Raw genomic sequence first — 56953 nt, forward strand, 5'->3', positions numbered from 1 at the left:
GCAGGGTCTCGGCGCGCTGCTCGACGGCCCGGAGCCGCAGTTCGGCCAGGCGGGAGCGTTCGCCACGGGCCCAGCCCGCCCGCTCGAACCCGGCGTACGCCGGACCGCGCCACAGCTCCAGCGCCTCCCCGAGCCGTGGCAGCGCCGCCGCGGGCGGCAGGTCCGCGGCGGTGGCGACGGCCGTCTCGAAGCGCCACGCGTCCACGGCGTCCGGCGCCGCCCGCAGCGCGTACCCGGGGCCCTCGGTGACCAGCAGCCGGGACCGGGCGCGCGGCGGGCGGTCGGGCTCCAGGGCGCGACGGAGGGCGCCGACGAAGGTCTGTACGGCGCCGACCGCTCCGGCCGGGGGCTCGTCCCACAGGTCCCCGACGAGCCGGGACACCGGTACGACCCGGCGGCGGGCCACGATCAGCCGCGCCAGCACGGCCCGGTGCCGCGGCCCCTTCAACGCGAGCGCGCCGCCGTCGCCCTCCGCCACCACCGGCCCGAGCACACCGAACGCGACCCGTTCCCACGTCACCGGGCCACCGTAACCGGGCCCGCCGCCCCACCCGCCACCGAGCGCCGCACCCCACCCGCCACCGTGCGCCCCGCTGGCCCCGCTGCGCTCAGCACCGTACGGCGGCGGCCCGGGCTGCGCCCCGCCCCCGCCCGGCCGGGCCCGAGGACCCGCGCCCGGCGGTACCTCCCGACGCCCGGCCTGCCACCGAGCGCCGCGCTCAGCACCGTACGGCGGGGGCCGGGGCTGCGCCCCGCCTCCGCCCGGCCGGGCCCGGCCCCGCGCCCGGCGGTACCTCCCGACGCCCTGCTCGCCACCTTGCGCCACCGAGCACAGCACCCTTGCGCCGCCTGGCACGGACCTTGCGCCGCCCGGCCCCCACTGAGCGCTGCACCGCGCCCGTCGCCGTGCGCTCCGGGCAGGACACCCCGGCCGCCCTGTTGGCCGCTGCCGCGCTCAGCACCGTACGGCGGGGGCCGGGCTGCGCCCCGACCCCGTCCGGCCGGGCCCGAGGACCTGCACCCGGCGGTACCTCCCGCCGCCCGGCCCGCCACCGAGCGCCGCACCGCGCCCGTCGCCGTGCGCCCCGGGCAGGATGCCCCGGCCGCCCTGCTGGCCGCCGCCGCGCTCAGCACCGTACGGCGGCGGCCCGGGCTGCGCCCCGCCTCCGCCCGGCCGGGCCCGAGGACCCCGCGCCCGGCGGTACCTCCCGACGCCGGCCTGCCACCTCGGGTCACCGAGCACGGTGCCCGGCACGCCATCTCGCGCCACCGCTGGCGGGCGCCATCCGGCCCGGCCCGATCGGCAAGGCGGCCGCCCCGCCCGTGCTGACCCGCTGCTGATTGGGGCGCGGCAGCCTCGTCCCATGCCTCAGCAGAACAGGTCACAGCACACCCCCGCCATCCCCGGCTTCGCCTACCACCGCATCCCCGCCGCCCACGACGGCACCACCCTCAACGTCGCCGTAGGCGGCACCGGCACCGGCAGCCCCGTCGTCCTGCTGCACGGCTTCCCGCAGACGCACCTGATGTGGCGGCACGTCGCGGCCGACCTGGCGGCCCACCACACCGTCATCTGCCCCGATCTGCGCGGCTACGGCGCGAGCGACAAACCGGCCGAGGCCGCCGACGGCGCCACGTACGCCAAGCGCACCATGGCCGCCGACATCGTGGCCGTGGCCCGGGCGCTGGGCCACGACCGGTTCGCCCTGGCCGGTCATGACCGCGGTGCCCTGGTCGCCTTCCGCGCCGGGCTCGACCACCCGGACGCCGTCACCCACCTCGCCGCCCTCGACGTGCTGCCGACGCTGGACATGTGGGAGGCGATGCACGGCACCACCGCGGCCGTCGGCTTCCACCTCTACCTGATGGCGCAGCCCCCCGGCCTGCCCGAGCGGATGATCGCCGCCGCGCCGGACGACTTCTTCGGCCACTTCCTCGACCTCTGGGGCACCGACCCCGCCGCGATCCCGGCCGCCGTCCGCGCCGCGTACCTGGACGCCTGCCGTGCCGCCGTGCCCTCGATCGTCGCCGACTACCGGGCCTCCGCCGGGATCGACGTCGCCCACGACCGGGCCGACCGGGAGGCGGGCCACCGGCTGCGGATGCCGGTCGCCGTCCTCCAGCAGGACTGGGGCGCCGCGCTCGGGTTCGACGCGGAGGCGCTGTGGCGTGCGTGGGCGCCCGATCTGCACCACGAGACCGTGGCGTACGGCCACTTCATGGCCGAGGAGGCGCCCGCCGACGTCGCGAAGGCGCTCCGCGCGCTTCTGGACCGCCCCTCCTGAGGCCGAAAAACCGAGCGTACAGGAAGTCAACTCCCACTAGCTGGCGGCAGATCACGTACGCACGGCCCCCACCCGTCAGGAGCCCGCTCCGTGTCCGATGATGTCGCGCAGCGCATCGACACCACCAAGCCGCACTCCGCCCGTTTCTGGAACTACTTCGTGGGCGGCAAGGACCACTACGAGGCGGACCGCGCGGTCGGCGACCAGATCAAGGAGATCTTCCCGGGTCTGGCCGACGTCGCCGTGTCCAGCCGTCACTTCCTCGCCCGGGCGGTCACCTGCCTGGCCGCGGAGCACGGCGTACGGCAGTTCCTGGACATCGGGACGGGGCTGCCGACCGCCGACAACACCCACCAGGTCGCGCAGCGCGTCGCGCCGGACGCGCGGATCGTGTACGTCGACAACGACCCGCTCGTCCTGGTGCACGCCCGCACCCTGCTGACCAGCACCCCCGAGGGCGCCACCGACTACCTCGACGCGGACCTGTACGCCCCGGACGCCGTCCTCGAGGCGGCGGCCCGGACGCTGGACCTCACCCGGCCGGTCGCGCTCGTGCTGCTGAACGTGCTCGGCCACGTCGCCGACCCCGCCGAGGTCCGTTCCCTGGTGGGCCGTCTGATGGCGGGGCTGCCGTCCGGCAGTTACCTGGTGATCGGCGATTCCACCGCCACCAGCGAGGGGATGATCGCGGCCTCGGCGGCGTACAACGCGAGCGGGGCGGTGCCGTATTACGTCCGTCCGGTCGACGAGATCGCGTCGTTCTTCGACGGGCTGGACGTGCTGGAGCCCGGCATCGTCCCGGTCACCCGGTGGCGGCCGGAAGCCGACACCGACGCGGTGGACGCGTACGGAGGCGTGGCCCGCAAGCCGTAAGCCCACTCAGGCACGCGTCACCGCCACCGCCGCCTTGAGGTCCGCCCAGAACCCCGGCTGGATACTCACGCGGTAGCCCAGCCGGTAGACGGTCGTCCGAACCGGCCCACGGACCCGTAGCCGCACCTCGCTGGGGCCCGGGTGGGCCTGGAGGATCTCCTTCAGCTGCTGGACGGACCGCGGTGTGACGTGCGCCGCGAGCATGTCGAGGCACAGCGGGGCATCGGCGGCGCTGAGGTCGGGCACGGCCAGCTCCATGGCCACCAGCCGGGGCACGTCCTCGCGCTTGTCGAGCCGTCCCTTGACGAAGACGATCGCGTCCTCCACGAGCCGGGTGGAGGCCAGCTGATACGTGGCGGGGAAGAACAGGCAGTCCAGCGAGCCCGCGAGGTCTTCCACGGTGGCGATGGCCCAGGCGTTGCCCTGTTTGGTCATCTTGCGCTGGAGGCCGGAGACGATGCCGCCGATGGTGACGATCGCGCCGTCGGCGTGCTCACCTCCCGTCAGCTGGGCGATGGCGGCGTCCGCCCTGTCGCTCAGCAGGTGCTCGACGCCGAAGAGCGGGTGGTCGGAGACGTACAGCCCGAGCATCTCCCGCTCCTGGGCGAGCAGATACGCCTTCTCCCACTCGTCGTCGGGGAACTCCACGTCGAGCCCGAGAGCGGGGGAGTCACCGTCGCCGGAACCATCGCCGTAACCGCCGCCGAAGAGGTCGAACTGCCCCTCGGCCTCCTTCCGCTTGACCGCCACCACGGTGTCGACCATCGGCTCGTACCGGGCGGTCAGCCCCTTGCGCGTATGCCCCAGCGCGTCGAACCCGCCCGCCTTGATCAAGGACTCGATCGTCCGCTTGTTGCATGCGACCGCCTCGACCTTGTCCAGGAAGTCGGGGAACGAGGCGTACCGCCCGGCGGCCCGGCGGCGGCGGATGATGGAGTCGACCACGTTCTGCCCGACATTGCGCACGGCGGTCAGGCCGAAGACGATCGTGTCGTCCCCGCGCGGCGTGAAGTCGGCCTCGGACTCGTTCACATCCGGGGGCAGCACCTTGATGCCCATCTTGCGGCACTCGTTGAGGTAGACGGCCGACTTGTCCTTGTCGTCACGTACGGAGGTCAGTAGCGCCGCCATGTACTCGGCCGGAAAGTTGGCCTTGAGGTACGCGGTCCAGTACGAGACGAGCGCGTACGCGGCCGCGTGCGCCTTGTTGTACGCGTAACCCGCGAACGGCACCAGCACGTCCCACACCGCCTGGACGGCGTCGTCCGAATAGCCGCGCGCCCGGCAGCCGTCCCGGAACGGGATGAACTCCTTGTCCAGCACCTCCTGCTTCTTCTTGCCCATCGCCCGGCGCAGCAGATCGGCCTGGCCGAGCGAGTACCCGGCGAGCACCTGGGCGGCCTTCTGCACCTGCTCCTGGTAGACGACCAGGCCGTACGTGATGTCGAGGACCTCCTTCAGCGCGTCCTCGACCCCCGGGTGGATGGGGGTGATCTCCTGCTGGCCGTTCTTCCGCAGCGCGTAGTTGATGTGCGAGTTCATGCCCATCGGGCCCGGCCGGTACAGGGCGGTGACGGCCGTGATGTCCTCGAAGTGGCTGGGCTTCATCAGGCGCAGCAGCGAGCGCATCGCGCTGCCGTCGAACTGGAAGACGCCGAGGGTGTCGCCGCGGCCGAGGAGCGCGAAGGTCGTGGGGTCGTCCAGCGGCAGGTCGAGCAGCTTCAGATCGATGCCCTTGTTGGCGCGCACCAACTTCACGGCGTCGTCCATGATGGTGAGGTTGCGCAGGCCGAGGAAGTCCATCTTCAGCAGGCCCAGCGACTCGCACGTCGGGTAGTCCCACTGCGTGATCGTCACCCCGTCGGTGTGCCGTACCCACACCGGGACGTGGTCCACGACCGGCTCGCTGGACATGATCACGCCCGCCGCGTGCACGCCCATCTGCCGCACCAGTCCCTCGACGCCCCGCGCGGTGTCGATGACCTTCTTCACGTCCGGGTCGCCCTCGTACATCGACCGGACCTCGCCCGCCTCGCCGTACCGCGGGTGCTCCGGGTCGGTGATCCCGGACAGCGGGATGCCCTTGCCGAAGACGTCGGCGGGCATGGCCTTGGTGATGCGGTCGCCCATCGCGTACGGGTAGCCCAGCACCCGCGCCGAGTCCTTGATCGCGTTCTTGGCCTTGATGGTGCCGTACGTACCGATCATCGCGACCTTGTCGGCGCCGTACTTCTCCGTGACGTACCGGATGACCTCACCGCGCCGACGCTCGTCGAAGTCGATGTCGACGTCCGGCATGGAGACGCGCTCGGGGTTCAGGAACCGCTCGAAGATCAGCCCGTGCTCGACCGGGTCGAGGTCGGTGATGCCCAGCGCGTACGAGACGATCGAGCCCGCCGCGGAGCCGCGCCCCGGGCCGACCGCGATGCCGTTGTTCTTGGCCCACATGATGAAGTCGGCGACCACCAGGAAGTACCCCGGGAAGCCCATCTGGATGATGACGTCCATCTCGTACGCGGCGAGCTTCTCCCGGTCCTCGGGAACGCCGCCGGGGAAGCGGCGCGCCATCCCCCTGCGGACCTCCTCCCGGAACCACGTCACCTCGGTGTACCCCTCGGGTACGTCGAAGCGCGGCATCAGGTCGCGCTTGGCGAACCAGCCGGTGACATCGACCTGTTCGGCCACCAGGAGGGTGTTGCGGCAGCCCTCCTGCCATGCGTCCGAGGAGTCGATCGCGTACATCTCGTCCGCCGACTTCAGGTAGTAGCCCGTGCCGTCGAAGCGGAAGCGGTCCGCGACAGCCAGGCTCTTCCCCGTCTGGATGCACAGCAGCGCGTCGTGCGCCTGCGACTCGTGCGCGTACGTGTAGTGCGAGTCGTTCGTCACCAGCGGCGGGATGCCCAGCTTCCGCCCGACCTCCAGCAGCCCGTCCCGGACCCGGCGCTCGATCTCGATGCCGTGGTCCATCAGCTCCAGGAAGTACCGGTCCCGGCCGAAGATGTCCTGGTACGCGGAGGCCGCCTTCAGCGCCTCGTCGAACTGCCCCAGCCGCAGCCGCGTCTGCACCTCACCCGACGGACACCCGGTCGACGCGATCAGCCCCGCGGCGTGCTCGGCGATGACCTCCTTGTCCATCCGCGGCCACTTCTGGAGCCAGCCGTGGGCGTACGCGTCCGACGACAGCCGGAACAGGTTGTGCAGCCCAGTCCGGTCCGCCGCCCAGATCGTCTTGTGGGTATAGCCGCCGGAGCCGGACACGTCGTCCCGCTTCTGGTGCGGCTGCCCCCACCGCACCTTGCGCTTGCTGCGCCGCGACTCCGGTGCCACGTAGGCCTCGATGCCGATGATCGGGGTGATCGCGGCGGCGGTGGCCTGCTGGAAGAAGTCGTACGCGCCGTGCAGATTGCCGTGGTCGGTCATGGCGATGTGCGACATGCCCATCTGCTGGCAGGCCTTGAACATGTCCTTCAGCCGCGCCGCACCGTCCAGCAGCGAGTACTGCGTGTGGACGTGCAGATGCGTGAAGGGTCGCGTGGCTGGCTGTGGCACGTCAGCCGTTGGACTCGTCGGGGTCGAGGTCCTCGGCGATCCTCCGCAGCCCCGCGGCCACCTCCCGCGCCGACGGGGCGTGTTCGGGATCGATCAGCCACTGCTGGGTCAGCCCGGCCACCAGCGCCATGTGCACGGACCCGACCGCGCGCGCGAGTTCCTTGTGCTCCGCGCTGTCGGTGGCGTCGATCCCGTGCAGATCCGCCGCCATCTCCGTACGGGACCGCTCGAAGGCTTCCGCGATCTGCTGACGGATCTCCGGGAAGCGCTCGGCCTGCGCGAGCGCCTCGGCGCTGGCCACCAGCAGCGGCCGGTCCGTGGCCTCGGACTCGACGACCCGCTCCCACATCGACTCGACCCGCCGCCCCGCCGCCGACTGGGCGCGGACCTTGTCGCCCCACTCCTGGAGCATCTCCAGAAGCGCGGCGTTGAGCAGCGCTTCCTTCGAGGCGTAGTGGTAGTTGATCGTGCCGAGCGGTGCGTTGGCGGCGGCGGCGATGTCGCGCGAGGTGGTGCGGGCGTATCCCCGCTCCTCCAGGCACTGCTTCGCCCCGGCCATGAGCTGTTCGCGGTGTCGCATGCGGGCAGCGTACCTCACTTCTGAACGGACGTTCAGGACGATCGTTCAGAATGGTTGCCCCCTAGTGCTCCTGGGCAGCAGCGATAGCGAAGCGTGAACGGGGTACGGTGTCCCATGCCTGCCACTTTCAGTTCCGCGAGAACCCGTGCCGCACTCCGCTCATCGGCGCGCATATCCGTCGATGTGCTCCTGGTCCTCGGGATGACCGCGGTGGCCCTGTGGTTTCTGGGTCAGATGTGGTCGATCGTCTGGCCGCTCATCATCGGCTTGCTGCTCACCACGCTGACCTGGCCCCTGACGCGCTTTCTCCGCGGGCACGGATGGCCTCCCGCCGTGGCCGCGTCGGCGGTGACCGTGCTGTTCCTCCTGGTCGCCACGGGCGTCGTGGCGCTGATCGCGGTCCCGGTGGCATCCCAGTCCGGCGAGTTGGTCGACGGCGTGACCCAAGGCATGCACAAGGTGCGCGAATGGGCCGCGGGGCCACCGCTGAACATCGACGACGCTCAGATCGCGCAGGCAACCGACAGCGCGGCCGCCCGCCTGCAAAAGAGTGCCAGCAGCATGGTCACCACTGTCGTCACGGGAGTGAACGCCGTGGTCGGTGGTCTGGTCACCGCCGTCCTGGCCCTCTTCCTGATGTTCTTCTTCCTCAAGGACGGCCCGCGGTTCCTGCCCTGGCTCGCTCGCCAACTGCCCGGTCGGCTCGCCACCGATGTCCCCACCGTGGCCGCGCGCGCCTGGGACACGCTCGGCGCGTTCGTGCGGTCCCAGGCGCTGGTGGGCCTGCTCGACGCCGTCTTCATCGGCCTCGGCCTGCTGATCCTGGGCGTACCGCTGGTGCTGCCGCTGGCGGTGCTGACCTTCGTATCCGCGTTCGTGCCGATCGTGGGCGCCCTGTTCGCGGGCTTTGTCGCGGTGCTCATCGCGATGGTGGCCAACGGCCCGATGGACGCGCTGATCACGCTGGCGATCATCGTGGTGGTGCAGCAGCTCGAGGGCAATGTGTTCCAGCCCATGATCCAAAGCCGCGGGCTCGGCCTGCACGCCGCGGTGATCCTGCTGGCGGTGACACTGGGCGCCAGCCTGGCCGGGGTCGTGGGCAGCCTGCTCGCCGTACCGGTCGCCGCGCTGATCGCGGTGATCTGGAACTACCTGCGCGAGCAGCTCAGCGACCCGCTACAGGAGCCGGAACACGCCGGTTAGCCGGGCGTTAGCGGGCGGCAGCGGAGCGGCAGCTTCACGGTAGCGGTCCCGACCAGAGTGGGTGACGTACCGAGGAAACGACGACACCAACTCTCCCGGGGGGACCCGAAATGAACGCCACCGCCACCGCCCGCACCGCTCGCCGCCGTACCCTGCGCGTCGCCGCCGCGACTCTCACCGCGGCCGCCGCCCTGACCCTGACCGCATGCAACGGCTCGGACACCGGCGGCGCGAAGACCTCCGGCAAGGCGGACTCGGCGGCCGCAGCGGACAGCAAGGGCGCGGGCTCGTCGGAGGTGCAGGGCAAGGCGGGGGGCGGGGCCAACCAGTCCGCCCCGCGCTGCGTCACCGACGGCCTGAAGGCGGCGTTCGCCACGGGCGAGGACGCGGTCCCGGACCCGAACGCGCAGGGCTCGACGACCACCAGCATCGTGCTCACCAACACCACCGGCACCAGCTGCAAGATCGGCGGCTTCCCGGGCGTGGACCTCAACACCGAGCACGGCAGCGCGGACTGGTCGCTCCAGCGCTCCTCGACCAAGTACAGCTCGATCATCCTGGGCCCGGGAGACAGCACCGACTTCACCATCAACCTCGCCCTTGCGGGGGACGACGACAAGGGCTCCTGGACGCCCGCCTACGCGGTCATCACCCCGCCGAACGAGACCAAGTCCATCACCCTGGACTGGCCCTGGGGCGGGCTCGTCGACCAGCGGAGCGCCACCCGCCCGGCCACCTTCGTGAACCCCATCGGCTGAGCCGAGCACGTCCGCTGCCCCGGTGTCTCACGCCGGGGCAGCGGCCTTGTTGCTCTCCTCCCGCTCCTCATGAGCGCGCAGCTCCCCGTGAAGACGGGCGAACACCGCGCACACCAGCGGCATGACCACCGGGGGCAGCAGGAGAAGGGCCACGGCCGTGGGCAGGATCTTCACCAGCACACCGGTCATCCACACGTTGTCGTCGTTGAGCCACAGCATGCCGAGTCCGACGGGGTGGTTGAGGGGCGCGGCCGCGTACCGGGCGAGCCAGAAGACGAGCACGGCGGCCACGGTGACCAGCGCCCCCATGCCGAGGGTGCGCCACCGCGCGCGGCGGGTCAGCACCCACGAGCGGTACAACGCCACGAACGGGGAACGGCGTTCCAGCACCGTTTCGGCGGTGGCCAGCGCCAGGCGGGCGTACAGCAGCGGGCTGAGACACCAGATGGCGATCGGCAGCACCCACCCCACCAGCGTGTACTGCCAGGACGCGGTTTCGCCCAGCGGCGTGGTCTCCACACCGGGCACCTTGTTGCCGTCCACGAGGCTGAACAGCACCAGGCCCGCCATCACCACGGCGCCCACGGCCAGCCCGGTCAGCACGTTGACCGCGAGCGCGGCGGGAAACCGCCGACGGGTACGCCGCCACACCTCGCGGACGGTCAGCGGTCCGCCGTCGCGCGTGGCATGGGAGTCCCCGACGGCGTACGCGGTGTGCAGGACGGTGACGACGAGGAGCCCCAGCACGAGCAACAGCACCAACACCACGAACCCGACCCTGACCAACGGGTCCAGGCCACCGTCGGCGTAGGCCACGTAGGAGTCCTCGTTGGCGATGTTGCGGTCCGCGTAGTCCCTGACTCTCTCGAAGGCGTCCCACGTCGCCGCGAATCCGCCGCCCACGACGGCGCAGCCGAGCACGGTGGTCAGGACGGACACGCCGAGGGTGAAGCCGTACAGCGCGCGACGGTAGCGCCTGACGACGCCGAGTGCCCCGCCGATGCCGCCGCCCGGCTGCTCGGTCGCCTGGTTTCCCTTATGTGCCATGACCTGCCCTGACCTTCGTACGAACTCCGTGGTGACGGCAGCCAAGACGACTGCCGGGCGCGCAGGGTTCCCGGGGACTAGCGGGCGGAGTTACTGGGTGAAGAAGGACGGCGGGTGGGTGGGGTCCTTCGTGCAGAGGAAGAGGCCCGCGTGGCTGCCGCGTCCCACCGTCATGCCGGTCGGCTCGCGTGCCGCGTTGAAGGCCGGGGTGCCCGGTTCGAGGTGGCGTTCCTCCAGCGGCCAGAACCGGTCCGGCTCGCGGCCGCCGTATGTGAACTCGTACGTATCGAACTGCATGAACAGCGCGAGCGGGCCCCCGCAGCCCCCGCACGTCAGCGAAAACGGCATGTCCGTCGTCGCCCAGCCCATACCGCCGCCGAGCTTGCAGCCGGGGATCAGCGACACGTCGTCGTACGCGTCCTCGTCCAGCCGTTCCCTGAGGCCGTCCGGCAGCTCCTCCGGCCAGGGGTACTCGACCACCCGCTCCGGACGCAGCACGCACGGGCGCGGCACCATGTCGCTGTCGTACTCCCAGTGTTCGGCGGGATCGGGCTGTTCGGTCAGCACCTCGCCGACGTCCGCGGCCCGCCGCCAGAACACCCGGCACGCCTGCCCCCACCCCTCCGGGTGCGGCTGGTCGTGCCAGTCGGGGCACCAGAGGACCTGGGCGAGGTCCGTCCCGGCGGGGAAGGCGATCTCGGGGAAGTCGGCGGCGGTGAGTTGAGCCACGGCGACGAGCGGATACGGGCCGAGCGGCCTGCCGTTGATGTCCTTGTGCTCGTCGCAAGATGGCCACGGCTCGGCACCCGGCCACCACAGCGGCCCGCCGATGTGACTGTCCCGCACACCGGGCTCACCCCGCCGGGGATGCAGCCGGACGGTGGTCCGGGCGTACGGGGCGATCTCGGGGAGGCTCTGGGCGAGGTCGACGGAGGGCGCGCCGGTGGTGAGAACCATCGGGGCAGTGTCGCAGCCGCCGTGCGCGGGCCGTCCCACCGGAGGCCGGGAACCCTGGACCCGGTGCGGCGCGCATCGGTGCGGCGGGCCATCAAAGACCAAGAACTGTGGGAAAGAACCAACCCAACCCATCCAAACCTCACACTAGTCACCCGGACGGGTGATTCCGCCCAACTCGGCTGGCGCGGGAGCGGATTGGCACGGCAGGCTCAGCCACAACAACCCCAGACATGCGACGGCCCCCGGCCGGGACTGGCATCCCGAGTCGAGGGCCTGACCACCGAAGGAAGAAGCACCTTCCCGATGGCTGAGCAGCACCCTAGCGCGCCTGCGCGCGCCCTATCTCTCGTTCGCCGATCCGTCGGCGGAGTCACTCATGTGAGGGAACGGCACCCGAACCGCTACACGATCGTCGGTAATCACCTCACCCAGCACCGCGAACTCTCCCTCACCGCGATCGGCCTCGCCGCGCACATCCAGTCGCTGCCGGACGGCGCGTCCGTCGACATCCGTACGCTGGCCGAGCGGTTCCCGGAGGGGCGGGACCGGATCGCCGCCGCGCTGCGGGAGTTGGAGGCGTACGGGTACCTCGAACGCGTCCGGGAGCGCACCCCGGACGGCCGGATGGTCACCCGTACGCTCGCGTACAACCACCCGGAGGGCACCCGCACCCGCCGCGCCCGCGAATCGCAACCCGTGGAGGCGGAGCAGCCCGTGCAGCCCGTACGCGAGCCGCAACCCGAGCCCGCGGCCCCCGAGCGCACCTACCCCTCCGCCGCGGCACTCCTCGCCACCTTCCGCCGCGACGACGACCGGTTACTGCTCTCGCAGCGCGACGTGCACCGCCTCGCCCCGGCCGTGGCCGCATGGCTGGAGCGGGGCGCCGCCCCCGACGCCGTACGTCGCACCCTGACCGCGAGCCTTCCGCCCGACCTCCGCCACCCTGCCGCGTTCCTGGCGCACCGCCTCACCGCGCTGCTCCCGCCGCCCCTCCCGGCGGCTCCCGCGCCCAGCCCCCGACCGGCGGTCGTACCCCTCCGGAACTGCAACGGCTGCGACCGCGCCTTCCGCTCGCCCACCCCCGGCGCCCGCTGCCGCGACTGCCGCCACGCCGCCGCACCTGTGGCCGCGTGATCGGTTCGCCCGGAGCGCGGAGAGGGCACATGGGGCGTATCGTCGTAAAAGGACTTTCGGAGGGGTGGTACCACCCTGCGCCGGAGCCTGAGCCTGAGCCCGGAGACGACCGCACCGCACCTCATCTGGCCAACCCCTGTTGCTATGCAGATGGTCACCACGTCACCAGAGAGGTCAGGGATTGCCATGGCTACGGTGAGCGTCCGGTACGTTTCCCCCTTCTCCTGGGTCAGTCTCAATGCGAACGATGAGCTGGAGGTGTTCGCCCGCGCTTCCGACGGCACCCTTCAGCACAACTGGCAGACGGCCCCGAGCCGCAACGAATGGTCGGGGTGGAACTCGCTCGGCATCAGCCTGGAAGGCGACCCGGTCGTGGCCACGAACCTCGATGCCAGGATGGAGGTTTTCGTCCGCACCTCGGACGGCAAGGTGCGGCACGCCTGGCAAACCACCCCCCACGGCGGCGAATGGTCGCGTTGGGGGCCGCTCCCCGGCAATCCGTCCGCGGCGGGCACCCCGACCGTCGCCAGGGATTTCGACGGCCGACTGGAGGTTTTCGTCCGTGCCACGGACGGCTCCGTCCAGCACATCTGGCAAACCGCCCCGAACAACGGGTGGAGAGACGACTGGAAAGTTCTCTGGGTCGACGACGTGTTGGGCGACGTGGCGGTCATCCAGGACTCCGATGGCCGACTGGAGGCATTCGTCCGCGGCTACGACGACGACCAGCACGGGGTGCTCACCGTTCTGCACGCTTATCAGCGTCCCCACGTCGACGGATGGGCCTTCGGTGACCTCGGCGGCACCCCGCAGGACGACCCGACGGCCGTCTTGAACACCTCCGGCCAGCAGGAGGTCTTCGTCCTCGGCCCGAGCGGTTCCATCGAGCACATCTGGCAGACCGAGCCCAGCAATGGATGGGCCCCGGGATGGCAATCGCTCGGCGGCGACAACCCGGTGGGCACCCCCGCCGTCGGTGTGAACACCGATGGCCGGCTGGACGTCTTCACCCGTCAGGAAGGCGGCGGCATCGAGCACAGATGGCAGACCAACCCCGCCCCCGACGGCAGGTGGTCGCCCCATTGGGCATCGCTCTACAACGGCGACCTGTTCGTGATCGGCGACCCGGTGGTCGCCTCGAACGCCGACGGCCGCCTGGAGGTCTTCGCCCTCTTCGGCGACGGCACCATCAGGTGCACCTGGCAGAACACCCCCGGTGACGACGCCGACTGGTCGGCCTGGCACTCGCTCGGCGTGCCCGGGGAGTAGTCCTCCGCGGTCCCCAGGGCCTGGTCCCACCGCTCACCGGCGGCGGGACCGGGCCCTGGATCCTCGCGGATCTACCTTTTAGTTCTTCTCGCACTTCTTGGTGTCCTTGCTGACACCCATGATCTCGTTGATGTGCCCGAACTTGTACGTCCCCTGGGACATTCCCTCGAAGCTGACGCACTTGTACCAGGGCGTCGCCCCGTCGTTCCAGAACTTGAAGGCGACCTTGGTCTTGAAGCCGCCCAGGCAGTGGTTGTTGTAGTACACCTTGGTGCTCGCGTAGCCGGTCTTCCAGGAGAAGTTGACCCGTGAATTGTTCTCATTGCACTTGACGCTGCCCTTGCCCGCCTTCGGCGGGGGGCCCTGTAGTGCGGCCGCGGTGGCGTCGGACGCCGTCGTAGGTGCCGCGAATGCCGGTGCGGACATCAGGCCGAAGGTGAGACCGGCGGCGGCGAGCATGCCTCCGGCCATGGTGAGCGTGCGCATTGATTCCCCCGTGGGAAGTCGCGTTTCAGATTGGTCGCGATCACTCAATGCTCTCGGGCCGGTGGGCGTCAACCCCTGGGCCACAACGGGGTGTTGGGGTCATCATTGCTCAACGGCCGTAGAGGACGCGGGCGCGCATCATATCGACAGAGCCGTCCCCTGTGAAATCCAAGAAGTACTTTGTCTGCGATGCCTGAGTTCTGCTCGCCTGGCGATTGGCCGTGGTCACCCACGGCGGATAGACGCGGAAGCCGCGCTTCCTGCTGGACGAAAAGGTCAATTCCGTACTCGGTCACGAACTGGCCGACCTTCGTCGGAGTGGTCTTGGCCACGCGAAACCGGACCGACAATCCGTCGATCGTGAACCCGTGAGCCGCGTACTCGGCACTTTCCGGTTCCGGCACCGGCTGTGAGCAACGAAAGCCGCTCGGGTCGTATGCCAGCTTTTTCGCCGCCAGCAAATCCTCGTGAAGTCCCGCCCACGGCTCATTTGTCACCATCCTCACATCCTGTCAGGGCCGTGTTCATCCGTGCCTATGGACATCCGTCCCGCCACTATGGAGGGAAACACCCGATGTGCCTGGAGGTCCTGCATGCACCATGACGGCTTTCCCGCCCCGGATTCCGGGCTCCTCCTCACCCACTTTCTGACGGTGGCCGACGTAGCCCGTTCTCGCGCCTTCTACGCCGACGTTCTCGGCGGTGAGGTGGTGCTCGAGGAAAATCCCTGCACCATCAAGCTCGCCAACGGATGGATCATCATGAACCCGGGCGGCGGCCCCACCCCGGACAAGCCGGACGTCACCCTGCGCCCGCCCACCGACCCGAGCACGGTCAGCAGCTTCCTCAACCTCCGCGTCGCCGACATCGAGGCATGTCACCGGGAGTGGAGTGCGAAGGGCGCCGAATTCCTCACGCCGCCCATCGATCGCAAGGCCGAGGTGCGGTGCTACTTGCGCGACCCGGACGGCTATCTCATCGAGGTCGGGCAGGCCACCGGCATGATGCACGGCGTCTACGCCGACCCGCCCGCCGGTGGTCATATGTAGAAGCGGATGGTCGTGCCCTCGGGGCCGGTGTGGACGCGGACGAGATCGGCGAGGTTGTTGACCGTCAACAGGCCCCGGCCTCCGGGCCTGTCGCGCTGTGGCGGGTGACGGCCTGCCAGCGAGTCCCGCAGCCATCCCCGGTCTCGCACCTCGCACACGATCTGTGTGCCGTCGCCCCAGACGGAGACGGTGCCCGAGCCACCACCGTGCCGCACGCTGTTGGTGGTCAGCTCGGTGACGGCAAGCGAGAAGTCGTTCCATCGCTCATCTGTCAGTCCGAGGCGCTCGGCCCACTCGACGGCGAGGTCCCGCGCGCCGGACAGATGGTAGACGTCGAACGCGAAGACGACGGCCCATGGCGGTGGCACGAGGAGTTCATTGAAGGCGGAGGCAGCGCCGTCGGCGTCGTAGGCCGTACTGCGCTCCGCCCTGCCGTCGACGACGACAACGGGATGTGTGGTGTACGCGTCGGCAAGCCATCCGGGGTTGAGTCGTGCGGCGTCGTAGGGGCACAGGATGGTGACGTTCCGACCGTGGAAGGCCCTGTTGATCAGTGCCTCGTGCTGGACACAGGCCGGATATTCGGCCGGGGTGCGGGCGGGCCAGATCGGCTCGCCGATGATCCGTACCCGCTTGGCGGGATGCGCGTCGGCGAACGCCCGCAGCACCTCGGGAATGATCCGCCCCGGGTTCCGCCCTGCCCGGCTCATATCGGTGAACCGCACCTGTTCGGCGCTCGCGCCCAGCTCCCTGCGCAGTGGCCTGAGGTTACTCGCGGGAACGGCGACCGCCACCGGCTCGCCCGCGGCCAGACCCTCCTCGATGAACGGGACCGTCCCGGCCACATACTCCTGGACGCCTCGGTAGAACAAGGCCGGATGGGCGAAAGGCTCAGACGCGTACATACGTCATCGCCTCGCCGGAGACGCGTAGCGCAGCCGCATGCGAGAGCGGGCGGATCTTCGATGCGCTCACTCTCTTTTCGGGGGCCGGCCGTGTGCCCGACCGGCCTGAGGCGCCCACGCTCTCACCTCCACCGGCCCCGACGCCGGAAGCGCCACTGTTTTCACGGTAGCGCGGTAAGGGGCGCCTACCAAGAGGCTCAGATGGGTGTCGGTGTCCGACCGCGCTGTTAGCGTGCTGACCCAACGGGAGTACGGGGGCAGCGGATGACATCGACGACCTTTCGCATCGGCGGCGAGCTGGAGGTGCGGCGGCTCGGGTTCGGGGCCATGCGCCTGGCGACCGAGCCCGGGCCCGACCGGCAGGCGTCCATCGCGGTCGCCCGGCGGGCCGTGGAGCTGGGGATCACGCTGATCGACACCGCGCATCTGTACGGCGGGGGAGCCAACGAGGAGCTGCTCGCCGAGGCGCTGTATCCGTACGCGGACGGGCTGCTCGTCACCACCAAGGTCGGCGTCGCGCGAACGGGCCCCGGCGGGGAGTGGAAGCTGGACGGGCGGCCGGAGGTGTTGCGGGACCAGGTGGAGCAGGCGTTGCGGCGCCTGCGCGTCGAGCGGATCGAGCTGCTTCAGCTGCACCGCATCGATCCGGACACGCCGCTCGCCGACCAGCTCGGCACGCTGCGGGACCTCCAGGTCGAGGGCAAGGTCGGCAGGATCGGGCTGTCCGAGGTCACCGTCACCGAACTCGACCAGGCGCGGGCGATCATCGACGTCGTGAGCGTGCAGAACCGCTACAACGTGCTCGACCGCGAGCACGAGCCGGTGCTCGCGGCGTGTGCGGCGGCGGGCATCGCGTTCCTGCCGTGGCGGCCCGTCGCGGCGGGGGCGTGGGACGAGACGTCCGAGGTCGCCGCCGTGGCGGCCGAGACCGGCGCCACGCCCACCCAGGTGTCCCTGGCCTGGCTCCTCGGCCATGCGCCGGTCGTCCTCCCGATCCCGGGCACCGCCCGGATCGACCACCTGGAGGAGAACTGGGCCGCGGCGGACCTCCAGCTGAGTCCGGACCAGCGGGATCGCCTCGACCGGGCAGGGGACGCGGCCGCGTAAAGCCCGTAAGGCCGCTCAGTGCGGGTGGCGCAACCCCGCGATGAGCAGTTCGACCAGGTGGCGCGGGTCGTAGCGCTCATCGCTGCCCGCGCCGATGCAGAGGTTTCCGACGCCGCGCATCACCTCGTACGGGTCCAGGCCCGAGCGGATCTCCCCGGCCGCGGTCGCGGCGTCGAACAGCTCGGTGCACACGGGCAGCAGGCGGTCGAGGAAGTACGTGTGCAGCGTGTCGAAGCCGGAGCTGTCGGACTGGAGCACGGCGGCGAGGCCGTGCTTGGTGACCAGGAAGTCGACGAAGAGGTTGATCCATTGCCCCAGCGCGGCGTGCGGGCTCGCGCTGGACGCCAGCAGGGCCGGTCCGGCCTCGGCGCACGCTTCGACCTGGTGCCGGTAGACGGCGATGATGAGGTCCGCCCGGGTGGGGAAGTGGCGGTAGATCGTGCCCATGCCGACGCCCGCCTCGGCCGCGATGTCGCGTACGGGCGCCTCCACGCCTGATCGGACGAAGACCGTGGCGGCCGCGTCGAGCAGCGTCTCCTTGTTGCGCCGGGCGTCCTTCCGCTTGGACGGGGCCGCGCGCCCCGCGCCGTCCTCGCCCTTGCCGCCGTCGTCCACCGTGCCGCTCCCTTCGCCATCGCGCTTGCTAAAACGGAACAGCGTTCCGTATTGTTCAAACGGAACGAGGTTCCGTTTGCTCATGATGTCAGCTCCACCCGTAATGGAGGAACACCGTCATGCTCTACCGCACCCTGGGCCGCACCGGCGTGCAGGTCAGCGCTCTCGCGCTCGGCGCGATGAACTTCGGCGCCATCGGGCGCACCACCCAGGGCGAGGCCACCGCCATCGTCGACGCCGCCCTCGAAGGCGGGATCAACGTCATCGACACCGCCGACATGTACGGCGGCGGCGAGTCGGAGGAGATGGTCGGCAAGGCCATCGCGGGCCGCCGCGACGACCTCGTACTGGCCACGAAGGCGGGCATGCCCATGGAGGACGCGCCCAACCACCGGGGCAGTTCGCGCCGTTGGCTGGTCACCGCGCTGGACAACAGCCTGCGCCGCCTCGGCGTCGACCATGTGGACCTCTACCAGATCCACCGGTGGGACCCGAACACCGGTGACGAGGAGACGCTGTCGGCCCTGACCGATCTTCAGCGCGCGGGCAAGATCCGGTACTTCGGCTCCTCCACCTTCCCCGCCTATCGCCTCGTACAGGCCCAGTGGGCCGCCCGCGAGCACCACCTGAGCCGTTACGTCACCGAGCAGCCCAGCTACTCGATCCTCCAGCGCGGCATCGAGGGGCACGTTCTGCCCGTGACCGAGCAGTACGGCCTCGGCGTGCTGGCGTGGAGCCCGCTGGCCTCGGGCTGGCTGTCGGGCGCGGTCCGCGCGGGCCGGTCCATCGCCACCAGCCGCTCGACGTTCATGCCGGAACGCTTCGACACCACGATCCCCGCCAACCGGGCCCGGCTCGAAGCCGTCGAGCAGCTGGCCGAGGTCGCCGACGACGCCGGTCTGACGATGATCCAGCTCGCGCTCGGCTTCGTCACCGCGCACCCCGCCGTCACCAGCGCCCTCATCGGCCCCCGCACCCTGGACCATCTGCACGCCCAACTCGCCGCCGCCGACACCGTTCTCTCCGCCGACGTACTCGACGCGATCGACGCCATCGTCGCCCCCGGCACCGATCTCGCCCCGCACGAGAAGTACGACACCCCGCCCGCGCTGCTGGACCCGTCCCTGCGCCGCCGCTGACGGCAACTCGGCGACATAGAAATGCTGTTGATGTTCCTGATGGCGACCGCTAGGTTCGGCCGGGTGACTGCCGGGTCGGCCCCTGAGGGCCATGCACGAGTGAGGCGCCCGGCCTCGGCGTGAGGCCGGGGCGGGCCAGGGCCCCGCCCATCCATCTCCGTGTTCTTCGTCCGCACCGCGAACACCGCGACCACCGCGACCACGACAACACCGGAGACCTCTCCCATGCCTCACACGCACGACATCCATCTGAACCACACCGCCGTCTACGCCTCGGACCGGCACTGGTCGGCCGAGTTCCTCGCCACGGTCCTGGACCTGGAGGTCGGCGCCCCGTTCGGCCCGTTCCTCCCCGTCGACCTCGGCAACGGCGTCACGCTCGACTACTACGAGAAGCGGGACGAGCCGATCCAGCCGCAGCACTACGCGTTCCTCGTCCCCGAGGAGCGCTTCGACGCCATGATCGCCCGGCTGGAGGCGGCCGGAGTCACCTACTACGCGGACCCCGGCCACACCGACCCCGGCCGCGTCAACACCCTCTTCGGCGGTCGCGGCGCGTACTTCGACGACCCGGACGGCCACAACATGGAGATCATGACCCGGCCCTACGTCCGGCCGTGATCCCCAAGGGCTGCGGAATCCCCCAGCGCTACGGCGCCAGGATGTCCAGCTCGCGCAGGGCGCCCCAGGTGATCTCCCGGGTGTAGCGCTCGGCGCGCTCCGCGTCCCGCGCGCGGACCGCTTCGGCGACCCGGACGTGGAGGGTGACCGCCTCCGGGTCCGGGTCGCTGAACATCACCCGGTGCTCGGTGCGGCCCGCCAGGACCTCGGCGACCACGTCGCCGAGCCGCGCGAACATCTCGTTGCCCGAGGCGCGCAGGATCGTCCGGTGGAAGGCGACGTCGTGGACGAGGTAGGCGGGGAGCTGCTGGCCGCGGGAGGTGGCGACCATGTTGAGGGCGTGCTCGGTCAGCTCGGCGCACTGGGCGGCGGTGGCCTGCCCGGCGGCCAGGGCGGCGGCGGCCGGTTCGATGGCCGAGCGCAGGGCGGTCAGGGAGCGCAGCTGGCGGGGGCGGTCGGGGCCCGCCAGCCGCCAGCGGATGACCTGCGAGTCGAAGACGTCCCACTCCTCCGGGGGGAGGACGGTCACGCCGACGCGGCGGCGGGAGCGGACCAGGTGCATGGACTCCAGGACGCGCACCGCCTCGCGGACCACGGTCCGTGAGACGTCGAAGCGCCGCTCCAGCTCATCGGTGCGCAGCACCGTCCCCGGCGGGTAGTCGCCCGCGGTGATCGCGGGCCCGAGGGACGCCAGCAGCCGAGCGTGCAGTCCCCGCCCCGTGGAGGGCCCCTGGTTGTCCATGGAGTCAGACTACGTGGCTGCCGCGCACGATTTAAGTATGACTTTTAAATCACGAACTCTTGAATACGTCGTATCAGTGGGGTTGAGTGTGCTGCCAGCGGTGCCGAGGTCGAGAACGACAGTCGTCGAGCGCGACGGACGAGGAAGTCAGCACCGGAGCAGACAGCGAGGTTTTCCACATGCATGCCCCCCTGGTCGTCGTCATGGGAGTGTCCGGCACGGGCAAGACCACGATCGGCCCCCTGCTGGCGGAGGCGCTCGGTGTGCCGTACGCCGAGGCCGACGACTTCCACCCGCCGGCCAATATCGCCAAGATGTCGGCCGGGACCCCGCTGGACGACGAGGACCGCAGGCCGTGGCTGGACGCCATCGGTGCCTGGGCCCATGATCACGTCGGTCACGGCGGCGTGGTCAGCTGCTCCGCGCTCAAGCGGATCTACCGGGACCGGCTGCGTGCCGCCGAGCCCGGGGTCGTCTTCCTGCACCTGACCGGTGAGCGCGAGCTGATCGCCGACCGGATGCAGGAGCGCAAGGGCCACTTCTTCTCCGGCGAGATGCTCGATTCGCAGCTCGCCACCCTGGAGCCGCTCCAGCCGGATGAGCACGGCGTCGCCGTGGACATCGCGCCGGGCCCCGAGACCATCACCGAGCGGGCTGTCGCCGCACTGCGGCAGCGGCAGCCCGGACACCAGTAGCTTCACGCTTCACGTTAGGAACCCTCCGTGACCAGACTCAGCGTCGAGATGCTGGCAGCGGACACCGTCGACCCGATCACGTCGGCCGGTCACGCACAGCTGGGCATAGCCGTCCTCGTCGGCATAGCCGTTCTCGTCCTGCTCATCACCAAGTCCAAGCTGCACGCGTTTCTGTCGCTGACGATCGGCTCGCTGGCCCTCGGCGCCGTCGCGGGGGCGCCGCTCGACAAGGTCATCACCAGTTTCTCGGGCGGCCTCGGCGACACGGTGGCGGGCGTCGGCGTGCTGATCGCCCTCGGCGCGATCCTCGGCAAGCTGCTCGCCGACTCCGGTGGCGCCGACCAGATCGTGGACACGATCCTCGCCAAGGCGAGTACCCGGACGATGCCCTGGGCGATGGTGCTCATCGCGGGGATCATCGGCCTGCCGCTCTTCTTCGAGGTCGGCATGGTGCTGATGATTCCGGTGGTGCTGCTGGTCGCCAAGCGCGGCAACCTCTCCCTGATGCGGATCGGCATACCGGCGCTCGCGGGTCTGTCCGTGATGCACGGCCTGGTGCCGCCGCACCCCGGCCCGCTCGCCGCGATCGACGCGGTCCACGCCGACCTGGGCGTCACCCTGGCGCTCGGCGTCCTCATAGCGATACCGACCGCCATCATCGCGGGCCCGGTCTTCTCGCGCGTCGCCGACCGCTGGGTCGACGTCACCCCGCCGGACCGGCTGATGCCGACGCGTCCCTCGGAGGACCTGGAGCGGCGGCCCGGTTTCGCCGCGACCGTGGGCACCGTGCTGCTGCCGGTCGTGCTGATGCTCATCAAGGCGCTGGTCGACATCGCCGTGGACGACCCGGAGAACACCACCCAGCGGATCGCCGACGTCATCGGCAACCCCCTGGTCGCGCTGCTGGCGGCGGTGATCGTGGGCATGGTCACCCTCGGCCGCGCGGCAGGCTTCACCCGGGACCGCATCGCCACCACCGTGGAGACCTCGCTCGCCCCGATCGCCGGAATCCTGCTGATCGTCGCGGCGGGCGGTGGCTTCAAGCAGACGCTCATCGACATCGGCGTCGGCAACATGATCATGGACATCTCGAAGGAGTGGAACGTCTCGGCGCTGCTGCTCGCCTGGCTGATCGCGGTCGCGATCCGGCTGGCGACCGGCTCGGCGACCGTGGCCACGATCTCCGCGGCCGGGCTGATGGGGCCGCTCACCGCCGACATGTCCACCACACACGTGGCCCTGCTGGTGCTGGCCATCGGCGCCGGATCCCTCTTCTTCAGCCATGTCAACGACGCGGGATTCTGGCTGGTCAAGGAGTACTTCGGGATGAGCGTGGGGCAGACGGTGCGGACCTGGTCCGTGATGGAGACGATCATCTCGGTCGTCGCGCTCGGCTTCGTCCTGCTGCTGTCACTGGTGATCTAGCGCCGAGCCGGCACCGGGGATTTTGAGAACCGAGAGGGTACGAACGCCATGACGACACATCCGCTCTTCGACATCACGGGCCGCACCGCCCTGGTCACCGGCTCCAGCCGCGGCATCGGCCACGCGCTGGCCCGTGGCCTGGTGGAGGCGGGCTGCACGGTGGTCCTCAACGGCCGCGACCAGCAGGCCCTGGACAAGGCCGCGGCCGAACTCGGCGGCGCGGAGGCGGGCGTGCACACCGCCGCCTTCGACGTCACCGACGGCCCGGCCGTCGCCGCCGGGATCGCCGACGTGGAGGAGCGGGTCGGCCCGCTCGACATCCTGGTCAACAACGCCGGGATGCAGAATCGCGCACCGCTGCTGGAGTTCACCGACGAAGCCTGGCGGCAGATCGTGGACACCAACCTGACCAGCGCGTTCCTGGTGGGCCGGGAGACCGCGCGGCGCATGACCGAACGCGGTCACGGCAAGATCGTCAACATCTGCTCGCTCCAGAGCGAGGTGGTACGCCCCGGCATCGCCCCCTACTCGGCGACCAAGGGCGCGCTGAAGATGCTCACCAAGGGCATGTGCGCCGACTGGGGCCAGTACGGCATCCAGGTCAACGGCGTCGGCCCCGGCTACATCGAGACCGAGCTGACCCGGCCGCTCGTCGAGGACGAGAAGTTCAGCACCTGGGTGCGCGGCCGGACCCCGGCGGGCCGCTGGGGCCGCACCGAGGACCTGATCGGGGCGCTGCTCTACCTCGCCTCGCCCGCCGCCGACTTCGTCAGCGGACAGGTGCTGTACGTCGACGGCGGCATGACGAGCGTTCTGTGAACCCCGAGCAAGCGAACGAGGAGGCTGGGCGGATGGTGCTGGGCTGTGTGATCCATGGACAGGGCGACCTGCGGGTCGACGAACTCCCCGAACCGGAGGTGGCGCCCGGACAGGCGCTGGTGGCGATCCGCTACGGCGGGATCTGCGGGTCGGATCTCCACTACCACCAGCACGGTGGCGTGGGCGACTTCCGGCTGAAGCAGCCCATGGTGCTGGGGCACGAGGTCGTCGGCACGGTCGTGTCGTACGGCGAGGGCGCGAGCGGGCCCGCGCCCGGCACCCCGGTCGCCGTGCACCCGGCGACGCCGTGCGGGGTGTGCCCCGAATGCGTCGGCGGCCGCGCCAACATCTGCCGGGACACCCGCTACCTGGGCAGCGCGGCGCGCTTCCCCCACGTACAGGGCGGGTTCGCGTCCCGTATCGCCGTCCCTGCCGGGCAGCTGCGGGTCCTGCCCGAGGGGCTGGAGCCGCGCCGGGCCGCGCTCGCCGAACCGCTGTCCGTCGCCCTGCACGCGGTGCGCCGCGCGGGCGATCTGAAGGGCCGCAACGTACTGATCACCGGCTCCGGGCCGATCGGCTGCCTCGCCATCGCCGCCGCCAGGGCGGCGGGCGCCGCGTCCATCACGGCGACCGATGTGCTGCCCAAGGCCCTGGAGTTCGCGGCGGCGGCCGGTGCGACGGCGTGCGTACGGGCCGACGACCCGGACGACCCGAACTGGCCCTCCGACGAGGTGGACGTCGCGATCGAGGCATCGGGCGTGGCCGCCGGGCTCGACACCTGTCTGCACCGGGTGCGGCGCGGCGGGGTGATCGTCCAGCTCGGCATGCTGCCGCCGGGGCAGAGCCCGTTCGCCGGAAACCTGCTGGTCGCCCGCGAGATCGACCTGCGCGGCGCGTTCCGCTTCCACGAGGAGTTCGACGACGCGCTGCGGCTGCTGGCGACGGAGCCGTCGTTCGACGCGCTGATCAGCGGGGTGCGGCCGGTGCGGGAGGCCAAGGAGGCGTTCGCCCAGGCGGCCGACCGCCGCGAGTCCTGCAAGGTCCTGCTGGACTTCGAGGCCTGACCGTTCGATCACTGTGCGTCCGTCGCCCCTGGTACCGCACCGGGGCGGCGGACGCCGCGGCGTGACGGCGACCAGACCCAGTACACCGGCAACGCCCGCAGCGCCACGTACCGCTGGTTCACCGCCCCGGCCGCCCGCGAGCGGTACCACCCCGACGACCACGACGACAACAGCTGCACCAACGTCGCCCTGCTGCGCGCGTCCGCCACCCGCGACGGCCCACCCCGGGCACGGAAAGCCACGAGAAACACGCCCTGCTCACGGTGCTGGGCACCGACCACTTCGCCGCCGACCCGGGGCGACGCGCCCCGCGGCACCCGGAGCGGTCATGTCCGGTCGCGGTGGCGTTGTGGGCTGATCCCGCGTGCGCGCTTGAAAGCGGTGCTGAGCGCGAACGCGCTGCCGTACCCCACTTGACGGGCTACGGAGTCGATCGTGGCGTCCGACTCCCTGAGGAGATCGGCGGCCAGGTCGATGCGCCACCCGGCGAGGTATGCCATGGGTGGCATGCCGATGAGGCCGGTGAAGCGGCGGGCCAGCGTCGCTCGGGACACCCCGGTCCGCGCGGCGAGCGCGGCCACCGTCCAGGGGTGGTCCGGGTGGCCGTGGATGAGCCGCAGGACGGTGCCGACCACGGGATCCCCGTTGGCCCGGTACCAGGCCGGCGTTTCGGCACCGGGCCGGGAGAACCATGCGCGGAGGCTTGCGACCAGCAAGAGATCCAGAAATCGATCGAGCACGAGATCCTGGCCCGGCTCGTCGCGCACGGTCTCCTCGGCGAGCAGTGACACCAGCGCCGATTCGCCGTGGGCGGCCCTGGGGACGACCAGCAGCGGCGGCAACGCGCCGAGCAGGTGCGCGGCGATCTCGCCCCGTCCCCGGTACTTGCCGATCAGCAGCACCGAGGAACCGTCCGCGCCGTCGTCGCACGTGCGCAGGCCGTTGACCCAGGTGCGCACGCCCGTGTCCGCGACCTCGGGCAGCTCCGTACCGGCCGAGGTCGTCCGCCGGGGGCCGGGCTGAACGACCACCTGGACCGGTGTGCGGGGACTGTCGGCGAAGGTGAACGCGTCCGGGCCACGCGTGATCGCGATATCGCCCGCTTCCAGTCGCACCGCGTCGCCGGTGCTGGGCACGGCCCAGGGCATCCCCCGCAGGACGGCCACCACGCTGAGCGGTGCCCTGTCCCGCACTTCCACCGACCAGGGCGGGTTCTGGACGGTCCGCAGCACGAACGCGCCCCTGGCCCTCACTCCGCCCAACAAGATCGACAAAGGGTCCACCGGCGCAGTGTAAGACGCACGATGATGGACCTGCGAGCCTCGACCATGGCCCGTGGTCCGGCGTGCCGATGGACTGTGGACCATGACATCGACTGCGCCAACGACGTTGGTCCTCGCGGGAACAGGCAAGACCGGACGCCGGGTCGTGTCCGGGCTCGTAGCGCGTGACGTGCCGGTACGGGTGGGCTCACGGCGCGCCGAGCCGCCGTTCGACTGGCACGACGACACCACGTGGGAACCAGCGCTGCGCGGCGCGGACGCGGCGTATGTGGCCTTCTACCCTGATGCGGCGTTCCCCGGCGCGGCGGGGACCGTGGGTTCCTTCGCGGACCTCGCGGTGGCTCGCGGCGTCCGGCGCCTCGTCCTGCTCGCCGACCGCGGTGCCGCCGAGGCCGAGCGGTGCGAACAGGCGGTGCGGGGGTCGGGTGCGGAATGGACCATCGTGCGGGCGGGGTTCATCACGCAGAACTTCAGCGAGGCGTTCCTCGCGGAACTGGTCCGGGCCGGTGTGGTCGCACTTCCGGTCGGCGATGTGGCGGAACCGTTCACCGACGCGGAGGACATCGCGGATGTCGCCGTCGCGGCGCTGACCGAGAACGGCCATGCCGGCCAGATCCACGAAGTGACCGGACCACGACTGCTCACCTTCGCCGATGCCGTCGGCGAGATAGCGAGGGTGACCCGCAGGGACGTTCGCTATCTGCCGGTCACGCCCGAGCAGTTCGTCTCATCCCTGACCGGACGAGGCGTGCCGGCCGAGTACGCGACACAACTGGCCGGCCTGATGGCCGAGGTCTTCGACGGCCGCAGGGCCACCGTGACCGACACCGTCGAGCGCGTTCTCGGCCGACCACCCCATGACTTCGCGGAGTACGCCCGCAAGACCGCCGCCACCGGTGTATGGGATGAGTTCTCAGAGGCGGCGCCCTCTTAGACTGGGCGCCGCGAGCTGCAAGGTGGCGACGGAGCTTTGGGGGCGGAGTGCGGCCGGACAGTGGACCAGGTGCCGGTCCCAGCCCGGGGGAGGCAGCCGCCTTCCTGCTGGACAAGATTCGTCAGGGCAACGGCTACGCCCGCGGCAGGAAGAGGCGGTTCCGCCGAAGTGCCTCCGTCACCAAGGTGGCGACGCTGGCACTGTCCGCCGCATCCACCGTCATCCTGGGCTTCCAGGACCTCAACACGTGGGCCGATGTGGCCCTGGGGTGTGTGGCGCTGGTGACGTTGCTGGGAGCCATCGAACCGTTCTTCAACTGGCGCTCGCGGTGGGTGCTGATGGAGGACGCGCAGTATCGGTTCCAGCGGCTTGCCGATGACCTCGAATACCTCATGGCGTCGACGGGCCCCGACGAGCTCACCTTCGATCAGCTCAGCGAGATCTTCGGTCGGTACCAGGCGATCTGGGACGACCTCAGCCGCACCTGGCTGGAGCATCGCCGGGAACCCGCGCCGTCGGCCAACGCCTGATTCCCTCCCGGTACGTCGAAGGGGCCTGCTCGCGTGGCTCGCGAGCAGGCCCCTGGCCGTACGTACGTGACTACTTCTTGAAGCCGTAGTTCAGCAGCTTCTTCGCGTCCGAGGTGCGCGTGGCGACCGAGGACGAGGCGAGGACGGTGCCGATGACCGTCTTGCCGCTGCGGGTGGCGGCGAAGACCAGGCAGTACTTGGCCTCCGGGCCCGAGCCGGTCTTCACGCCGATGGCGCCCGAGTAGGTGCCGAGCAGCGGGTTGGTGTTCTCCCACGTCATGTTGCGGTAGCCACCGCTCTTGGTGACGGTCTTCTGGGTCGTCTTCTTCGTCTTCACGACCGAGCGGAACGTCGAGTACTTCATCGCGCTGCTCGCGAGCTTCGTCAGGTCGCGCGGCGTGGAGTAGTTCTTGCCGTGCCCTATGCCGTCGAACGAGTCGAAGTTCGTGTTCTTCAGGCCGAGGCTCTTGGCGGTGGAGTTCATCTTGCCGATGAACGACTTCACCCGCGCGGCGCGGGTCGAGCCGCTGCCGAACTTGTCGGCCAGGGCGTACGCGGCGTCACAACCGGACGGCAGCATCAGCCCGTAGAGCAGCTGGCGGACGGTGACCTTGTCGCCGACGATCAGACGGGCCGAGGAGGCCCAGTTGTTGTCGACGATGTAGTCGCTGTACGCCTTCTGGATCGTGACCTTGGAGTTCAGGTTGAGGTTCGGCTGGGCCAGAACCACCCGGGCGGTCATGATCTTGGTGGTGGAGCCGGTGGAGAGACGGGTGTCGGCGGCCTTCTTGTAAAGGTCCTTGCCCGTCCCGTTGTTCATCACGTACCCGCCCTTGGCGGCGATCGTGGGCGCAGCGGCGGTGGCGGCCTGCGCCGGGACGAACGCCCCGGAGGCCAGCACGGATCCCGCGGCGAGAACGCTCAGCGCGGAGAGGCGACGCATGCGCTTGGTGGTGGTTTTCAAATGAATACTCCAAATGTCCCATCGGCGTCGGCGCAGCCGTCCGGAGGGAAAGCCGTCGAACCGGGGACGCATGAGAGCGGTCAATGGATGTGCGCTCCGCGATGGTAGCCGTACCCGCTGTGCGATTTCCCGTCGTATCGTCCTACGTGCCCAAGGTGGTGAGATATCCCGTCACCTCGTCCGCCCGGTCGGCCACGCACCCCACGTACCCGTCCGGCCGGATGACGAAGACGCCCTGATCCCCGTATCCGGCGCGGAGGTGTCCGTCCGGGTCGAGCAGATCGGGTGCCGGGCCGCCGACACGATACGTACGCACGGACGCGCGCTCGGGGGCGGGCGGTTCCGCGCCGCCGAGTGCGAGCACCGTCACATGCGGGCCGCGGAAGGCGTCGAAGAGGTGGAACGGGGTGCCGTCCGGGAGCGCGCAGGGGGCGTCGGGTGCGCGGTCGCCCGCCCGCAGCGCGGTCGCGTTCTGCCTCCGGTCGACCGCGAGCGCCCCACCCCGGTAGGTCAGCCCCAGCTGGTGCACCTCCGCCGTGCGCCGGGGTTCCTGCGAGTCCGCGTCGCCCTCCGCCTTGGCGCGGTGGATGCGGGTGCTGATGCCCAGCACCCCCGCGGCGACGGGCATCCGCTCCTCCTCGTAACTGTCCAGCAGTACGGGATCGGCGGAGCCCCGCAGCACGGCGCCCAGCTTCCAGCCGAGGTTGTACGCGTCCTGCACGCTGGTGTTGAGGCCCTGGCCGCCCGCGGGGGAGTGGATGTGCGCGGCGTCGCCCACCAGGAAGACCCGCCCCTGACGGAACCGTTCCGCCATCGCCGCCCGCGCCCGGAACGGTGACGCCCACCGCACCTCGCCCACCTCGGACTCCGCCAGATGCGTCCGGTCGACGATCAGCCGCCGCACCGCCTCCGGGTCCGGGTCGGGTACGGCGCCCTCGGCCCCCTCGTCCTCGTACTGGGCCACCGCCTGGAAGAGCCCGGTCCCGGCGAGCGGGCACAGCGCGAGGACGCCGCCCTTGGCGTGCTGCCACACGTGCCAGTGGTCGCGGTCCAGGCCGGTCAGCGTGACGTCCGCGACCAGCAGTGGATGCGGGTCGACGGTCTCGCCCGCCATGGCGATGCCGAGCGCCTTGCGCACCGTGCTGCGGCCGCCGTCGGCGGCCACGGCGTAGGCCGCCCGTACGGACCCGGTCGAGCCGTCGGCGTACGAGAGCCGCGCGGTGACGCCGTCCGCGTCCTGCGTCAGGCCCGTGCACGCGGCGCCGAACTCGACCTCGCCGCCCAGCTCCCGCAGCCGCGCGTACAGGATCTCGGCGGTCCGCCACTGCGGCAGCATCCAGATGTCGTGGTACGGGGTGCCCGGGGTCGGCCCGGTACGGACGATCATCTCGAACGCGCCGAGCCGCCGGCCGTCCTCCCACCCCATCATCGGCGGATACGGCCCGCCCGCCGCGCGGACCGCGGCCATGACCCCGAGGTCGTCGAAGACCTCCTGCGTCCTCGGCTGGAGCCCCTTGCCGCGCGACCCCGGGAACAGCCGCTCGCCGCGCTCCACGATTCGCGCCGCGACGCCGCGCCGGGCCAGGTCGATGGCCAGGGTGAGCCCGGCCGGACCTGCCCCGATGATCAGTACGTCCGCGTCCTTAACGTTGTTAAGTTCCATGTGGTCGAGAGTGCGATTAACATTGTTAAATTGTCAAGAGGGGCGAGGCTGAGCTGCGAGGATGACCCCATGGCGACAACGCGACTGGACCGGGAGCAGGTGGTGGACGCCGCGCTGCGGCTGCTCAACGAGGTGGGCCTCGAAGGGCTCACCCTGCGCCGCATCGCCAAGGAGCTGAACGTCCAGGCGCCCGCCCTCTACTGGCACTTCAAGAACAAGCAGGCGCTGCTGGACGAGATGGCCACCACGATCTTCCTGCGGCTGGCCGAAGAACCGGGGAACCTCGATGAGGCGATGACCTGGCAGGAACGGCTCATCGAGGGCCAGCACGCCCTGCGCCGAACCCTGCTGCGCTACCGCGACGGGGCGAAGGTCTTCAGCGGCACCCGCTTCACCCGCACCGACCACGCCGTCACGATGGAGGCCCATCTGCGCGCCTTCGTGGCCGCGGGGTTCACCCCGGGCGCCGCGGCCCGCGCCTCGTTCATCGCGTACGCCTTCACCCTCGGGTTCGTGACCGAGGAGCAGGCCGTCGAGCCCATGGCGGGCGAACGCACCCCCGGCTACGACGTCGCGGAACGGGCCGACCTCATCGGCCCCGACTACCCGCTCGCGGCCGCCGCCGGCGCGGACCTCTTCCTGGACTACGACGCCCGCTTCGAGGAGGGGCTGCGCACGATCGTCGCGGGTATCGAATCCACGCTGGGCCCGGCGGCACAATGACCGCATGACGACCGACTTCGCGACCGCCCACGCCTGGGCCGCCCTCGGCGGCGCCCCCGCCCTCGCCGGGCGGATCACCTACACCCCGGCGGGCGAGGTGCTCGCCGCCCGGCTGCCGGTGCGGCAACTGGCCCGGGCCACCGTAGGGGTGTGCTCGCTGGCCGCCGCCGAACTGGCCGCGCGGCGCGGTGGCGGTGCGATCCCCGCCGTACGGGTGGAGGAGGGCGCGGTCGCCACGGCGTTCATCAGCGAACGCCACCTGCTCATCGACGGCCGCAGCCCCACCAACTTCGCCCCGCTGTCCGGCTTCTGGCGCGCGGCCGACGGCTGGGTACGCACCCACGCCAACTACCCCCACCACCGCGCCCGGTTGCTGGCCGCGCTGGGTCTGCCGGAGCCGGGCGATCCCGATGCCCTCGCCGCCGAGCTGGCACAGCGCCCGGCCCGCGAGATCCAGGAGACGGCGTACGCGGCGGGCGCCCTGGCCGTGGCCGCCGTACGGCCGGAGGACAGCGAACTCCCCCTGTCCACCTTCCCCTTGGTGGAGTCATGGCAGGCCGATGGTGGCACTCCCACTCCCCGCCCCCTGTCTCCTACGGCGCTGCCCGCCGCAGGCGTCCGGGTCCTGGACCTGACCCGGGTCATCGCCGGTCCCGTCGCCACCCGCACCCTGGCCCTGCTGGGCGCGGACGTCCTGCGCGTCGACTCCCCGCAGCTCCCCGAAGACCCCGACGCCCACGCCGACACCGGCTTCGGCAAGCGTTCGACCCGCCTGGACCTCGCCGACCCCCACGACCGCCGCACCTTCGACGAACTCCTCGCCCAGGCCGACGTCGTGGTCACTGCCTACCGCCCCGGCGCCCTCGACCGCTACCTCACCCACCACCCCGGCCTGATCGTCGCCCAGCTCAACGCCTGGGGCTGGACCGGGGAGTGGGCCGACCGCCGCGGCTTCGACAGCCTGGTCCAGGCCGGAACCGGCATCGCCCAGCTCGAGGCCACCGCCGACGGCCACCCCCGCGCACTCCCCGCCCAGGCCCTCGACCACGGCACCGGCTACCTGATCGCGGCCGGTGTACTACGCGCCCTCACCGACCGCGCCGCCACCGGCACCGCCCGCCACCTACGCTTCTCCCTGGCCGGAACGGCGTCCTGGCTCATGCACGGCATCACCCCCACCCCGCCGCCCGTCGGGACGTACGCCCCCGACCCGTGGCTGACCGAGCGCCCCTCCCCGTACGGCCACCTCCGCCACGCCCTCCCGCCGATCGCGTACGACGGCGCTCCCCGCGACTGGACCCGCCCACCCGGCCACTGGGGCACCGACACCCCGACGTGGGTCTGACCTCCGTGCGGTTCTGCACCCGTGCGGCGTGCCTCGTTAGGCTCAGCCCCCATGACCAGTGACGATGCCGCGCACAAGCGCTCCTTCCTCGCTCTGCACGACTACGGCATGGGCGGCGTGTGGTGGCGGATCCGAGCGCGTTCCGAGCGGGAGGTCCTCGAAACGTTCGCCTGGGTCGAGGTGGTCACCGACCCGGAGATCGTGGCCCGCTTCGAGGACGAGGAACTGGACGAAGTCGACATCGACGATCCCCGGATGCCCGCCGGACTGGACGGCCTGCGCGCCGAGCGTGATGCGCAGCGGGCCGGACGACTGGCCGTTCAACCCGCCGATCGTGGACCTCTTCGACCCGGCGCTCACGGACCAGGAGATCAGCCGGACCGAGTTCGAGGAACACTGGGCGAGTGCCTGCCACGTAGACGCCGACGGATAGGGAAGCCCCAGCGTGACCACAATCTTCACCGTGTCCATCGACTCCGTCGAAGGCTCGACCCTCCGTGGGAGGGTGCACATCGTCAATCCCGATGTCCCCTATGTGCCGGAAGAGGCCGTCTTCCCTCTGTCTCTCCTGGCCGACGCCTGGTGGAAGCTGGACAAAGGGTATCTGCGTGATGAAGACGATGAAGATGGAGAGCGGTACCCCTTCACCGAGCAGCAGGGTAAGGGCATCACCGCAGGCATGCGGCTGAGAGATGAATTCCCGCATCTCTTCGACCTCATCCTCGGAAAGGAGATAAGGGTTACCGAGGATGGGTACCTGCTCGCAGACGACGGCGAGACCGTCCTCGAACCCAGGCGCAAAGCGGAAGACGTGTACCAGCTGAGCGGGGGCAGCCGTCCCGGCTATTCCGTTTTCACTTCCGGCGATGCCGAGGAGTTCGCACAACGCGCCGCCGACATCGTGACCTCTTACGACATCACCCCGTATCGGAACCTCCCGCTACTGAGCGAAGTCGCGGCGCTGAAGGACCCGAACGAGCCCTGGGACCCGGAGCAGCCGGACGGCCCCGCCGATCTGGACGACTACGATGTGTGGGATCTGTTTGGGGACCACTCCATCGCCGAACTTCCTTACGCGGAGATTGCGGTGACGGTCAGCGACGCGGGCTATCTGGAGCACATGGTCGCTGGCATGCGCTGGGATACGACCATGACCGGGCGTGTGTGCTGAGAATTGGGTCAGAGGTGGTCGGGGGCGACATCGAAGAGGGGATCGAGCGGATCGCCTTCGCACCCGACGACGAGGCAGGCAGTAGCGACCGGCCCCCGGGAGAGCTCCACGAGCCGGGCCAAGACCGTGGCCTCGGACGGCAGCCCGGCCGGGTCGAGACCGAGCGCCTGGGCCGCGCGATCGCGTCGTTGGTCGAGGTCGGGCCAGCTCTCCCGGTACTCGTCGGCGACCGCCTGGAGTTCTTCGGCCGTCCGCCTGCGCGCGTCCCGCCACCACGGCGCCACGAGGCACAGCCGCACCAAGTCCGGCAGCCCGAGCGCGAGCGGTCCGGCCTCGCCGTCAAGGCTCACGTACACCACCGGGCGTTCCTCGCCGCCCTCGCCGACGAAGCAGAACGCGTCCCCCGAGCCCGCCCGCGCGAACTGCTCCAGCCGCATTCCGGATGCAAGCCGTATGTCGTCTTCCTGCACATGGTCGGCCGGGTCCGTCGCGTCAAGGTCCGCGATCGCGGCGAAGAACGCGACGACCTCCTCGTCGGTGCCAAGGAGGGGGAGCAATGCGCCCGGCACATCAGGTCCGATCGGTGCTTTCGATCCGTTCATCCGGCCACCGTAACCAGGTCCTCTGACACCGCCTGAGGGCAAGGAATGTCCGGCCGCATGCGGTGCGGGCTGCATGCGAGTCGTGTTCCGATACGAACGATGTTGCGGTAGCGCGCAGTTGCCCACCGAACCATTCCGCTGCCTGCCGCAGCTCGGTCCAGGTGCCGTGGATGAAGGATGCGGGCTCGACCTGCCAGGGCTTCGGTCCAGCCGGGACGCAAAGGGGCCGCTCAGCTCGTGGCGGCCTTCTTGGTCTGCTGCTCCAGCGCAGCGCGCAAGAGGATTTCCGCGAGGTGGTTGGCACTGTCGAGCGGGATTCGGCCCAGGGCGACCCCATGGCATCGATATGTTCTTCGGTGATTTTCATAGATCGCACTCCCGGCCGATGTGGGCTCGGTTCGACCTATGGGCACCTTGGAAGGGTCTCTCAGCGTTGTCCCGTAAATGATCTACGACGTGCTCGTTGAACTGCCCGCTTCTTCGTCACCTGGCGACGGTGAGGTTGTGCAGGCGGGCGAGCGCTGGCCCGAGCTGGCCGATGATTCGGTCGGCCGGGGACTTGGACACTCCGAACAGCAGGGCCAGTTGGCGCAGGGTCAGGTTCGTCCGCCAGTAGACGGGCGACCAGCAGCACTCGGTCCTCCAGCGGCAGGCTCCACGGCCGGCCCTTTCGACGAGGTGGGCTCGGTGTGCGTTTGCGCGGCGGCCTCGAGGATGGCACCGATGTCTTCAGGTCTCATTGCCGACAGGCGCTCGAAGCTGGGGCTCGTGCGCAGGGCGATGACGCCGATCAAGCAGGAGATCAGGACCTCGGCCCGGCCGATGGGATCGTCGGCTCCCTCGGCCGCGAGTCGGTTGGCGAGCGGAGAAATCAGGCGGGTGCGTGCTTCGTCTGCCGCGGTGGTACGCGCTTCGGCCACGTCGCTCCGGGAGAGGAGGGCCTGGACGACAGGGCCCGGCGCGCCTCTACGGTCGGCCCGGTGCAGCGCCTCCACGGTGAAGGCCCCCAGGTCGAGCGTCTCGGGCGACACGTTCACGTTCCGGCTGTCCTCGTCCACCGCCGCCCGGTACAAGGCAGCCTTGCTGCCGAAATACCGCGCGATCAGGGCGGCGTCGACGCTGGCATGCTCTCCTATGTCCCGAACGGTCACAGCATCATATCCGTGGCGGGCGAACAGGTCGCGGGCAGCGCCGAGCAGCGCGGCCCGCGTGGCATCCGCATCACGTTGCCTGCCGCGCGTACGTTCCGTCTTCGAGCCCATGAGTCGTCCTCTCCGGCTCAGGTCCGTCATCGGCCGGAGCCGCGGCGGACGGTACCCCACCCGGCGCGGCGGCCATCCACCGAACCGAAAACCTCAGTAGCACCGCCGCTATCCCGCCATGGGGTACATCGCCCCACGCCGCCCCTCCGGCGACGCCAGCCATTCCAGCTTGCCCGCGGTGTCCGCCTCGTTCAGCGGCGTGTGCAGCACGATCGACAGATCCGGTCGCGCCGGCAGCCTCATCACGCTGGACTCGAAACACAGCAACCCCAGCAGCGGGTGGTCCATCTCTTTGCGGATCTGCCCGGCCTCCTCGATGTCCCGCCGCTCCCACAGCTCGGTGAACTCCGCGCTCGCCGACTTCAGTTCGGCCGCCACCGCCTGGAACCCGTCGTCGTCCGGGCTGGCCAAACAGGCGGCCCGGAACTGCGCGACGACCGTGCGCGCGTTCTGCTCCCAACTCCTTGAGCGGGAGCGGTACATCGGGTCGGTGAAGAAGTCGACGAGGCAGTTCTGCGTGATGCCGGGACGCATCCCGAGGACCGTCGCGGCCGCGTCGTTGTGCAGCACGGTGTTGTAGTACAGGTCCATGATGTGCGCCGGATACGGCATCCACGCGTCGATCAGCCGCTGCAACCCCTCGCAGATGTCCCGCTGCCTGTCCGGCTCGATCTCGGGCACGGGCGGGTTCATCCCGGCGAGGACGTAGAGATGGCGGCGCTCGGCGTTGCTCAGCCGCAGGACGCGGGCGACGGAGTCGAGGACCTGCGGGGAGACCGAGATGTTCCGGCCCTGTTCCAGCCACTGGTACCAGGAGGCGCCGACACCGGCGAGCACGGCGACCTCCTCGCGGCGCAGCCCCGGGGTGCGGCGGCGGGCGCCACCGTCCGGAAGTCCGGCGTCGGCCGGGGTGACCCGGGCCCTCCGGCTCATCAGGAACGCGCGCAGCTCGCTACGCCGCCGGGCCTTGGGCGCGTCCCCGGACATGATCCGGTCCTCCTCGTGTCTGGTGGTGCTACCACCAGGAGAACCTGCCGCTCCCCACGGCTATTCCGATGGCCACAGGCTCTTGCCCATGGCGATCGATACCAATCCCGCACCTTCACCGCTCGACACCCCACGGCTGTCGACGCGCGACAGACTCGTGCTGTTCGTCCTGTGCGCCGCCCAGTTCATGGTGGCCCTCGACTTCTCCGTGCTGAACGTGGCGCTGCCCGTCCTCGGCGCCGACCTCGGCATGAGCCAGTGGGCGTTGCAGTGGGCGGTCACCGCGTTCGCGCTGCCGTCCGGCGGCTTCCTGCTCCTCTTCGGCCGCATCGGCGACCTGTACGGCCGCCGACGGCTGTTCCTGACCGGACTCGCCCTGTTCGGGGCGGCCTCGCTGCTGGCGACCTTCGCCTGGGACCCGGCGTCGTTCCTCACCGGGCGGGCCCTGCAAGGGGTCGGCGCGGCGGCCATCGTCCCGACCGGGATGTCCCTGCTCACCACGACGTTCGCGGAGGGACCGGCCCGCGACCGCGCTCTCGGTATCTCGGGCACGCTGCTCTCGCTCGGTTTCACCGTCGGCATGGTGGCCGGCGGTGTCCTGACCGACGTGCTGGGCTGGCGCTCCACCATGGGCGTGCTCGCCCTCTTCGCGCTGATCGTTCTCCCCCTGGCTCCGGGTCTGCTGCCGGAGTCCCGCACCCCTGAGCGCCCGCGCCTGGACGTGCCCGGCGCGGTCACCGTCACCGGCGGTCTGCTGTCGGTGATCTACGCCCTGTCGACGGCCGCCGACCGCGGTTTCGGGCACGTCGACGTCATCGCGACCTTGGCCGCGGGCCTGGCGCTGCTCATCGTGTTCGTGCTCGTCGAGTCCCGCACCGAGGCGCCGCTGGTCTCCCTGCCGATGCTGCGCCGCCGCACCGTGGCATGGGGCAACGTGGGCGGTCTGGTCACCTTCTCGATGATGTCGACGCTGGTGTTCGTGCTGACCCTGTACTTCGAGGAGACCCTGGGCCTGTCCGCCTTCCGGACCGGGCTGGTCTTCGGCGTGGCAGGCGTGCTGTCGGCGGTCGCCGGGGCCTACGCCCCCAAGGTCATCGGCCGCTTCGGCGCCCGCCGCACGCTCGTCGGCTCGCTCGCCGGGCAGGGTGTGCTGACCGGGGCGCTGCTGGGGCTGGGCACCCACGTCTGGTCGGTGTGGCTCGCCACGGCCGCCATCTCCCTGGCGTGCGTGTGCCACCTCGGTGTGATCGTCTCCTACGGCCTGACGGTCACGTCCGGTGTACCGGACGCGGAGCAGGGCCTGGCGACCGGTCTGGTCACTTCCACCCAGCAGGTCGGCATCACCATCGGCATCCCGCTCCTGGGCGTCCTTGCCACCACCACGTCGGACCTGCTGACGGGCCTCCACACGGTCCTCGCGGTGGAAACGACGGTCGTACTGGCGGCGGCCGTACTTGTCGCCCTCGGCCTCCGGGGCCGTAGGACGAACGCGAAGGCGGTCCCAGAAGCGGCCGAGGTGGAGGCACTCGACGCGCGGTAGGCCGGCCACGACCAGGTCGTCCGAGTCCTCGATCAGCTCAAGCTGTGAGGGCGTCAATACCCTTGCGGTGCTATCTGTCCTCGCGCTCGCCGGTTGAGCGGGAAACAACGCTGGTCGACCAGCATGCTTTAGATCATTTACGGGACAACGCTTAGCTGGTTTCCTGTTCGCGCAAGAAAAGGGCCGTGGACGCAAAGCCTTCGAACTTGTTGACGTACTGGGAAACGTTTCTCGGGTCAAGGTACTCAGCCGCGAGGCGCTGGCGCCCGAGTCCGGCTGCTGAGCGGATCCCCGGGCCGAGCCGTAGGCTGAGACGCGCGCCTGAGGGACAGGAGGCTGACGTGGCCGGGACGACGCTGACCGAGGTGATGGCCGAGCTGGCCGGGCTCGAGGATCCGAAGATCCGCGCGGTGAACGAGAGACACGGCGACGATCACGGCGTGAACCTCAGCAAGCTGCGCGCGCTCGCGAAGCGGCTGAAGACGCAGCAGGAGCTCGCGCGTCAGCTCTGGGCGACGGACGACACCGCGGCGCGGCTGCTGGCGCTGCTGATCTGCCGCCCGAAGGCGTTCGAGCGGGACGAGCTGGACGTCATGCTGCGCGAGGCGCGCACGCCCAAGGTGCACGACTGGCTCGTGAATTACGTGGTGAAGAAGAACCCGTATGCGGAAGAGCTGCGCTCGGCCTGGTCAGAAGATCCGGATCCGGTGGTCGCCAGCGCGGGCTGGGCGCTCACCACCGAACGCGTGGCGAAGAAGCCGGACGGCCTCGACCTCACGGGGCTGCTCGATGTCATCGAGGCGGAGATGAAGGACGCTCCGCCGCGCTTGCAGTGGGCGATGAACCACTGCCTGGCGCAGATCGGGATCGAGCACGCCCAGCACCGCACCCGTGCGATCGGCATCGGTGAGCGCCTGGAGGTGCTCAAGGACTATCCGACGTCCCCGGGCTGCACCTCCCCGTTCGCGCCCGTCTGGATCACGGAGATGGTGCGTCGGCAGCAGGGGTGACAGCGCGCTTGCGCACCAGGGCCGTGATCTCCTCCGGCAGCGCGTCCGCGGCCAGCAGCCGGGGGAGGAGGGCGGCTTCGCGGGTCAGGGCGCGGAAGGCGAGGGCTATGGTCACGTCGTGGTCGGGGCGGTGGGCGATCTCGACCGGGTCGCCGGCGCGCAGGGCACCGGGGGAGATGACGCGCAGATAGGCGCCGGGGAGCGCGGCCTCGGTGAAGCGCTTGATCCAGCCGTCGCGCTCCAGCCAGCCCTGGAAGGTCGCGCACGGGATCCGGGGGCAGGACACCTCCAGGACCACATCGGGTCCGATGTGCCAGCGCTCGCCGATCAGGGCGGCGTTGACGTCCAGGCCGATGGTGGTGAGGTTCTCGCCGAAGACGCCGTTCTTCAGGGGAGTGCGAAGCTCGGTCTCCCAGCCGTCGAGGTCCTCGCGGGCGTAGGCGTAGACGGCCTGGTCGGGGCCGCCGTGGTGCTTGACGTCGTACGCCCGGTCGCCGTCGAGACCGACCGCGCCGGTGCCCTTGGGGCCGGGGGCGGTGACGGTGACCGGGCCGTCGACGGGGCGTTTGTCGATGCCCGTCGTGCTGAGGCCCTTCCACGGGTTGGGCCGGGGCTTGCCGACGTTCACGGAGAGCAGCTGCATAGCGGCGACGGTACGTCCCGCCGCCCGCCGGGGCGACACGTTTTCAGCGCACCCGGGCCATGCGGATCCGGTACGGCGTCTCGTCGCAGCCCCGATCACGCGGCGGGTGTGACACCGTGGTGCGGCCAAGGGGCGTGCCGAACCGCCGCCCGCTCGGCGGCGCTCGGCACGTGGGTCAGGCGCGGAACTGGAACTTGTCGACGTCCCAGTGCTGGTTGCCCCGCTCAAGGAAGACCAGGGCGTTCAGCCGGCCTTCGTCGAAGTTGTAGTCGCAGGTCTTGGACTTGCCCTTGCCACCCACCTTGCACACGTTGACACCGTCTGCGGCGGGTCCGAAGACGCTGATGGCGAAGGTGCGGCCGTCCGCCTTGAGGTCCTTGACCTTGATCGTGTCGGTGGCCGCGTTGTACGTCACGGAGCCCTGGGAGTACGTCTCGCTCACGTTGGTGGCGTGCATGTCGGCCGCACTCGTGCCCGCGCCGACCGTGAGGACGAGACCGAGGGAAGCGGCGGCGACGGGGGCGGCGATCAGTGCCCGGCGAAGGGACTTGCGCATATGCGGTGCTCTCTCTGTTGAACCTCAACTGGCTTGATCATTCATGTGATCGTGACGACCAAGGTTGACATTTGGTTCCGGCTCGGCGCGTCCGGATCAGCGCACCCGGGCCGCCGAGAGGGAGCGCTTCAGCACGGGCGTGAGGCGCTGTTCCACGAAGTGGTAGAGCAGCCAGGCCAGGGTCAGCATCAGCAGGATCGTCAGGAAGAAGGTCCCCAAGGCGGGCATGCCCAGGGTGCGGTGGAGGTGCTGGACGACGACCCAGCCCAGGTGTTCGTGGACCAGGTAGAAGGGGTACGTCAGCGCGCCCGCGACCGTCAGCCAGCGCCAGTTGGCCCAGTTCAGCTTGCCCAGCGCGACCAGGGCGACGGCGATGTAGCCGAAGGCGACGATCGCGACGATGCCGAGGGTGGAGCGGTAGGAGAAGAAGTCCGGGTTGGGGCGGTGCCAGAGTTCGGCGACCGCGTAGTGCTGCCCGATCAGGAAGCTGAGGGCGACGATGCCCCACGCGGTGGCGTCGTGGCCGTAGCGGTGGATCAGGTAGAGGCCGATGCCGCCGATGAAGTACGGGGCGTAGTTCGGCATCAGGATCAGGTCCAGGAGGGGCTGGTTCGCCGCGTCGGTGACGGCCGCTCCCAGGGTCCATACGGCGCAGAACAGGACGACGCGCTGGCGGCTCGCGCCCGGCAGGACGACGAAGAGCGCGAAGAGGGCGTAGAACCGCAGCTCCGCCCAGAGGGTCCAGCACACGCCGAGGACCCGGTCGGCGCCCAGCGGCTGCTGGAGCATGGTCAGGTTGACCAGGGTGTCGCTCGGCGAGACCGTCTCGAACGCCACCCAGGGGAGCGCGAAGACGGCGGTGACCAGCAGGATCGCGGCCCAGTAGGCGGGGAAGAGCCGGGAGACGCGGGAGGCGAAGAAGGAGCGCAGCGGGCGCCCCCAGCCGCTCATGCAGATGACGAAGCCGCTGATGACGAAGAAGATCTGGACGCCGAGGCAGCCGTACGAGAAGTACGGCGACACGGTGGGGAAGATCTCGCGCGGGGACGCGCCCCACGCCTCGGCGATCTCCCCGTCGCGGCCGCCGTAGTGGTACGCGGCGACCATGAGCGCGGCCAGCAGCCGCAGCCCGTCCAGGGCGCGCAGCCGGACCGGCTGCCCCTTGCGGCCCGGGACCGGCCGGCCCGGCCCCTGCCCCGGCTCGGGCTGGCCGCCTTCCCGCTGCGACGGCAACGTCACCGCAGGGGATATCGGGCCCGCTCCGGGTGCGGGCGGCGCGCCCGCGGTCATGACGCCACCCCCGAGGCGCCGGTGCGTATGTGGCTTACCCCGTGGTCGGCGGTCACGCCGTTGCTCCTTCGCAGTCGGGGGACAGTGGGTGGGTCAGCCCGTCGCGGTCTTCTTCAGCGCGGCCTTCTTCAGCGCCCGCGCCCGGCGCGCGACCCGCCGCACGGTCTCGTTGCGCGGGATGAAGCCGAGCTGGGACGGGACCGCCCCGGGCAGGGCGAGCGCGGTCAGTCGGCGGCGCTTGAAGTAGCGCCAGGTGTGGGCGTCCAGATGCGCGGCGAGATAGCGCTCCGCGGCGGGCCGCAGACCGGGGTAGATCTTCGCCTGCATGCAGAAGCCGACGGCGGCGACCAGCCCGGTCAGCTTCTGGCCCGACCGCTCGTCCACCGCACCGGCACCGGAACCGGCGGCGACGGCCTTGTGGTTCTCCAGGTCCGGCAGCAGCGCGTCCACGATGGTGACCGGCACCCGGTTGCTGTTCTGGTACGGGGTGAGCCGCTCCAGCAGCGCGTCGGTGCCGATCCTCGCCACCGGCAGCCCGTAGAAGACGCTCGCGGTGAGCAGCGCGGTGGAGAAGCAGCCGATGACCAGGCCCGGTTCCATCCGCTGGTAGAGCACCTCGGCGAGGACCGGGGTGTCCATGACGGTCAGCTCCGCGCCCAGCTCGGCGGCCTTCTTCTCCAGCATCCGCGACCAGCGCGCCGGGGCGGTGGGGTGCGGTTTGAAGACGACGGTGCGGTGGCCGAGCGCCACCGCGCCCCGCAGCATCCGCACATGCAGCTCTTCCTCCTCCTCCGGAGTGAGGATGTCCAGCGCGGAGAGGTACTGACCCAGCATCAGGGCGGGCCCGGTGCCGGTGCCGATCCGCTCGGTGGCGGAGGCGACGGTGCGCGGGGCGGCCTCGCCGATCTCGGCGAGCACCTTGATGAACGTCTCGGTCGGCAGCACCTCCGCGGGCACCCCGAACTCGGTGAGCAGCAGCGGCTTCAGCCCCGGCACCAGGTCGAGGTGGAGCAGCCGGCGGATGCGGGTGCCGACCAGCGGGTGGAGCTTGTTACGGGTCGGGCCGTAGCTCATCAGCCCGTCCGCGTAGACGTCGATGGGCGCGCCCTGGAACACCTGGGCGATCGCCATCGCCGGGTTGACCTGGATGGACTCCAGGACCAGCTCGATGTCGTCCTCGCCCAGGTTCCACAGCAGCCGCAGATGGCGCTCCCACAGCGGGGCGTCGTCCTGGCGCGGGCCCCAGCCGCCGGGGTGGAAGGGGCTGATGGTCTCGTTCCAGGACAGCACCCGGTCGAAGCGCGGCCGCAGCCGCTCGAAGCCCGGCATGTCGTCGACGGCGGGTGTGGTCTCCGGCGTCGCGGCGTTGTTGCTGACCAGCAGCAGCCTGCGGTCGGCCGGGCCGACGCTGCCCGCGTCGATCGCGGCGGCGAGAGTGGCCGCCCCGTACAGGGTGGAGGCCATGAAGATCTGGGTGCGCTTGCGTTCGCCGCGCGGGGTGTACGTCTGGGTCGCCAGGGTCGCGGACATCAGGCCGCCACCTCCGTACCCGCCCGGCGCTTCAGTCGCCGCAGGCGCGCGGCACGCTCGTAGTCCATGGAATCCAGCGCGTCCTTCAGTACGTCCTGGGGCATGCGCTTCAGCGCAGCCGCCGACATCGACCGCAGCTTGCGGGCCACCTGGGGCTCGAAGCGTTCGATGTTTCCGAGATGGTGGGAAATGATCGCGCAGTAGGTGCGCACGGCCTTCGGCAGCAGGGTGTCCGCGTCGCGGTCCCGCGCCGTCTCCTCGATGACCTGGTCGAAGGCGCGGATGAAGTCGAGCTGCCGCACATCGCCGATCTGGGTGAGCGAGGAGGAGACACCGCGCCGGTAGAAGACGCCGTGCAGGCCGAGGACGGCGAAGCTGCGCGCCTCGCGGTGCAGCCGCCAGATCCAGGGCCGGTCCTCGGCGGTGCGCAGCCCGTGGGTGAAGTGGAGAAGCCCCTCGTCGGCGAGGCGGCGGTGGTACATGCCCGCCCAGGCGAAGGCGTAGTCGACCGAGGTGGAGCGGTCGGCGGGGAGGATCACGTCCCGCGGGTTCATCACCCGGTCCCGCAGACCGTGCGGCACCCGGGTGACCGAGCGCTTGCGGCCGGTGCACTGGACATGGTCGGTGCGGACGAAGTCGCACCCCAGGTCCTCGATGGCCGCGAGCAGCTGCTCGTAATAGCCGGGCGCGAGCCAGTCGTCGCCGTCGAGGAAGGTGAGGTACTCGCCGGTCGCCGCGTCCAGGCCGGTGTTGCGCGCGGTGGCGAGCCCGCCGTTCTGCTCATGACGGATGTAGACGGCCCCCGGAAGCTCGCGCTCGGCGCGCTCGAGGATCTCCGGTGTCCCGTCGGTCGCATGGTCGTCGACGAGAATGAATTCGAAGTCCTCACGCGCGTTCGCACGAAGACTTCTGAGCGTGTCAGGGGCATAGGTCTGCACGTTGTAGAACGGCACGATGACGGAGAGCTTAACCACGCGGGTGACGCTAGGTCGCCAGGCGGCATTCGTCTTGACCGCAGGTGTACGTCAAGGTGAACGAAGTACGTCGGAACGGTTAACCCGCTGCTCCTGCCAGCCGATTCGCCATTCGTCGACGCGCTGTTAACCCTTTGTTGCTTCTGCGTTGGGCCGTGAATCGGAATCGCTTCCTAGCGTCTCCCACGTGTCCTCACGTATCAAATCCCCCGTGCGAGTAGCCGTGCTCGCCGACTCCGACACCCGGTGGAAATGGGGCGCGCTGACAGCGCAGCGTCTCGTCCCCGACAGCTCGGATTCCTCGGACGCGGGCTCAGCGGATTCAGCGGGTTCCGCGGCTTCAGCAGATTCAGCGGGTTCGGGCCGACGCCTGGACGGCTACCTGCTGCGCGGCCGCGCCACGCCGACCGTCCGGCAGCTGGCCGAGGTCGGGGTGCGCACGGACTCGCTGCGCGAGGTGACGGGGATCGAGTTCGTCCGGTCCATGGAGCGCGAGCGGTACGACGTGATCGTGCTGTCCCTGGTGGGCGGCGGCGTCCAGGCCATGCTGCACGGACTCGCGCACGCCTGGCAGGGCGCCACCCGCCGCCCGGTGATCGTCACCGGCTATGTGGGCGTCGTCTACGAGAAGCTCGCCGACGGCCTGCTGCTGCGGCACGGGGCGGATGTGGTGCTCGCCAACTCCCGCCATGACGCGGACCGGTTCCGCGAGGTGTACACCGGCGTCGGCACCACGGGGGACAGCGTCACCGAATGCGCGCTGCCGTTCCTCGGCGGCGCCCGCTACGACGAGAAGGCCCGGCAGGGGCGCAAGTACCCCGGCGGCACGGTGGTGTTCGCCGTCCAGCCGTCCGTCCCGGACAACCGCGCCGACCGTACGTACCTGCTGCGCCGGGCCGTCGACCACGCCCGCCGCCACCCGGACCGCGAGGTCGTGGTGAAGCTGCGCTCCAAGCCGGGCGAGCACACCACGCACATCGAGGAACTGCCGTACCAGAAGCTGATCGCCAAGTTCGGTGACGGGCTGCCGCCCAACTTCCGCCTCGCGTACGGGAACATGGGCGAGGTCCTGGACACCACCGATCTGCTGGTCACCATCAGCTCCACGGCCGCCCTGGAGTCCCTGCACCGCTCCATCCCGACCGCGATCCTCACCGATCTCGGGATCCGCGAGCCGCTGGGCAACCACCACTTCCTGGGCTCCGGCTGTCTGGCCTCGTGGGACGAGCTGGACGCCGGATACCGGCCCGAGCCCGATCCGGAGTGGCTCGCCCGCCAGGGCGTGGCCGCCGACGGGTCGTACGAGACCGCGTTCGACACCGCCCGGCACAAGGTCTCCGCCCTGGCCGCCGCCGAAACCCTCCCGGCGCTCGCCCCCTACTACACCCGGGCCACCGCGCCCGGCTATCTGCCCCGGATCCTCCAGCGGTACGGCTTCGAGCCGGACGGCCGCCCCCGTCCGGGCGCGGCTTCCGCGGACGAGGCCGAGGTCAGCGGATTGCGGCGGGTCGTACGCAACACCATGCGGGACGCGGCGCGCGGCGCCTACCGGCATGGCGTCCAGCGCGTGGCCCCGGTCATCCGGCGGATGGGGGAGCTGTGAGCGACGCGCGCGCGGCCGCCGGGCCGCAGACGACGGCGATGCCCGCACCTCTGCGCCGCGTGGGCGGAGAAGCGAACAAAGCAGGCGGTGTGACTGCCACTACCGAATCCCCTGAAGGAGCCGCCATGCCCGCATCGAGCCCCCGTGTGCTCGCCGTGATCCCCGCCCGCGGCGGGTCGAAGGGCGTGCCCGCCAAGAACCTCGCCGCCGTCGGGGGTGTGCCGCTGGTCGCCCGTGCCGTCATGGAGTGCCGGGCCTCCCGCCTGGTGACCGACGTGGCCGTGTCCACCGACGACGCGGGCATCGCCGCCGCGGCGCGCGGCGCGGGCGCCGTGGTCGTCCAGCGGCCCACCGACATCGCGGGCGACACCGCCACCAGCGAGGCCGCGGTCATCCACGCGATGGACGCGTACGAGGCGATGCACGGCATCCCCGTGGACGTCGTGCTCCTGGTGCAGTGCACCAGCCCGTTCATCGTCCGCGAGGACATCGACGGGGTGGCCGGCGCGGTCGCCGAGCAGGGCGCGGACAGCGCGCTGACCGTGGCCCCGTTCCACGGCTTCGTCTGGCGCGAGGGCGACGATCCCGAGGCGGATGGCGGCGACGGCGTCAACCACGACAAGTCGTACCGCCCGCGCCGCCAGGACCGCCCCCAGGACTTCCTGGAGACCGGCGCCGCCTACGCCATGGACGCGCGCGGCTTCCGCGAGGCCGGGCACCGCTTCTTCGGCCGCACCGAGCTGGTGCGCACCGACGCCGCCCGGGTGCTGGAGGTCGACGACCCCCACGACCTGGCCCGCGCCCGCGCCCTCGCCCCGCTGCTGGACGCGGAGCGCCCGGGCGCCCTCCCCACCCGCGACGACATCGACGCGGTGGTACTCGACTTCGACGGCACCCAGACCGACGACAGGGTGCTGATCGATTCCGAAGGACGCGAACTCGTCGCCGTGCACCGCGGCGACGGGCTCGGGATCGCCGCACTGCGCCGAGCGGAGCTGGCACTGCTGATCCTGTCCACGGAGAAGAACCCGGTCGTCGCCGCACGGGGCCGCAAACTCCAGGTCCCCGTGCTCCACGGCATCGACCGAAAAGATCTCGCACTGAAGCAGTGGTGCGAGGAGCAGGGCATCGCGCCGGAGCGCGTGCTCTACGTCGGCAACGACGTCAACGACCTCCCGTGCTTCGGCCTCGTCGGCTGGCCCGTGGCGGTCGCAGGTGCGCACGACGTCGTGCGCGGCGCTGCACGTGCGGTCACCTCCACCCCCGGAGGGGACGGCGCGATCCGCGAGATCGCCTCGTGGATTCTCGGAAAGGAACTGTCTTAAGTGAGCTCCAACTCTCGCCTCCGCACCCTCGGCGCGAAGACCGCCGGACCCGGCAACCCGGTCTACGTCACCGGTGAAATCGGCATCAACCACAACGGCGACCTGGAGAACGCGTTCAAGCTGATCGACGCCGCCGCCGACGCCGGCTGTGACGCGGTCAAGTTCCAGAAGCGAACCCCGGAGATCTGCACCCCGCGTGACCAGTGGGACATCGAGCGGGACACCCCCTGGGGCCGGATGACCTACATCGACTACCGCCACCGTGTGGAGTTCGGCGAGGACGAGTACCGCGCCATCTCCGAGCACTGCACCAAGCGCGGCATCGACTGGTTCGCCTCCCCGTGGGACACCGAGGCCGTCGCCTTCCTGGAGAAGTTCGACGTCCCCGCCCACAAGGTGGCCTCCGCCTCGCTGACCGACGACGAGCTGCTGCGCGCCCTGCGGGCGACCGGCCGCACGATCATCCTGTCGACGGGCATGTCCACCCCCAAGCAGATCCGCCACGCGGTGGAGGTGCTCGGCAGCGACAACATCCTGCTGTGCCACGCCACCTCCACGTACCCGGCCAAGGCCGAGGAGCTCAACCTGCGCGTGATCAACACGCTCCAGGCCGAGTACCCCAACGTGCCGATCGGCTACTCCGGCCACGAGACCGGTCTCCAGACCACGCTGGCCGCCGTCGCGCTCGGTGCCGCGTTCGTCGAGCGCCACATCACCCTGGACCGCGCCATGTGGGGCTCGGACCAGGCCGCCTCCGTCGAGCCGCAGGGTCTCGCCCGTCTGGTGCGTGACATCCGCGTGGTCGAGGAGTCGCTGGGCGACGGCGTCAAGAAGGTCTACGAGAGCGAGCTGGGCCCGATGAAGAAGCTGCGCCGGGTCTCCGGTGTGGTCGCCGAGGCCGAGGCCGCCGACCGCGAGCCCGTCGCGGTCTGAGGTCCATCTCCGTGATGCCCCTGGCCGGTCGGACCGGCCCGCGCCCGGAAGCGGCGGGATCCCTCGAATTCTCGGGGGACACCCGCCGCTTCCGGGCCCTGCCCTTGGACGGTGTGATGTCTGTGGACGGTGAGAGGTCTGTGGACGGTGCAACTGTGGACGGTGTGATGTCCGGGAGCGGCGCGAAGAAGTCCGCCACCACCCTCGCCTTCGTCGAAAGCCCGGTGCAGCTCCTCAACGTGCTGGAGTGGGCGTACACGGACGCCCTGCGCGCCCCGGGACCGGAATCCAAGCCGGTCGACCTCACCGTCGTCGTGCTCTCCCCGCACGATCCGATGACCCGCGGCCAGCTGCGCCGGATGGCCGAGCTGGCGCGTGACGAGGGCGTCACGGTGCGCTGGGAGAACGCGCGGGGCGGGGCCGGTGCCCCGCTGAAGACCGTCGGCGGGCTGCGCGGACCGCTGCGCCGGGCCGCCCGGGTGGTGATCGGGGATCCGTTCTCCCGCTACGTCCAGCTGCTGCTGACGCTCACCCGGGCCAAGGACCTGGTCGTGGTGGACGACGGCACGGCCACCATGGAGTTCATCTCCCAGCTGGCCAACGGGGAGCGCCTGGTGCGCTGGCACCGGCGCGGCAACAGCCGCGGGGTGGTCGACATGGCGTTCGCGCCGGTCTCCGCCACCGCGCGCCGCAGGCTCACCCCGGGCCGGAAGCGCCGGGTCGAGGTGTTCAGCTCGATGCCCGTCGAACCGCCCCCCGGGGTCACCGTCACCGCGAACGACTTCTCCTGGACCCGGGCCCGCTTCGGCCCGCCCCGGCTCACCCGCGGCACCGACCTGGTCGGCACCTCGCTGGTGGAGACCGGCGTGGTCGACCTGGAGCGCTATCTGGAGGCGGTCGCCGGGCTGGCCGAGGCCCACGGCGCGACCCGCTACTTCGCCCACCGCCGGGAGAGCGCCGAGAAGCTCAGCCGGGTCTCGCACGAGGTGGGTCTGGAGATCGTACGGCCCGACCTGCCGCTGGAGCTGATAGCGCGCCGCGGCCCGATCGGGCACACCATCGTGAGCTTCCCGTCCACCGTGGTGCACACCCTGCCGCTCGCGCTCGCGGGCACCGAGGTGAAGGTCGCCGTGTACGACGTCGACCCCGCCTGGCTGACCAGCGACGCGTCCCCGCGCGCCCAGGGGTTCCTGTCGGGCGTCACCGACACCGCCCGGGACGTCCAGCGGCCCGGCACCGTGCCGTCCACCGCGGCCCCCGACACCCCGCTGGCCATGTCGTAAGGACAGGGGGCCTGACGCCAGGGGGTACGCCATGTGGCGCTTCTCACGAAACGATCACACGCTCGCCGAGAAGCAAAGTTTTATACCCCCTGACTAGGGAGATCATGCACCGGCAGGGGTGCTTTTCCGCCCCGAACGGGTTGAAGTTTTGTTGATCGACATTCGCTCCACCCCAAGGTCGTTCTACGCTTCATTGGGTGAAGCAATTGATGTCCCTCGACGAGACCGATGCCACACCTTCCGCCGACGCGGCACTGCCCGGCGCGCTCCCCGATGAGCTGCGCGCCGAACTGATCGCCTTCCGGCGGGACTTGCACATGCACCCCGAGCTGGGCAACTGCGAGTTCCGCACCACCGCCGCCCTCAAGGCGCGGCTGGAGAAGGCGGGCCTTCAGCCCCGCGTCCTGCCCAGTGGCACCGGCCTCATCTGTGACATCGGCCCCTGGGACGGGGTGACGCCCGCCCTGGCCCTGCGCGGCGACATCGACGCCCTGCCCATCCCGGACACCAAGACCGTCCCGTACCGCTCGACCGTCGCCGACCGCGCCCACGCCTGCGGCCATGACGTCCACACCACCGTGGTCCTCGGCGCCGGTCTGGTCCTCGCCGAGCTGGCCCGCGAGGGCCGGCTGCGGCGCCCGGTGCGGCTGCTGTTCCAGCCCGCCGAGGAGGTCCTGCCGGGCGGTGCCGCCGACGCGATCGACGCCGGTGTCCTGGACGGCGTCGGGCGGATCCTCGCCCTGCACTGCGACCCCAAGGTCGAGGTCGGCCGGATCGGGCTGCGCACCGGCCCCATCACCTCCGCCTGCGACCGGCTGGAGGTCTCCCTCGACGGGCCCGGCGGCCACACCGCCCGCCCCCACCTCACCACCGACCTGGTCACCGCGACCGCCAAGGTGATCACCGAGGTGCCCGCGCTGCTGGCCCGCCGGGTCGACGCCCGCTCCGGCCTCGCCGTCACCTGGGGCCGGGTCGAGTCCGGCCACGCGTGCAACGTCATCCCGCAGCACGCCGAGCTGTCCGCCACGGTCCGCTGCCTGGACCTGCCCGCCTGGTATGCCGCCCCCGACCTGGTGCACGCCGCGATCGACGAGATCGCCACCCTCCACCGCGCCAAGTCGGAGATCAACTACGTCCGCGGGGTCCCGCCGGTGGTCAACGAGGAGACGTCCACCGAGCTGCTGCGCGACGCGATGGTGGCCCGCCGCGGTTCGTACGCGGTCGAGGACACCGAACAGAGCCTCGGCGGCGAGGACTTCTCCTGGTACCTGGAGAAGGTGCCCGGCGCGATGGCCCGGCTGGGCGTGCGCAGGGTCGGCGACACCACCCGGCGCGACCTGCACGCGGGCGACTTCGACGTGGACGAGGGCGCTATCGCGGTGGGCGTCGAGCTGTTCACCGCCGCGGCGTTGCTCGACCGAAACGTCCTGTAGATCCAGTCTTCACGAGAGGTTCGCGACGATCCGATAACGGCTTCGGAGCGAGCCTTTATCTGGGATCTACGCGCGTTACGATGCGGCGGAGCCAGCGCCGCACAGAGGCGCTTCGAGATTCAGAGGGGACCCTCGTGCGCCGGGTATCCACGATAGCTGTCGCGGGCATCGCCACCGCGGCTCTCGCCATGTCCGTCACCGCCTGCGGCAGCAGCTCCGAAGAGGGGAGCAAGGCCGCCGGCGTCGGCCTCGCCTATGACGTCGGCGGCCGCGGCGACCACTCCTTCAACGACTCCGCGGCCAAGGGCTACGACCGCGCCCGGAAGGACTTCAAGGTCAAGGGCAAGGAGCTGACCGCGAAGGACGGCGACACCGACGCCGACCGCTACGACAAGCTCTCCAGCCTCGCCGAGGCGGGTTACAACCCGGTCGTCGGCGTCGGCTACGCGTGGACCCCCTCGCTGGCCAAGGCCGCCAAGAAGTACCCCGACACGGACTTCGGGATCGTCGACTCCGTCGTCGACTCCAAGAACGTCGCCAGCCTGGTCTCCGCCGAGCACGAGGGCTCGTACCTCGCCGGGGTGGCCGCTGGGCTCAAGACCAAGTCGAACAAGGTCGGCTTCATCGGCGGCACCGACAGCGCGCTGATCAAGAAGTTCGCGGGCGGCTTCCAGCAGGGCCTGAAGGACACCAACCCCAAGGCGTCCCTCGACGTCCAGTGGGTGCAGGTCGGCTCGCCCAAGGGCTTCGGCATGCCGGACCGCGGCAAGGACATCGCCGAGGGCATGCTTTCCAACAAGGTCGACGTGATCTTCTCCGCGGCCGGCGGCTCCGGCGCGGGCGCGATCGAGGCGACCGGCAAGAAGAAGGGCACCTGGTCGATCGGCGTCGACGGCGACCAGTACTACGACAAGGGCCTGGCCCCGTACAAGAACGCCATACTGACCTCCATGGTCAAGAACGTGGACGGCTCGGTCTACGACTTCATCAAGAGCGTCGTCAAGACGAAGAAGTCCGAACACGGCGTGCAGTCCTACGACCTCAAGCGCGGCGGCGTCGGCCTCTCGTACTCCGGCGGCTTCATCGACGACATCAAGCCGAAGATCGAGACGGCGAAGAAGAAGATCATCGACGGCAAGATCAAGGTCGCGGACACCTACAAGTAACCGGTCCCCGTCACCGGCCGGACTCAACGGGCCTGGTCACCGACGGACCTGGGGGGCGTGCCCTTGGGCGCGCCCCCTTCACTACACGCTCTCGCCCCTCAGGAGTGCGCCATCAAAGCCGCCAGCCCACCCAAGGGCGCCCCCGCAGGTGACGTCGGAGACGTTGCCGTCCAACTCCGCGGAATCACCAAGCGGTTCCCCGGAGTCGTCGCCAACCACGACATCGACATCACCGTGCGACGCGGCACCGTGCACGCCCTCGTGGGCGAGAACGGCGCGGGCAAGTCCACCCTGATGAAGATCCTTTACGGGATGCAGCGCCCCGACGAGGGCACCATCGAGCTCGACGGCGCACCGGTCGAACTGCACTCCCCGGCGGACGCCATATCCCGCGGGGTGGGCATGGTGCACCAGCACTTCATGCTCGCCGACAACTTCACCGTGCTGGAGAACGTCGTCCTCGGCGCGGAGAAGCTGCACGGCATCGGCGGCAAGGCGCGCGCCCGCATCAAGGAGATCTCCGACGCCTACGGGCTGGGCGTCCGCCCCGACGTCATGGTCGAGGACCTGGGCGTGGCGGACCGCCAGCGCGTGGAGATCCTCAAGGTCCTCTACCGCGGCGCCCGCACCCTCATCCTCGACGAGCCCACCGCGGTCCTCGTCCCGCAGGAGGTCGACGCGCTCTTCGCCAACCTCCGCGACCTCAAGGCCGAGGGCCTGACCGTCCTGTTCATTTCGCACAAGCTGGGCGAAGTCCTCGCCGTGGCCGACGACATCACCGTCATCCGGCGCGGTACGACGGTGGCCTCGGTCGTCCCCTCCGAGACCGACCCGCGGCGGCTCGCCGAGCTGATGGTCGGCAGCGAACTGCCCTCGCCGGAGACCCGCGAATCCACCGTCACCGACACCGGGATGCTGACCCTCGACGGGGTGCGGCTCACCGCGACCGACGTGGACGGCGTCGAGCGGGCCGTCCTGGACGACATCGGCTTGCGCATCCGCAAGGGCGAAGTCCTCGGCATCGCCGGGGTCGAGGGCAACGGCCAGGCCGAACTGGTCGAGGCCATCATGGGCATGCGCGACCCCGACGCGGGCACCATCACCCTCGACGGCGCCGACATCTCCCACGCGCCCACCCGCAAGCGGCGTGAGGACGGCATCGGTTACATCCCCGAGGACCGCCACCGGCACGGCCTGCTGCTGGAGGCCCCGCTGTGGGAGAACCGCATCCTCGGCCATGTCACCGAGCCGCCCAACAGCAAGGGCGGACTGCTCAACCCGGCCGCCGCCCGCCGTGACACCGAGCGCATCGTCGCCACGTACGACGTCCGCACCCCTGGAATCGAGGTCACCGCGGCCTCGCTGTCCGGCGGCAACCAGCAGAAGCTGATCGTCGGCCGCGAGATGAGCCACCACCCCAAGCTGCTCATCGCCGCGCATCCGACGCGCGGCGTGGACGTCGGCGCGCAGGCGCAGATCTGGGACCAGATCCGCACCGCGCGCCGCGAGGGCCTGGCCGTGCTGCTGATCTCGGCCGACCTGGACGAGCTGATCGGCCTGTCCGACACCCTGCGGGTCATGTACCGGGGCCGCCTGGTCGCCGACGCCGACCCCGCCACGATCACCCCGGAGGAGCTGGGCTCGGCCATGACCGGCGCGGCGTCCGGCCACCTGGAACACCCCGCCGAGGACGCTGCCGAGGCCGATGAGGCCGAGGTCACGACCGGGGGAGAGGACCGATGAAGAAGTTCGACAAGGAGCGGGTGCTCCTCGCGGTCGCGGCCCCGCTGCTCGCGCTCGTCGCTGCGTTCCTCCTGACCGCCCTGGTGCTGGCCGCCACCGGCAAGGCGCCGTTCAACGCCTTCGGCATCATGTTCGACTACGGCGTCAAGGCGGACAGCCAGGTCTACATCCTCAACAAGGCGACGACGTACTACCTGGCGGGTCTCGCGGTGGCCATCGGCTTCCGGATGAACCTGTTCAACATCGGCGTCGACGGCCAGTACCGGCTCGCCGCCTTCTTCGCCGCCGTCGTCGGCGGGGCGCTCGAGCTGCCGGGCCTGGTGCAGATCCCGCTGATCATCCTCGTCGCCATGCTGGTCGGCGCGATGTGGGCGTCCATCGCCGGACTGCTCAAGGTCTACCGCGGTGTCAGCGAGGTGATCAGCACCATCATGCTGAACTCCCTCTCGGGCATCCTCATCAGCTATCTGCTGGTGGACGGCCGCCTGGCCGACCTCGACAAGCAGACCAACATCGTCGCCACCGACCCGCTGCCCTCCTCCAGCCACTTCTTCACCATCCCGGCCGGCGGCGACCTCGACCCCGTCTTCGGCTTCATCGTCGTCGCCGCGCTCGCCGGCGTCGGCTTCTGGTTCCTCCTCGGCCGCACCCGCTTCGGCTTCGACCTGCGCGCGGTGGGCCGCTCCGAGTCCGCCGCCCAGGCCAGCGGCGTCGACGTCAAGCGCATGGTGCTCACCAGCATGCTGCTCTCCGGCGGGATGGCCGGGCTCATCGGCATGCCGACCCTGCTCAACGACACCCACCAGTTCACCTCCGACTTCCCGGCCGGTATCGGCTTCACCGGTATCGCCATCGCCCTCCTCGGCCGTAACAACCCGGTCGGCATCGCGCTGGCCGCGGTGCTGTGGGGCTTCCTGGAGCGCGGCGCCAACCGGCTGGAGTTCGAGGGCTACGACAAGGAGATCGTCGGCGTCATGCAGGGCGTGATCGTCCTGTGCGTCGTCATCGCGTACGAACTGGTGCGCCGCTACGGCCTCAAGCGCCAGCAGCAGCGGGTCGGCGCGGAACTCGCCGCCCAGGCTCGCAAGAGCGAGAAGAAGAAGGAGGTGGCGGTATGAGCGCCACGGCTACCGCCACCAAGAGCACCGCACCCGGGAAGGCCCCGAAGCGAGGGCCCCGGATGTCCGTCGCCACGGTGCTGCTGATCATCGCCGGGACGCTGGTCGCGCTGTCCGTGCTGCGCGCCCTCGCCGGTGGCGGCCAGCAGTCCGCCTTCGAGAACATCACCTCCTCCGGCCAGATCGGCGCCGCCCTCTCCATGGCCGTGCCCATCGGGCTCGCCGGGCTCGGCGGGCTGTGGGCCGAGCGGGCGGGCGTCGTCAACATCGGCCTCGAAGGCATGATGATCCTCGGCACCTTCTTCGGTGCCTGGGCGGGCTACCAGACCAACCCCTGGGTGGGCGTCCTCGCCGGGGTCCTCGGCGGCGCGGTCGGCGGTCTGGTGCACGCCATCGCCACCGTCACCTTCGGCGTGGACCACATCATCTCCGGTGTCGCGATCAACATCCTCGCGCTCGGCGCCACCACCTACCTGGCCAAGCGCTGGTTCGAGCCGCTGTCCGACATCGGCGGCAGCCCCAAGCAGTCCCCGCAGGTCGACGACATCGCGTCGTTCACCGTGCCGGGCCTGTCCGACGGGCTGGCCACCGTCGAGAACCACCACTGGTTCCTGGTCTCCGACCTCGCGGGCCTGCTCGGCGGCCTGGTCACCGACATCTCCGCGCTGACCATCGTCTCGATCCTGCTCTTCGCGGGCACCTTCTTCGTGCTGTGGAAGACCTCGTTCGGGCTGCGGCTGCGGTCCTGCGGCGAGAACCCCACTGCCGCCGAATCCCTCGGCGTCAACGTCTACCTCTACAAGTACGCGGCCGTCGTCATCTCCGGTGGCCTCGCCGGACTCGGCGGTGTCTTCCTCGCCCTGGTCCGCTCCCACATCTACAACGAGGGCCAGACCGGCGGCCGCGGCTACATCGGCCTCGCCGCCATGCTCTTCGGCAACTGGCGGCCCGGCGGCCTCGCCATGGGCGCGGGCCTCTTCGGCTACTCCGACGCCCTCCAGCTGCGCAACGGCGGTGCCACCGTCCACGCGCTGCTGCTCCTGGTGGCCCTCGGACTCGCCCTCCTGGCGGGCTGGCGGCTCTACCGTAAGAGGTACGTCGCGGGTGCGGTGTGCGGCGGCGCGGCCCTCGTCCTGGTGCTGTGGTACGCCCTGACGGACACCGTGGCCAACGACCTGGTCCCGGCGACCCCGTACATCGTCACCCTGCTGGTCATGGGGCTCGCCGCCCAGCGGCTGCGGATGCCCAAGGCCAACAACAAGCCCTACCGGAAGGGACAGGGCACATGACCACATCTGTCGCAGCGGCTCCCGACTGGGAGGCGCTGCGCGCGGCGGCCCGGGACGCGATGTCCCGGGCGTACGCCCCCTACTCCCGCTTCCCCGTGGGCGCCGCCGCCCTCGTCGACGACGGCCGCACGGTCAGCGGCTGCAACGTGGAGAACGCGGCGTACGGCGTCGCGCTGTGTGCCGAGTGCGGCCTGATCTCCGCCCTCTTCGCCACCGGCGGCGGCCGCCTCACCGCCTTCACCTGCTGCGACCGCGACGGGGCGGTTCTGATGCCGTGCGGCCGCTGCCGCCAGCTGCTGTGGGAGCACGGCGGCCCCGAGCTCCAGATGGACACGGCGTCCGGCATCCGCCCGCTCGCCGAACTCCTCCCGGACGCGTTCGGCCCGGCCGATCTGGCCCGCATCAGCGCCCACGGCTGACCGCACCTCGTACGAAAGGCCCTTCCGCCCATGGACGCCATCTCCGTCATCCGAGCCAAGCGCGACGGCGGCCGCCTGAGCGACGCCCAGATCGACTGGATCATCGACGCCTATACGCGCGGCGAGGTCGCCCACGAGCAGATGTCCGCCCTCGCGATGGCGATCTTCCTGACCGGCATGGACCGCGCGGAGATCGCCCGCTGGACCGCCGCGATGATCGCCTCCGGTGAGCGGATGGACTTCTCCTCGCTGCCCCGCCCGACCGCCGACAAGCACTCCACGGGCGGCGTCGGCGACAAGATCACCCTCCCGCTGGCGCCCCTGGTCGCCGCCTGCGGCGCCGCCGTACCGCAGCTCTCCGGCCGGGGCCTCGGCCACACCGGCGGCACCCTCGACAAGCTGGAGTCCATCCCCGGCTGGCGGGCCTCGCTCTCCAACGACGACATGCTCGACGTGCTGCGCTCCGTGGGCTCCGTCATCTGCGCGGCGGGCGACGGCCTCGCGCCCGCCGACAAGAAGCTCTACGCCCTCCGCGACGTCACCGGCACGGTCGAATCGATCCCGCTCATCGCCTCCTCGATCATGTCCAAGAAGATCGCCGAGGGCACCGGCTCGCTGGTCCTGGACGTCAAGGTCGGCTCCGGCGCCTTCATGAAGGACATCGACGCCGCCCGCGAACTGGCCACCACCATGGTCGGCCTCGGCACCGACCACGGCGTCCGCACCACCGCCCTGCTCACCGACATGGCCACCCCGCTCGGGCTGACCGCGGGCAACGCGCTCGAAGTCCGCGAATCCGTCGAGGTCCTGGCGGGCGGCGGCCCCGCCGACGTCGTCGAACTCACCCTCGCCCTGGCCCGCGAGATGCTCGACGCGGCCGGGCTCCCCGACGCCGACCCCGCCAAGGCGCTCGCCGACGGCACCGCCATGGACCACTGGCGGCGCATGATCACCGCCCAGGGCGGCGACGCTGACGCGTCGTTGCCGGTGGCCCGCGAACAGCACATTGTCACCGCGGAGTCGACCGGCGTCCTCACCCGCCTCGACGCCTACGCGGTGGGCGTCGCCGCCTGGCGGCTGGGCGCCGGGCGCGCCCGCAAGGAGGACCCCGTGCAGGCGGGCGCGGGCATCGAGATCCACGCCAAGCCGGGCGACCAGGTCACCGCCGGACAGCCCCTGCTGACCCTCCACACGGATACCCCGGCGGCGTTCACGTACGCGCTGGAGGCCCTGGACGGCGCCACTGATTACGCCCCGGAGGGCACCGCGTTCACGTCGAAGCCGATCGTGCTGGAGCGCATCGCCTGACGCG

The 56953-nt window shown here is 70.6% G+C and carries 50 protein-coding genes and 5 pseudogenes; 32 read left to right on the forward strand and 23 right to left on the reverse strand.

The annotated features are described in order from the left end of the window. The coding region (locus SSOG_RS25690) for an AfsR/SARP family transcriptional regulator (protein ID WP_039938689.1) at window positions 1–520 on the reverse strand (520 nt) is incomplete at its 3' end. A gap of 844 nt (window positions 521–1364) precedes the next feature. Here SSOG_RS25690 and SSOG_RS25695 point away from each other — a divergent pair. Beyond that, window positions 1365–2285, forward strand: coding sequence for an alpha/beta fold hydrolase (locus SSOG_RS25695; protein ID WP_009717171.1), 921 nt, complete (start codon window positions 1365–1367; stop codon window positions 2283–2285). A 90-nt stretch (window positions 2286–2375) separates the two neighbouring features. Next, window positions 2376–3158, forward strand: a complete 783-nt coding sequence (locus tag SSOG_RS25700) for an SAM-dependent methyltransferase (protein WP_009717172.1) — start codon at window positions 2376–2378, stop codon at window positions 3156–3158. Window position 3159: 1 nt separating this feature from the next. On the opposite strand, the pseudogene dnaE reads toward SSOG_RS25700, so the two are convergent. Beyond that, window positions 3160–6707 (reverse strand): annotated as a pseudogene (gene dnaE / locus SSOG_RS25705) (DNA polymerase III subunit alpha); the annotation flags it as partial. Window position 6708: 1 nt separating this feature from the next. Then, window positions 6709–7287, reverse strand: a complete 579-nt coding sequence (locus SSOG_RS25710; RefSeq protein ID WP_039938691.1) for a TetR/AcrR family transcriptional regulator — start codon at window positions 7285–7287, stop codon at window positions 6709–6711. A gap of 114 nt (window positions 7288–7401) precedes the next feature. On the opposite strand from SSOG_RS25710, the gene SSOG_RS25715 reads away from it, so the two are divergent. Then, on the forward strand, window positions 7402–8490 hold the full coding sequence (locus SSOG_RS25715; RefSeq protein ID WP_039938692.1) for an AI-2E family transporter: 1089 nt from the start codon (window positions 7402–7404) through the stop codon (window positions 8488–8490). Between the two features lie 110 nt (window positions 8491–8600). Next, window positions 8601–9248, forward strand: a complete 648-nt coding sequence (locus SSOG_RS25720; protein WP_009717176.1) for a DUF4232 domain-containing protein — start codon at window positions 8601–8603, stop codon at window positions 9246–9248. Between the two features lie 27 nt (window positions 9249–9275). Here the strand turns inward: SSOG_RS25720 and SSOG_RS25725 are convergent, their stop codons facing one another. Next, on the reverse strand, window positions 9276–10295 hold the full coding sequence (locus SSOG_RS25725) for a hypothetical protein (protein WP_009717177.1): 1020 nt from the start codon (window positions 10293–10295) through the stop codon (window positions 9276–9278). Between the two features lie 90 nt (window positions 10296–10385). Beyond that, window positions 10386–11252 (reverse strand): YwqG family protein, encoded by an 867-nt coding sequence (locus SSOG_RS46900; RefSeq protein ID WP_050799966.1) that lies wholly within the window; start codon window positions 11250–11252, stop codon window positions 10386–10388. Between the two features lie 303 nt (window positions 11253–11555). Between SSOG_RS46900 and SSOG_RS25735 the strand changes: the two genes are divergently transcribed. Both SSOG_RS25735 and SSOG_RS25740 read left to right on the forward strand, forming a co-directional pair. Then, complete coding sequence (locus SSOG_RS25735) at window positions 11556–12386, forward strand: helix-turn-helix domain-containing protein (protein ID WP_039938693.1); 831 nt, start codon at window positions 11556–11558, stop codon at window positions 12384–12386. Window positions 12387–12572: 186 nt separating this feature from the next. Beyond that, window positions 12573–13655 carry a PLL family lectin gene (locus tag SSOG_RS25740; RefSeq protein ID WP_050799967.1) on the forward strand — a complete coding sequence of 361 codons (1083 nt, stop codon included), beginning with the start codon at window positions 12573–12575 and terminating at the stop codon, window positions 13653–13655. Window positions 13656–13733: 78 nt separating this feature from the next. Here the strand turns inward: SSOG_RS25740 and SSOG_RS25745 are convergent, their stop codons facing one another. Together SSOG_RS25745 and SSOG_RS48930 are read right to left on the reverse strand one after the other, a co-directional pair. Further along, window positions 13734–14141 carry a hypothetical protein gene (locus SSOG_RS25745; protein WP_106516458.1) on the reverse strand — a complete coding sequence of 136 codons (408 nt, stop codon included), beginning with the start codon at window positions 14139–14141 and terminating at the stop codon, window positions 13734–13736. A 109-nt stretch (window positions 14142–14250) separates the two neighbouring features. Further along, window positions 14251–14641: pseudogene (locus SSOG_RS48930) on the reverse strand (MepB family protein). A gap of 93 nt (window positions 14642–14734) precedes the next feature. On the opposite strand from SSOG_RS48930, the gene SSOG_RS25750 reads away from it, so the two are divergent. Further along, on the forward strand, window positions 14735–15190 hold the full coding sequence (locus tag SSOG_RS25750; protein WP_009717183.1) for a VOC family protein: 456 nt from the start codon (window positions 14735–14737) through the stop codon (window positions 15188–15190). Here SSOG_RS25750 and SSOG_RS25755 read toward each other — a convergent pair. Next, complete coding sequence (locus SSOG_RS25755; protein ID WP_009717184.1) at window positions 15181–16095, reverse strand: sensor histidine kinase; 915 nt, start codon at window positions 16093–16095, stop codon at window positions 15181–15183. The genes SSOG_RS25750 and SSOG_RS25755 overlap by 10 nt on opposite strands. Window positions 16096–16359: 264 nt before the next feature. Here SSOG_RS25755 and SSOG_RS25760 point away from each other — a divergent pair, with 264 nt between their 5' ends. Continuing rightward, complete coding sequence (locus SSOG_RS25760) at window positions 16360–17202, forward strand: aldo/keto reductase (protein ID WP_039938696.1); 843 nt, start codon at window positions 16360–16362, stop codon at window positions 17200–17202. A gap of 15 nt (window positions 17203–17217) precedes the next feature. Here SSOG_RS25760 and SSOG_RS25765 read toward each other — a convergent pair whose 3' ends face one another. After that, complete coding sequence (locus SSOG_RS25765) at window positions 17218–17817, reverse strand: TetR/AcrR family transcriptional regulator (RefSeq protein ID WP_009717186.1); 600 nt, start codon at window positions 17815–17817, stop codon at window positions 17218–17220. A 119-nt stretch (window positions 17818–17936) separates the two neighbouring features. Between SSOG_RS25765 and SSOG_RS25770 the strand changes: the two genes are divergently transcribed. Further along, entirely contained in the window at window positions 17937–18956 is a 1020-nt protein-coding gene (locus tag SSOG_RS25770) for an aldo/keto reductase (RefSeq protein ID WP_009717187.1), read from the forward strand. Between the two features lie 225 nt (window positions 18957–19181). Further along, the gene (locus SSOG_RS25775) at window positions 19182–19577 is read left to right on the forward strand and encodes a VOC family protein (protein ID WP_039938698.1); all 396 of its coding nucleotides are present in this window, start codon (window positions 19182–19184) and stop codon (window positions 19575–19577) included. A gap of 28 nt (window positions 19578–19605) precedes the next feature. Here the strand turns inward: SSOG_RS25775 and SSOG_RS25780 are convergent, their stop codons facing one another. Next, window positions 19606–20319 (reverse strand): FadR/GntR family transcriptional regulator, encoded by a 714-nt coding sequence (locus tag SSOG_RS25780; RefSeq protein WP_009717189.1) that lies wholly within the window; start codon window positions 20317–20319, stop codon window positions 19606–19608. Between the two features lie 179 nt (window positions 20320–20498). On the opposite strand from SSOG_RS25780, the gene SSOG_RS25785 reads away from it, so the two are divergent. Genes SSOG_RS25785 through SSOG_RS25800 form a run of 4 tightly spaced genes read left to right on the forward strand, consistent with a single transcriptional unit; the run spans window position 20499 to window position 24322 of the window. Next, window positions 20499–21014 carry a gluconokinase gene (locus SSOG_RS25785; RefSeq protein ID WP_009717190.1) on the forward strand — a complete coding sequence of 172 codons (516 nt, stop codon included), beginning with the start codon at window positions 20499–20501 and terminating at the stop codon, window positions 21012–21014. 27 nt (window positions 21015–21041) lie between these two features. After that, entirely contained in the window at window positions 21042–22439 is a 1398-nt protein-coding gene (locus SSOG_RS25790) for a GntT/GntP/DsdX family permease (RefSeq protein ID WP_009717191.1), read from the forward strand. Between the two features lie 48 nt (window positions 22440–22487). Then, a complete protein-coding gene (locus SSOG_RS25795) occupies window positions 22488–23258 on the forward strand; it encodes a glucose 1-dehydrogenase (RefSeq protein ID WP_009717192.1) in 771 nt (256 codons plus the stop codon). A 32-nt stretch (window positions 23259–23290) separates the two neighbouring features. Next, the gene (locus tag SSOG_RS25800) at window positions 23291–24322 is read left to right on the forward strand and encodes an L-idonate 5-dehydrogenase (RefSeq protein ID WP_009717193.1); all 1032 of its coding nucleotides are present in this window, start codon (window positions 23291–23293) and stop codon (window positions 24320–24322) included. 326 nt (window positions 24323–24648) lie between these two features. On the opposite strand, the gene SSOG_RS25810 is transcribed toward SSOG_RS25800, so the two are convergent. Then, window positions 24649–25605, reverse strand: coding sequence for an AraC family transcriptional regulator (locus tag SSOG_RS25810; RefSeq protein WP_039938704.1), 957 nt, complete (start codon window positions 25603–25605; stop codon window positions 24649–24651). 82 nt (window positions 25606–25687) lie between these two features. Here SSOG_RS25810 and SSOG_RS25815 point away from each other — a divergent pair, with 82 nt between their 5' ends. Together SSOG_RS25815 and SSOG_RS25820 are read left to right on the forward strand one after the other, a co-directional pair. Further along, on the forward strand, window positions 25688–26539 hold the full coding sequence (locus tag SSOG_RS25815) for an NAD(P)H-binding protein (protein ID WP_039938706.1): 852 nt from the start codon (window positions 25688–25690) through the stop codon (window positions 26537–26539). A gap of 47 nt (window positions 26540–26586) precedes the next feature. Then, window positions 26587–27069 (forward strand): SLATT domain-containing protein, encoded by a 483-nt coding sequence (locus SSOG_RS25820; protein ID WP_009717196.1) that lies wholly within the window; start codon window positions 26587–26589, stop codon window positions 27067–27069. Window positions 27070–27139: 70 nt separating this feature from the next. Here SSOG_RS25820 and SSOG_RS25825 read toward each other — a convergent pair whose 3' ends face one another. Both SSOG_RS25825 and SSOG_RS25830 read right to left on the reverse strand, forming a co-directional pair. Then, entirely contained in the window at window positions 27140–28012 is an 873-nt protein-coding gene (locus SSOG_RS25825) for a D-alanyl-D-alanine carboxypeptidase family protein (protein WP_050800347.1), read from the reverse strand. A 163-nt stretch (window positions 28013–28175) separates the two neighbouring features. Further along, window positions 28176–29699: pseudogene (locus tag SSOG_RS25830) on the reverse strand (FAD-dependent oxidoreductase); the annotation flags it as partial. A 66-nt stretch (window positions 29700–29765) separates the two neighbouring features. Here SSOG_RS25830 and SSOG_RS25835 point away from each other — a divergent pair. Further along, on the forward strand, window positions 29766–30419 hold the full coding sequence (locus tag SSOG_RS25835) for a TetR/AcrR family transcriptional regulator C-terminal domain-containing protein (protein ID WP_009717199.1): 654 nt from the start codon (window positions 29766–29768) through the stop codon (window positions 30417–30419). Between the two features lie 4 nt (window positions 30420–30423). Beyond that, window positions 30424–31764, forward strand: coding sequence for a CoA transferase (locus tag SSOG_RS25840; RefSeq protein ID WP_009717200.1), 1341 nt, complete (start codon window positions 30424–30426; stop codon window positions 31762–31764). A 42-nt stretch (window positions 31765–31806) separates the two neighbouring features. Here SSOG_RS25840 and SSOG_RS53915 read toward each other — a convergent pair whose 3' ends face one another. After that, window positions 31807–32088, reverse strand: a complete 282-nt coding sequence (locus tag SSOG_RS53915; protein WP_050799968.1) for a hypothetical protein — start codon at window positions 32086–32088, stop codon at window positions 31807–31809. A gap of 121 nt (window positions 32089–32209) precedes the next feature. On the opposite strand from SSOG_RS53915, the gene SSOG_RS25850 reads away from it, so the two are divergent. Further along, a complete protein-coding gene (locus tag SSOG_RS25850) occupies window positions 32210–32935 on the forward strand; it encodes a hypothetical protein (protein ID WP_009717202.1) in 726 nt (241 codons plus the stop codon). Window positions 32936–32943: 8 nt separating this feature from the next. On the opposite strand, the gene SSOG_RS25855 is transcribed toward SSOG_RS25850, so the two are convergent. The 4 genes and pseudogenes from SSOG_RS25855 to SSOG_RS25865 form a co-directional block, all read right to left on the reverse strand. Continuing rightward, a complete protein-coding gene (locus tag SSOG_RS25855; protein ID WP_106516459.1) occupies window positions 32944–33537 on the reverse strand; it encodes a hypothetical protein in 594 nt (197 codons plus the stop codon). A 513-nt stretch (window positions 33538–34050) separates the two neighbouring features. Further along, window positions 34051–34210: pseudogene (locus SSOG_RS56310) on the reverse strand (helix-turn-helix domain-containing protein); the annotation flags it as partial. Window positions 34211–34241: 31 nt separating this feature from the next. Further along, window positions 34242–34829 (reverse strand): annotated as a pseudogene (locus SSOG_RS25860) (TetR/AcrR family transcriptional regulator); the annotation flags it as partial. Window positions 34830–34907: 78 nt separating this feature from the next. Continuing rightward, complete coding sequence (locus SSOG_RS25865) at window positions 34908–35786, reverse strand: helix-turn-helix transcriptional regulator (RefSeq protein WP_009717205.1); 879 nt, start codon at window positions 35784–35786, stop codon at window positions 34908–34910. Between the two features lie 88 nt (window positions 35787–35874). Between SSOG_RS25865 and SSOG_RS25870 the strand changes: the two genes are divergently transcribed. Together SSOG_RS25870 and SSOG_RS25875 are read left to right on the forward strand one after the other, a co-directional pair. Further along, on the forward strand, window positions 35875–37326 hold the full coding sequence (locus SSOG_RS25870) for an MFS transporter (protein WP_039938711.1): 1452 nt from the start codon (window positions 35875–35877) through the stop codon (window positions 37324–37326). 341 nt (window positions 37327–37667) lie between these two features. Continuing rightward, window positions 37668–38336 (forward strand): DNA alkylation repair protein, encoded by a 669-nt coding sequence (locus SSOG_RS25875; RefSeq protein ID WP_039938713.1) that lies wholly within the window; start codon window positions 37668–37670, stop codon window positions 38334–38336. On the opposite strand, the gene SSOG_RS25880 is transcribed toward SSOG_RS25875, so the two are convergent. The 5 genes from SSOG_RS25880 to SSOG_RS25900 form a co-directional block, all read right to left on the reverse strand. Next, a complete protein-coding gene (locus SSOG_RS25880) occupies window positions 38305–38979 on the reverse strand; it encodes an MOSC domain-containing protein (protein ID WP_009717208.1) in 675 nt (224 codons plus the stop codon). The genes SSOG_RS25875 and SSOG_RS25880 overlap by 32 nt on opposite strands. Before the next feature lie 175 nt (window positions 38980–39154). Then, window positions 39155–39535, reverse strand: coding sequence for a hypothetical protein (locus SSOG_RS25885; protein WP_009717209.1), 381 nt, complete (start codon window positions 39533–39535; stop codon window positions 39155–39157). Window positions 39536–39631: 96 nt separating this feature from the next. Further along, window positions 39632–40825: an acyltransferase family protein gene (locus SSOG_RS25890; RefSeq protein WP_078510399.1), complete on the reverse strand. Its 1194-nt coding sequence runs from the start codon at window positions 40823–40825 to the stop codon at window positions 39632–39634. Between the two features lie 93 nt (window positions 40826–40918). Beyond that, window positions 40919–42355: a polysialyltransferase family glycosyltransferase gene (locus SSOG_RS25895; RefSeq protein ID WP_009717211.1), complete on the reverse strand. Its 1437-nt coding sequence runs from the start codon at window positions 42353–42355 to the stop codon at window positions 40919–40921. Continuing rightward, the gene (locus SSOG_RS25900) at window positions 42355–43329 is read right to left on the reverse strand and encodes a glycosyltransferase family 2 protein (RefSeq protein WP_009717212.1); all 975 of its coding nucleotides are present in this window, start codon (window positions 43327–43329) and stop codon (window positions 42355–42357) included. Before SSOG_RS25900 ends, SSOG_RS25895 begins: the two co-directional genes overlap by 1 nt. 187 nt (window positions 43330–43516) lie before the next feature. Here SSOG_RS25900 and SSOG_RS25905 point away from each other — a divergent pair, with 187 nt between their 5' ends. From SSOG_RS25905 to SSOG_RS25955, 11 genes are all read left to right on the forward strand, one after another. Further along, on the forward strand, window positions 43517–44932 hold the full coding sequence (locus SSOG_RS25905; RefSeq protein WP_050799970.1) for a DUF6716 putative glycosyltransferase: 1416 nt from the start codon (window positions 43517–43519) through the stop codon (window positions 44930–44932). Window positions 44933–45057: 125 nt separating this feature from the next. Continuing rightward, window positions 45058–46257 carry an acylneuraminate cytidylyltransferase gene (locus SSOG_RS25910; protein ID WP_009717214.1) on the forward strand — a complete coding sequence of 400 codons (1200 nt, stop codon included), beginning with the start codon at window positions 45058–45060 and terminating at the stop codon, window positions 46255–46257. Next, window positions 46258–47190 carry an N-acetylneuraminate synthase family protein gene (locus SSOG_RS25915; RefSeq protein ID WP_009717215.1) on the forward strand — a complete coding sequence of 311 codons (933 nt, stop codon included), beginning with the start codon at window positions 46258–46260 and terminating at the stop codon, window positions 47188–47190. It abuts the gene before it with no gap. 167 nt (window positions 47191–47357) lie between these two features. Next, window positions 47358–48473, forward strand: a complete 1116-nt coding sequence (locus tag SSOG_RS25920) for a hypothetical protein (RefSeq protein ID WP_009717216.1) — start codon at window positions 47358–47360, stop codon at window positions 48471–48473. 209 nt (window positions 48474–48682) lie between these two features. Further along, window positions 48683–49906 (forward strand): amidohydrolase, encoded by a 1224-nt coding sequence (locus SSOG_RS25925; protein ID WP_039938714.1) that lies wholly within the window; start codon window positions 48683–48685, stop codon window positions 49904–49906. Window positions 49907–50040: 134 nt separating this feature from the next. Beyond that, a complete protein-coding gene (locus SSOG_RS25930; RefSeq protein ID WP_009717218.1) occupies window positions 50041–51072 on the forward strand; it encodes a BMP family lipoprotein in 1032 nt (343 codons plus the stop codon). A 63-nt stretch (window positions 51073–51135) separates the two neighbouring features. Beyond that, window positions 51136–52815, forward strand: a complete 1680-nt coding sequence (locus SSOG_RS25935; RefSeq protein ID WP_009717219.1) for an ABC transporter ATP-binding protein — start codon at window positions 51136–51138, stop codon at window positions 52813–52815. Continuing rightward, window positions 52812–53933, forward strand: coding sequence for an ABC transporter permease (locus SSOG_RS25940; protein ID WP_009717220.1), 1122 nt, complete (start codon window positions 52812–52814; stop codon window positions 53931–53933). The genes SSOG_RS25935 and SSOG_RS25940 overlap by 4 nt, the downstream gene beginning before the upstream one ends. Further along, a complete protein-coding gene (locus SSOG_RS25945) occupies window positions 53930–55222 on the forward strand; it encodes an ABC transporter permease (RefSeq protein ID WP_009717221.1) in 1293 nt (430 codons plus the stop codon). The genes SSOG_RS25940 and SSOG_RS25945 overlap by 4 nt, the downstream gene beginning before the upstream one ends. Beyond that, window positions 55219–55641 carry a cytidine deaminase gene (locus SSOG_RS25950; protein ID WP_039938716.1) on the forward strand — a complete coding sequence of 141 codons (423 nt, stop codon included), beginning with the start codon at window positions 55219–55221 and terminating at the stop codon, window positions 55639–55641. The genes SSOG_RS25945 and SSOG_RS25950 overlap by 4 nt, the downstream gene beginning before the upstream one ends. 30 nt (window positions 55642–55671) lie before the next feature. After that, window positions 55672–56949 (forward strand): thymidine phosphorylase, encoded by a 1278-nt coding sequence (locus SSOG_RS25955; protein ID WP_009717223.1) that lies wholly within the window; start codon window positions 55672–55674, stop codon window positions 56947–56949. Window positions 56950–56953 lie beyond the last annotated feature (4 nt).

This window comes from Streptomyces himastatinicus ATCC 53653, assembly GCF_000158915.1.
Lineage (GTDB): Bacteria > Actinomycetota > Actinomycetes > Streptomycetales > Streptomycetaceae > Streptomyces > Streptomyces himastatinicus.

Coding starts and splice junctions, on each gene's coding strand:
- SSOG_RS25695 (WP_009717171.1), top strand. CDS start 1,365: ATGCCTCAGCAGAACAGGTCACAGCACACCCCCGCCATCCCCGGCTTC.
- SSOG_RS25710 (WP_039938691.1), bottom strand. CDS start 7,287: ATGCGACACCGCGAACAGCTCATGGCCGGGGCGAAGCAGTGCCTGGAG.
- SSOG_RS25715 (WP_039938692.1), top strand. CDS start 7,402: ATGCCTGCCACTTTCAGTTCCGCGAGAACCCGTGCCGCACTCCGCTCA.
- SSOG_RS25720 (WP_009717176.1), top strand. CDS start 8,601: ATGAACGCCACCGCCACCGCCCGCACCGCTCGCCGCCGTACCCTGCGC.
- SSOG_RS25725 (WP_009717177.1), bottom strand. CDS start 10,295: ATGGCACATAAGGGAAACCAGGCGACCGAGCAGCCGGGCGGCGGCATC.
- SSOG_RS46900 (WP_050799966.1), bottom strand. CDS start 11,252: ATGGTTCTCACCACCGGCGCGCCCTCCGTCGACCTCGCCCAGAGCCTC.
- SSOG_RS25735 (WP_039938693.1), top strand. CDS start 11,556: ATGGCTGAGCAGCACCCTAGCGCGCCTGCGCGCGCCCTATCTCTCGTT.
- SSOG_RS25740 (WP_050799967.1), top strand. CDS start 12,573: ATGGCTACGGTGAGCGTCCGGTACGTTTCCCCCTTCTCCTGGGTCAGT.
- SSOG_RS25745 (WP_106516458.1), bottom strand. CDS start 14,141: ATGCGCACGCTCACCATGGCCGGAGGCATGCTCGCCGCCGCCGGTCTC.
- SSOG_RS25750 (WP_009717183.1), top strand. CDS start 14,735: ATGCACCATGACGGCTTTCCCGCCCCGGATTCCGGGCTCCTCCTCACC.
- SSOG_RS25755 (WP_009717184.1), bottom strand. CDS start 16,095: ATGTACGCGTCTGAGCCTTTCGCCCATCCGGCCTTGTTCTACCGAGGC.
- SSOG_RS25760 (WP_039938696.1), top strand. CDS start 16,360: ATGACATCGACGACCTTTCGCATCGGCGGCGAGCTGGAGGTGCGGCGG.
- SSOG_RS25770 (WP_009717187.1), top strand. CDS start 17,937: ATGCTCTACCGCACCCTGGGCCGCACCGGCGTGCAGGTCAGCGCTCTC.
- SSOG_RS25775 (WP_039938698.1), top strand. CDS start 19,182: ATGCCTCACACGCACGACATCCATCTGAACCACACCGCCGTCTACGCC.
- SSOG_RS25780 (WP_009717189.1), bottom strand. CDS start 20,319: ATGGACAACCAGGGGCCCTCCACGGGGCGGGGACTGCACGCTCGGCTG.
- SSOG_RS25785 (WP_009717190.1), top strand. CDS start 20,499: ATGCATGCCCCCCTGGTCGTCGTCATGGGAGTGTCCGGCACGGGCAAG.
- SSOG_RS25795 (WP_009717192.1), top strand. CDS start 22,488: ATGACGACACATCCGCTCTTCGACATCACGGGCCGCACCGCCCTGGTC.
- SSOG_RS25800 (WP_009717193.1), top strand. CDS start 23,291: ATGGTGCTGGGCTGTGTGATCCATGGACAGGGCGACCTGCGGGTCGAC.
- SSOG_RS25815 (WP_039938706.1), top strand. CDS start 25,688: ATGACATCGACTGCGCCAACGACGTTGGTCCTCGCGGGAACAGGCAAG.
- SSOG_RS25825 (WP_050800347.1), bottom strand. CDS start 28,012: ATGCGTCGCCTCTCCGCGCTGAGCGTTCTCGCCGCGGGATCCGTGCTG.
- SSOG_RS25835 (WP_009717199.1), top strand. CDS start 29,766: ATGGCGACAACGCGACTGGACCGGGAGCAGGTGGTGGACGCCGCGCTG.
- SSOG_RS25840 (WP_009717200.1), top strand. CDS start 30,424: ATGACGACCGACTTCGCGACCGCCCACGCCTGGGCCGCCCTCGGCGGC.
- SSOG_RS25855 (WP_106516459.1), bottom strand. CDS start 33,537: ATGAACGGATCGAAAGCACCGATCGGACCTGATGTGCCGGGCGCATTG.
- SSOG_RS25865 (WP_009717205.1), bottom strand. CDS start 35,786: ATGTCCGGGGACGCGCCCAAGGCCCGGCGGCGTAGCGAGCTGCGCGCG.
- SSOG_RS25870 (WP_039938711.1), top strand. CDS start 35,875: ATGGCGATCGATACCAATCCCGCACCTTCACCGCTCGACACCCCACGG.
- SSOG_RS25880 (WP_009717208.1), bottom strand. CDS start 38,979: ATGCAGCTGCTCTCCGTGAACGTCGGCAAGCCCCGGCCCAACCCGTGG.
- SSOG_RS25885 (WP_009717209.1), bottom strand. CDS start 39,535: ATGCGCAAGTCCCTTCGCCGGGCACTGATCGCCGCCCCCGTCGCCGCC.
- SSOG_RS25890 (WP_078510399.1), bottom strand. CDS start 40,825: ATGACCGCGGGCGCGCCGCCCGCACCCGGAGCGGGCCCGATATCCCCT.
- SSOG_RS25895 (WP_009717211.1), bottom strand. CDS start 42,355: ATGTCCGCGACCCTGGCGACCCAGACGTACACCCCGCGCGGCGAACGC.
- SSOG_RS25910 (WP_009717214.1), top strand. CDS start 45,058: ATGCCCGCATCGAGCCCCCGTGTGCTCGCCGTGATCCCCGCCCGCGGC.
- SSOG_RS25920 (WP_009717216.1), top strand. CDS start 47,358: ATGTCCGGGAGCGGCGCGAAGAAGTCCGCCACCACCCTCGCCTTCGTC.
- SSOG_RS25925 (WP_039938714.1), top strand. CDS start 48,683: ATGTCCCTCGACGAGACCGATGCCACACCTTCCGCCGACGCGGCACTG.
- SSOG_RS25940 (WP_009717220.1), top strand. CDS start 52,812: ATGAAGAAGTTCGACAAGGAGCGGGTGCTCCTCGCGGTCGCGGCCCCG.
- SSOG_RS25945 (WP_009717221.1), top strand. CDS start 53,930: ATGAGCGCCACGGCTACCGCCACCAAGAGCACCGCACCCGGGAAGGCC.
- SSOG_RS25950 (WP_039938716.1), top strand. CDS start 55,219: ATGACCACATCTGTCGCAGCGGCTCCCGACTGGGAGGCGCTGCGCGCG.
- SSOG_RS25955 (WP_009717223.1), top strand. CDS start 55,672: ATGGACGCCATCTCCGTCATCCGAGCCAAGCGCGACGGCGGCCGCCTG.